Source organism: Streptomyces carpinensis (genome assembly GCF_002154505.1).
GTDB lineage: Bacteria > Actinomycetota > Actinomycetes > Streptomycetales > Streptomycetaceae > Streptomyces > Streptomyces carpinensis.
On record NZ_MUBM01000081.1, the window covers coordinates 1 to 41,027 of the forward strand.

The following is a 41,027-nucleotide window of genomic DNA, read 5'->3' on the forward strand; positions in this document are numbered from 1 at the left end:
ACGCGTCGGTCAACTCGAACAGCGCATCCGCGCGGGCAGGCAGACAGGCATAGAAGTCGGTCCGGAACCGGGACAACACGGTCAGGGACTCGACGTGGGCGGCATCGTCCAGCAGACTCACTCTCACGGCCTTTGTTGTGATCAACGTCGACTTCAGCGAGAAGACATGATCACGCAAAGGCCGCCCTGCTGTCTGCACAACAACGAAGACCGTGATCACCTCAACAAGCTGACCACGGGCGGACCTTAAACGCCAAGCTAAGGGCTTGCAGAGAATCAACGTGTTGCTTCCCGTTCCGGGGCTCGTTGACGTGGTATGCGCATCCAGGATGAGGCCTGCGGCCAACTCGCCGAGAAGTTCGCAGTGTTGTTCCGGCATCTGGACGAGCGGCAGCGGCGACTGCTGATGGGTGCCGAGGCCCGGGTGCTGGGGTATGGCGGTATCAGGGGAGTCGCGCGGGCGGCTGCGGTGAGTGAGACGACGGTCCGCAAGGGCGTGTTCGAGCTGGAGGCCGGAGAGGAGCCGTTGGGCCGGGTGCGGCGGCCGGGCGGGGGCCGCAAGCGGGTCGCGGACCTCGATCCCGGGCTACGGCCCGCGCTGCTGGCGCTGGTCGAGCCGGACGAGCGGGGTGATCCGATGTCGCCGCTGCGGTGGACGGTGAAGTCGACCCGCACACTCGCGCGGGAGCTGGCCCGGGCCGGGCACAAAGTCAGTGCAGACACCGTCGCCGACCTGTTGCGGGAGGAAGAGTTCAGCCTGCATGCGAACGCCAAGACGCTGGAGGGCGGCCAGCATGCGGACCGCGATGCCCAGTTCCGCTATCTCAACGAGCAGGTACGCGGGCACATGGTTGCTCGCAGAGGCGCCGCGGGTGCGTGCTAACGTTCCGCCGGTACGCGGGACGACACGGAGAGTCTGGGGCTGATGACCGCAGTCGACAGGGCCATGCGAACTCTGGAGTACCTCGCGAACCCGAACGGACGAACCACCCACACGGCGCTCGTCAAGCAGTTGGGCATCGCTCCAAGCACGCTCACTGAGCTTCTGCGACAATTGCGCGGGCTGGGCTGGGTCGACTGTGTTGAAGACGAGTATCGGCTAGGTGCCAGCGCGTTCGCCTTCGCCAGTCAGGTGCGCCCGTCTGCGCGCTTGCGCGCAATCGTCGCGCCCGTCCTGGCGTCTCTCGCGCGGGCCACCGGGGAGACGGCCGTGCTGACGGTGGAACTGCCCGGCGAGGGCGTGGTCATGATCGTAGACGCTGCCGAGGGCGCGAATCGCGTGCGCTTCGTCGCGCAGGTCGGCGAGCGCATTCCGATGCACCATGCACCCGGGGGCCTGGTGCTTCTCGCCTTCTCTGAGCGCGGCTTGGGCGACATCGAGGGCCACGAGCAGCACACCTCTGGCCCCTTCGGCGACGTCGATAAGCAAGCCTTCGCCCGCAGACTCCGACGGATCCGCAAGCTGGGGTATGCGGAACTCACTCCTCACGAGGAGCCGGGGCAACACGCCATCTCCGCGCCGATTCTCGATCGCGCCGGCTCACCGATCGCTGCCGTCACCCTGGTCGGTCCTGCCAGCCGTATGAAGCCGAACGCCAAGAAGTTGGCGGACCTCCTGGTGTCTCGGATCTCTGAGCTCAGGTGGTCGGAGGACTGAGGTTCCTCCATGCGATGTGCTCGACCGATGGCGGGCACCGGTAAGACCGAATGCTTGGTCTAACTCTGTAACACCCGCCGAACGAGCGATCCCGGACGCCGAGCAACCGCCAGACCGCGGCGCTGCCTGCACACAAGCCACGCGTGGGTTTGCGACGTTCCTAGGGACTGAGCGTGAGTGAGTCCTGTTGCCAGGACGTGTGCTCAGCCGGGCGCCCCGAACGGTGTTGGGCGTCCTGGTCGACCGCGTTCTCTCCGTGTCCGGCGCCGGCGGATCGTGTCCGTGGTCCGGGGATACGAGGGCGGTGTCCCTCACGCCACGGGATGTCCGGTCGGGCCTGGACGGTCCGATGCCCCGCACGATCACTCCGGTCGGGTGGGGGCGGTGCCGTCCGACGCATGATCGAAAAACCCAGGGCGCGTCGTGCGATGGCCACGGCGGCAGCCTGGTGGCGGGTGGGCTTGCGGGTGGTGCTGGTGAGGGGTTTCTGCCAGTGCTGGGCACTCCAGCGGGAGGTGTAGGCGGGGTCGACCGCGACCAGGGGAATGCCGAGTTTGGCCGCCATCGACACCAGCCGGGATCGCAGCCGGGCGACGGGCATGCCGGAGATCAGCTTGCGGAAGCCTTTACGCCGCCCGTGCTTCTCTCGGGTCGTCTCCGCCGTGAGGTCGAGGTCCTACACGACGATCGCCCCACCCTGCGTCCTGGCCCAGTGCGGGAGGCGGATGAGAGCGTGGCGGACCTGGGCATCGCGGTGTGGGGCGATGCCGGTCAGGTCGTAGGCGAAGGTGCGGGGGCACCAAGGGGGTTGCCGTACCGGTCCAGACGCCAGGCGGCGAGGTGGTCGGCGTTCATGTCCACCCCGACCATCCCGCCCGCCCGGACCGCCTCCAAGGGCAGGACGTGGCGGGTGGGATGGTCCAGGAGGCGGTCAGGTACCAGCGGCCCTGCACCACGTCTTCGTGGATGCGGTAGGCGATGGCCCGGTGCGCGCACACGCGGTCGCGCCACTGCTCGCCCTGGTGCGCGAACGCCACCCGGGCGGCGAGGACGTCCCGTCCGTGCGGGGCGTTGCACTCACTCACGCACGCCAACGCGCTCTCCTGCACACTCGTGAGCCAACAGCTCACAACCCTGCGTTCGGGTGCCACGTATCCAGATCAGCTAGTTCGTATATACGAACTCCTGTGCATAGATACGAAGAAAAATCTTGACCCTTCGTGAGCACGCCACTAGCGTCCGGTTCGGGCCGCAAGGGCCCGGAATCCAGAAGGAAGCAGAGGGTCTCCGGTGGGGAACGAATGTGACGTCGTGGTGATCGGCGGCGGATTGTCGGGTCTGGCTGCCGCGCGCAGTCTGGTGGCGAGTGGGGTCGACAGCACCATCGTCTTGGAGGCCCGCGACGAGCCCGGTGGGAAGTGCCATCTCCGATCGGTGGCGGGCGTGCCTGTTGACGCCGGAGGCATGTTCACCGGGCCGGGGCAGCACCACCTCAAGGGACTGGCAGAGGCCTACGGAATCTCGACCTACCCGACAGGCGCCCCCGGCAGCATCGTGCGCTACTTCGAGGGGGAGATGCGGTACTCGGAGCCGCACGAGCCCGAGCTCGAGGGTGCTGCCCAAGACGAGCTCGCCCGCGCACTCAAGAAGTTCGAGTCGCTCTGCGACCACGTGGATCCGTCGGCGCCGTGGTCCTCCGCCGAGGCGGGCAGGCTCGATGCCATGAGTGTGGAGAACTGGATCGACGAGCAGACCGCGGACCCAGCGGTGCGGCTGGCGTTGGCGCGGCGCTTCAAGACCTCGGCGGCAGCAGCCAGTCAGTTGTCGATGCTCGCGATGGCGGCCTTCGTGAGCAGCTGCGGAGGGTGGGGTGTCTTCGAGACCGAGCTGGATGAGCTGTTCGTCGGTGGTGCCGGTCAGATCCCTGCCCGCGTGGCGGAGGAGCTGGGATCCAGGGTCCGCCTCGGCTGGCCGGTCAACCGGATCAGCTGGGATGCAGAGGGGGTCAGGGTCGAAGGCGCAAATGAGGTGGTGACCGCGCGCAGGGCCATCATCGCGATGAGTCCCGCGGACGCGCGACGCATCCACTTCGCCCCGGGACTGACCACCAGACGCGAACAGCTGCACCGGGCGTGGTTCAGCGCCTCGATCATCAAGACGATGCTCGTCTACGAGCGTCCCTTCTGGAGGGAGTCCACGTCGGACCGTCCGGCGCTGACGGGATTCGCGTCGAGCGATGAGGGAGGCCCGCACACCGTCGTCGACGCGTCACCCCCCGACGGCAGCGTCGGGGTCCTGGGCGCCATGATACGTCTGCTGGGCGAGGGTCAGCGCTTCAACATCTCCCACGACGTCCTCGACGACCCGGAGGCCCGTCGGGCGCGGTTGCTCGAGAACCTCGTCCGGATGTACGGGCCCGAGGCCGCTATCCCGCTCGGGGTCGGGGAGACCCATTGGTTCCACGAGCCATACATCAGTGGCTGCCTCGGCTGGGCGCCCCCGGGCCTTCTGACCCAGTGCGGTGAGGCTCTGCGCGCTCCGATCGGTCCCATTCACTGGGCCGGATCCGAGTCCGCCGACACCTGGTCCAACCACCTGAACGGCGCGGTGCAGGCCGGCGAGCGCGCCGCTGCAGAGGTCGCGGCCGAGCTCGCCCAGCGCGGCTAGGAGGAGGCGCAATGTTCACTCGGTTGTCGCCGTCCTGGATGGACGAGTCCGCCCGTTCCTTCGGTTACTCGCCGGGCATCAGGGTGGGGGACCTGATCTTCGTCTCTGGACTGATCGGCAGAGGCCCGGACGGAAATGTCCCCGAGAGTGTCGAGGAGCAGACCGCCCTCATCCTCGACAGCCTCGAGCAGGTCCTGGCGGAGGGTGGAGCCGCACTACGGAACGTGGTGCAGGTCATCACGTATCACACCGACCTGTCCGAAGTGCGCTTGTTCGCGGACGGCCGGGGTGAGCCCTTCGACGCCGAGACGCCGCCGACGTGGACGGCGATCGGCGTGAATGGGCTGGCCCATCCCGGAGCACGTGTCGAGCTCCAGGCTCTCGCCGTCGTGACTCACTGATGCTGTGAGGGCCGGTGCCGCCGCTGACGGGTGTCTCGCGTCGACGCTCCACCCGGTCGACTGGTCGTGCATGGTCGCGTGGTCGGCGTCCGGTTCGAGGGAGGCACCGAGGTACGTGCCAGGCGCGGGGTGGTCATCGCGACTGGCGGCTTCGAGCGCGACCCCGGTCTGGTGCGTGACTTCCTGCGCGGACCCCTTCACCACCCCCGCCCGGCGCACCCACGAACACAGGTGACGGCCTGCGGATGGCGATGAAGGTCGGGGCCCGCCTCGGCGCGATGCGCGAGGCCTGGTGGGTCCCAGTCGTGACGATCCCCGGCTTCGGAGGGGAGCAGTACTTCGGGCACGGCGTCCAGCTCGTCCAGCGCAAGCGCACGCTGCCTCGGTCTTCGACCAAGGTTTTGCCGACCAGTACGGCGGTTACGGCTTCCAGGCGGGCGACCAGGTTCCCTCGTGGATCCAGCGTGCCGATACCGTCTCCGAGCTCGCAGAGATGCTCGGGCTGCCCGCCGACGAGCTCAACGCGACGATCAAACGGTGGAAGGAACTGCGCGCGCTCGGCACCAAGGGAGGCCCGCGAACCACAGTGGACTGCGAGGTGCTCGACGTGGACGACGCAGTGATCCCGGGTCTGTGGGCCGTAGGAAACGCCATGGCCGCGCCCACCGGCATGGTCTACGGAGGGGCTGGCGGCACGCTCGGGCCCGCCATAGTCTTCGGCTACCGTTGCGGCCTCTCGGCGGCTGGTGCTCCGCTAGGGTCTGCAGTTTGACCAGGTCGTTCACCGCGGGGGAGTGGGGCCGAACCAGAGAACTAGGGGCATGAGCATGACCACTGGCAACTCCTCCCCACCGAGAACCGCGATCCGCACCCTCGAAGGGCTTCCCGCGAGCAGGTCTGACCGCAGGCGAGCGGGCAACCTCCCGGAGGAGACGTCGAGGCTGATAGGCCGACGAGCGGAGAGCGCGGAGGTCCGTGGCCTGCTCGGTTCCTCCCGACTCGTGACCCTGACCGGGCCGGGCGGCGTCGGGAAGACCCGGCTCGCGCTCGAGGTCGCGCGGAGGGCGCGCGTGGGTTTCACCGACGGCGTCTGGGTGACGGCCCTGGACGAGCTGACCCAACCCGACCTGCTGCCTGCTGTTGTCCTGGCGGTCATGGGGAGCGCGGGTCGGTCGGGTACCCGGGTCGACGACCTGGTGGAGTTTCTCGGGGACCGGCGGGTGCTGCTCGTCCTCGACAATTGCGAGCACATGGCTCACGAGTGCGCCTCCTTGGCAGCGGAGCTGCTCGGAAGATGTCCGCACGTCAGTGTCCTGGCCACCAGCCAGACCCCTCTCGGAGTCAGGGGGGAGTCGCGGTTCGCCGTGCCGCCACTGTCGCTGCCTGAGCCGGGTCAGTACCCGAAGCCGAGCGTTGCTGCCACGGTGTACGAGGCAGTAGCGCTCTTCGTCGATCGGGCGGAGTCGGCGTCGCCTGGGACTGGCGTACGCCTGGCGGACGAGGAGAAGGTGATCGACCTCTGCCGGCAGCTCGATGGTCTGCCCTTGGCCATCGAGCTGGCCGCTGCGGGGACCCGTCACTTCCCGATCGACGTGTTGCTGCGGCAGGTCCAGGAACGATTGCAGGTCCCTACGTCTGGCAGCAGAGCCGCGCCAGAGCGCCAACGCTCGCTGCGAGCCAGCCTGGACCACAGCTACGAGTTCTGCTCGACGAGCGCCAGGGAGCTGTGGGGCAGCATGTCGGTCTTCCGTGGCGGAGCGGACTTCGACGCCGTCGAACAAGTGTGCCGGTCCGAGGGACTCCCGCAAGACCAGTTGCACGCGGCTTTGGCCGAGCTCGTCGACAGGTCGGTCGTGACGTTCGACGGCATCCGATACCGCATGCTCGAGACGATTCGCCGGTACGGCCTCCTGGTGCTGGGCGACGCAGCACAGTCCGTCCGTCTCGCCCACCGCGACCACTACCTGGAGCTGGCCATCTCGCTGGAGGAGGGCTGGTTCGGCCCGGAACAGCCTGCTCTGATCGAGCGCGTGGCCAGCGAGCAGGCCAACCTACGGGCCGCGCTCGAGTTCTGTCTGGAGTCACCGGAAGAAGTGGGCGCCGGGCTGCGGCTGGCGAGCGCGTTGTGGGCGCACTGGGTCAGCCGGGGACTGCCCGGCGAGGGGAGACGCTGGCTGGACCGGTTGCTGGCGGCCGACCAGCTCTCCGGTCCCGAACGAGTCGGTGCCCTGTGGGTCAACGCCGTCGTCACAGCCGTCGACGGCGACGTCTCGCGGAGCCTGGCCCTCGCCCAGGAGGGCTGCGATCTGGCCCTACGTTTCGAGGACAGACCGGGCTTGGCCCACGCCGTGATGGCGAGAGGTTTCGCCGAGGTGGTGGCCGGCCAGATCGACGACGGCATCTCAGACCTGCAGGAGGCCGTGACACTTCAGCGGCAGCTCAGCGAACCCAGTCCGCACCTGGCCACGGCGTTGGGAGAGCTCGGCTCGGCGCTGTGCCACGCCCAGAACCCCGCACACGCGGCGCCGATCCTCGAAGAGGCGAGGGCACTCTCGGAGGCGGGCGACGAGCAGTTGCTCCTCTCCTGGGCGCTCACACACCTCGGGCTGGCGGCACTCCTCGACGGACGTCCGCACGACGCGGCGATTGTCCTCAGAGACGCTCTGGCGAGGAAGCGGTCGATCCAGGACCACCTCGGCATGAACGTAGCGGTCGAGCTTCTCTCATGGGCCGCCCTGGACCAGGGCGATGCCGACAGAGCGGCCCAGCTCCTGGGTGCGAGTGAAGCCATGCCTGAGCCGCTGGTCCCACACCTGGTCAACTACCAGCGCATGCTCGGCTGGCATTCCGAGTACGTGGCCCGGGCACGCGAACGCGTCGGCCCAGCGGCCTTCGAGAGCTCTTTCGAGATCGGTCGCCGCATGTCTCCGGATGAAGCCGTCTCCTACGCTCTGGTCGAGCAGGACCCGACAGTCAGGGACGTCACGGATCCGCTCGCCCGCTGGCCGCTCACCCCTCGTGAGCGAGAGGTCGCCCTTCTGGTGGCCCAGGGCAGAACCAACCGACAGATCGCCGCACAACTCGTCATAGCCCACCGTACGGCGGACACACACGTGGAGAACATCCTGAAGAAGCTCGGATTCACGTCGCGAACCCAGGTGGCGACCCTGTTCGAGCGAGTTGACGACGGACGGGACGAGGCGAGCCGGCCCCGCCGCCCGTACTCAGGGCTGTGACCGCCCCCTACTCCGGTTTCCGAGGGCTTCTACGTACGTAGATACGTATCCCTTCCCGATGGTACGGCCCATGTGACGGCAGTCATAGTCGCTCCCACGAGTCGCCGGCGGAGATGCCGGGACCAGGGCGAAGGGGGGCCTCCTCATGGCACTTGACGAAGCGACAGCGGCGCTCGTCGCGGACATGGCGGCGAGCGGTGCGCCGGCGCTGCACGAGTTGGAGCCGGCTGAGGCGCGCGGGCTCATGGCGGACATGAAGCAGATGTTCGGCGCCGGTCCCCAGATGCTCCGAGCGGAGCGGCGCGAGGTCTGCGCCGCGGGGCGGGAGATCCCGGTCCACGTCCTGGTTCCGAACGAGAACCCACGAGCCGTCATCGTCTACCTGCACGGGGGCGGATGGGTCGTGGGCCGGATCGACGAGTTCGAGACACTGGGGCGGGAACTGGCCCGCGCCACCGGGTGTGCGGTCGTCCTCGTTGACTATCGGCTCGCGCCGGAGCACCCGTTCCCCGCAGCGCTCGAGGACGCCTGGGAGGCGACGACCTGGGTCGCGGCGAACCTGGACGGCATCGCAGGGGCCGACGTGCCGCTCATCCTCGCGGGGGACAGCGCAGGCGGCAACCTGGCGGCCGTCGTCTGCCAGCGGGCCCGTCGCTCCGGGCCGGCGATCGCGATGCAAGTGCTGCTGTACCCGGTGACCGACTGCGACTTCGACACGCCGTCCTACACGTCCCCGGAAAATCAGCTGGAGCCGACGAGGGCTGACATGCAGTGGTTCTTCGACCACTACGCGCCTCCCGAGATCCGGCGGGACCCGGAGGTCTCTCCCCTGCGGGCGGAGGACCTGTCCGGTCTTCCGCCGACCGTCGTGGTCACGGCGGGCCACGACGTGCTGCGGGACGAAGGGACCGCCTACGCCCGCGCCCTCCAGGACGCTGGGGTGCCGGTGAGCCACCGCGAGTTCCTCGATCAGATGCACGGCTTCTTCACGATGGTGAACGTCCTGCCCGGCAGCGTCCAGGCAATGGACTTCGTCGCCGAGGAGATCGAGCGGCACGTGTTCACGCAGCTTCCCGGCTGAGGTCGCTGCTCATTCTCGGACTGACGCGAAACATCCATGGCCACCTTCGGCCGAAAAACAAGTGGATCTTGCAGCCACGAACGAGGTGGTGAGCCGGAACCGCCCGACCACCTAAGGACTCAGTCATGAAACACAGCAGCGCCACGGCGCTGGCGCCTCTTGCGGGCGGACTGGACGAGGAGCAGGACGAGCTCAAGGGCAACCTGGGCGTCGCGGCCATCGTCATGATCGTGGTCGCAGGAGCCGCGCCGCTGGGCGTCATCGCCTCCAGCATGCCCATCATGCTGCTGCTCACCGAGACCTACATCCTCCCGGTGTACTACGTCCTCGCAGGCGCGTTCTTCATCCTGTTCTCCGTCGGCTTCGTGGCCGTCAGCAAGTTCGTGCCACGAGCCGCAGCCTTCTACACCTACATCCAGGCCGGACTGGGCCGAGTCCCCGGAGTGGCGTCCGCGATCCTGACGGTCTGCTCGTACGTCGTGATGGTCGCTTCGATCCACGTGTACAGCGGCCTGCTGATCAGCAACCTCGTCCAGAGCTACACCGACCTGGACTCGCCGTGGTGGGCCTGGTCGCTGCTCCAGGTGGCGATCATCGGATCCATCGGCTTCCGGAACATCGACCTCGGGGTGAAGGTGCTCTTCATCCTGGTGGGGATCGAGATCGCCTTCATCCTGATCATGAACGTCTTCACCCTGGTCCAAGGCGGAGCACAGGGGCTGAGCGCGCGTCCGTTCCATGCCACGCTGATCCATGGCGACACCCTCGGCATCGGCGTGATGTTCGCGGCGATTGGGTTCTTCGGATTCGAGGCCATCACTGTCTTCCGCGGGGAGTCCAAGGACCCGGAGCGCACCGTGCCGCGTGCGACCTACACGGCGCTCGTCGGTGTCGCGATCTTCTACATCTTCACGAGCTGGGTCGTCGTCATGGGCACCGGGCCGGACGGCGCCATCGCCGCCGCACTGGCTGACCCGGAGTTCGTGATCATCCATCAGGCGGCGACCTTCGTGGGGGCCGTGTTCGGCGACCTGCTGCAGGTCCTCATCATCACCAGCCTGTTCGCCTGTGCGCTCGCATTCCACAACGTCACCGCTCGCTGCCAGTTCAACCTCGGCAAGTCCGGCGTCGCCCCCAAGTGGCTTGGCAAGGCGCACCCTGTCCTCGGGTCGCCGTCGCGCTCTTCGCTCGTGGTGAGTGTGACCTGCCTCGCCCTCATCGCCATCCCGCTGTTCACGGGCGTCGACCCCTACCTGGACTTCTACGTGTGGATGTCGGGCGCCGGCGCGCTCGGCATCATCGCCCTCATGGCGCTCACGTCGGTCTCGATCGTGATGTTCTTCGCCCGCACGAAGCTCGACACGCGGGTGTGGAACAGCCGTATCGCTCCCACCCTCACCGCACTCGCGCTGCTCGCGCTGCTCGTCCTCGTGGTCATCAACTTCCCCCTGCTGGTCTCCGGGAAGACCGCCGCGTTGGTGATCGGCTTCGCCATGCTGGGCCTCTTCGGGGCTGGGCTCGTCTACGGAATGGTGCTGAAGCTCAAGCGTCCGGAGGCGTACGCACACCTGGGGACGTTCGCCGCTGCGCACGACGCCGGCGACGAGCAGCAGACGGCGGGGAAGAAGGTCCTGCGATGACCACGACGCAGGCTTCAGACCTGGAGCAGATCAGGCGACTCAACCACGAGTACGCGTGGGCCATCGACAACTTCAGACTCGATGACCTGCTCACCTTCTTCACCCGCGACGGCGTGTTCGACATGCGCCCCCTCGGCGCCCCGGAGGCGGTTGCCGGAACTGACGCTCTCCGCAAGATGTTCGCGGGAATGATCGACGAGATGGACGGGTGCATCCACCTGATGATGAATCATCTGGTCGACCTCGCTGGGGACCGTGCAACCGGGCGCGTCTACTGCCACTCCTTCTCCCTCATGCCTGACGGCACCAAACCCGAGGTCTTCGTCTGCTACGAGGACTCGTACGCGCGGACCAACGGGAAATGGCAGTTCACCAGTCGGACGGTCACGCCTCTCCTCACGACTGATCGCTGAGTCAGAACCTCGTCGTCACTGGATCACGCGGCGACGCCCACGGAATGGAGAAAGCGGAAGAAATGACTGCACCACGACGAGCAGACGCCGTCATCGTCGGCGCCGGATTCGCCGGCCTGTACATGCTGAAGCGGCTCCGGGACCAGGGACTCACTGCCATCGTCCTCGAACGCGGGGACGGAGTCGGCGGCACGTGGTACTGGAACAGGTATCCAGGGGCGAAGTGCGACGTCGAGAGCCCGTACTACTCCTACTCGTTCGACCCCGAGCTCGACCAGGAGTGGAACTGGACGACGCGCTACCCGGCCCAAGGCGAGATCCTGGCCTACCTCAACCACGTCGCCGACCGCTTCGAGCTGCGTCCCGACGTCCACCTGAACACGACGGTGAACTCCGCGACGTTCGATGAGCAGGCCAACGAGTGGCAGATCACCTCCACAGGACCGGACGGCGTGCAGACGACGCACGCGCGTTTCTGCATCCTCGCCACCGGCAGCCTCTCCGAGTCGACGACCCCGAAGTTCGAGGGCATCGGCGACTTCGCCGGCCCGACCTACCACACGGGCAACTGGCCCCACGAGTACGTCGACTTCACCAACCTACGGATCGGCGTGATCGGCACTGGTTCGTCGGGGATCCAGGTCATCCCCGAGATCGCGAAGCACGCCAAGGAGCTCCTGGTCTTCCAGCGCACGCCCAACTTCAGCGTTCCAGCGAACAACCATGAGCTGGACGACGAGTACCTCTCCGAGGTCAAGGCAAGATTCCCCGCGATCCGAGAGCGCATGCGACGCACCGCGTCGGGTCTGCCGACCGATGGTCGGGACGAACTGGCAGTCGGTGCTGACGCCGCGCACGTCAAGAAGATCTTCGACGAGCACTGGACGCTCGGCAGCTTCGCGATACAGGACGCGTTCGCCGACCTCGCGACCTCCCAGGAGGCCAACGACAAGCTGGCCCACTACATCCACGACAAGATCGAAGAGATCGTCGCCGATCCAGAGGTTGCCGAGAGGCTGAAGCCGCGTGGTTACCCGGTGGGGAGCAAGCGGATGTGCGTCGACAGCAACTACTACGAGACCTTCAATCTGTCGCACGTCCACCTGGTCGACGTTCGTGAGACACCGATCAGCCGGATCACGAGGCACGGCGTCGCGACCACCCAGGGGGAGTACGAACTCGACGCGATCGTCTTTGCCACTGGCTTCGACGCGATGACCGGCGCGATCCTCAAGATCGACATCCGCGGCCGTGGCGGTGCCAGTCTCCGCGACCACTGGGAGGCGGGCCCGCGCACATACCTCGGAGTGTCCATCGCGGGATTCCCGAACCTGTTCTCGATCGCCGGGCCTGGTAGCCCCAGCGTTCTCACCAACGTGGTCATGTCGATCGAGCAGCACGTGGAGTGGATCGATGAGCACATCGCCTACCTCCGCAGCCGGGGCTTCGAGACTGCCGAGGCACTTCCTGAGTTCGAGGAGGAGTGGATCCAGCACGTGAACGAGGTGGCTGACCAGACCCTCCTGACCAAGGGCAGCTCGTGGTACCTCGGCGCCAATGTCCCGGGTAAGCCGCGCGTGTTCATGCCCTACGCCGGCGGGCTCGACGCCTACCGCGAACGGTGCAACGACGTCGCCGAGGACAACTACCGGGGCTACCGACTGGCCTGAGCCCAGTCGCTGTTGGGAGAGATGAGATGACTGTGACCAAGATCGGCTCGCCGCGACTCAGGAGCTTCGACCGCCTGTTCATCGGTGGCGAGTGGGTGAAACCCGCAACTGACAAGGTGATCGACGTGGTCTCGCCGAGCACCGAAGAGTGGCTGGCGAGCGTCCCTGAGGCATCCGTGCAAGACGTTGATGCGGCGGCTGCGGCCGCGCGGCGGGCTTTTGACGAGGGTCCTTGGCCCCGGATGCGACCGGCCGAGCGTGCGGAAGCGCTGCTGCGTGTCCGGGCCGAGATCGAGAAGCGGTACGACGCCATGGTCGCTGCGTTCTCGGCCGAGATCGGCGCGCCGACGGCGATCAGCCACGAGTTCAACACCGAGGCGATGGATGCCTGGACCGAGGCGGCCAAGCTGCTGGAGACGTTCGAGTTCGAACAAGAGCGTCCCTTCGCCGGGGGGAGCGGCACGCTGGTGCACGAACCGGTTGGCGTGGTGGCCGCGGTCGTGCCGTGGAACGGCCCGGTCGACATCGCCTGCCTCAAGTCGGCGCCCGCGCTCGCGGCGGGTTGCACGGTCGTCATCAAGGCGGCTCCTGAGGGCCCGGTCGCGATGATGCTGCTTGCGGAGGCGCTCGAGGCCGCAGGCTTGCCCGAGGGCGTCGTCAGCCTGCTGCCGGCAGATCGCGAGGTGAGCGAGTACCTCGTCAGCCACCCGGCAGTGGACAAGGTCTCGTTCACGGGCAGCACGGCAACCGGCCGTCGCATCATGAGCATCTGCAGCGAACGCATCGCGCGGGTCTCGCTCGAGCTCGGTGGGAAGTCCGCGGGGATCATCGCCGATGACATCGCGATGACGGAGGTCGTGGAAACGCTGGGCTTCGCGGGCGTGGTGAGTTCCGGTCAGGTGTGCGCGGCCATCACGCGGGTCATCGTTCCGCGGGAGCGCCAGCAGGAGCTGCTCGACGTGCTTGTGCCCTTCTACGAGAACCTCAAGGTCGGCGACCCGAGTGACCCGGAGACCGACCTGGGACCGCTCGTCGCCCGGCGGCAGCTCGACCGAGTGCTCGAATACATCGAGATCGGCAAGGCCGAAGGCGCTCGGCTCATCACCGGTGGGGGCCGCCCGGCGGGTTTCGACAAGGGGTGGTTCGTGGCGCCCACCATCTTCGCGGATGTTGCCAACGACATGCGTATCGCCCAGGAGGAGATCTTCGGTCCGGTGGTCTGCGTGATCCCGTACGACACGCTCGAAGAGGCCATCGACATGGCGAACGACTCGCCGTACGGGCTGTCTGGCGCCGTCTACGCGAAGGACACGCAGCTCGCCGAACGCATCGCTCGGCGGATCCGCACCGGTCAGATGTCCATCAATGGCTGGTTCGCCTGCATGTTCCAGCCCTTCGGTGGCTTCAAGCAGTCAGGGATCGGTCGCGAGGGTGGGGTCGAAGGCCTGACCGCATACCTCGAACCCAAGTTCATCCAGCGAAGCGCATAGAGCCAGGAGCGAGAAGAGCAATGAAGGCTGCAGTACTGGCACGAGTCGGCGGGCAGTTCGAGGTCCGCGACGTCAAGATCGACGCACCCGATGGCCGTGAAGTCCTCATCGCCGTCAAGGCGAGCGGACTGTGCCACTCCGACGACCACATCCGCACGCACGACTTCGGTTTCCCGATGCCACTGGTGCTCGGGCACGAGCTCGCCGGCGTTGTTCAGGCCGTGGGACACGACGTCACCGGGCTCCGCCCTGGAGACCACGTCACCGCATGCCCGGTCCTGTACTGCGGTCGCTGCGTCGAGTGCCGCATGGGCGCACCAATCCGGTGTCGCAACAAGGGCTTCACGGTGCGCGGCCCGGAGGCGGAGCCGCGGCTGCGTGCCGACGACGACGTGCCCATCGAACAGTTCGAGGGTCTCGGCGCTTTCGCGCAGCAGGTCCTCATCCACGAGAACCAAGTCGTGAAGATCAACGAGGAGATCCCGTTCGACCGAGCCTGTCTGCTGGGGTGCGGGGTAGCGACCGGGGTGGGTAGCGTGCTGCACGCGGCGAAGGTGCAACCAGGCGAGTCCGTGGCCGTGATCGGATGCGGTGGCGTCGGTCTGAACGGGGTCCAGGGGGCGAGGATCGCCGGCGCCCACAAGATCATCGCCATCGACGTCCAGCCGGAGAAGCTCGAGCTCGCCACCAAGTTCGGCGCCACCGACGTCATCAACTCGCACGAAGAAGACGTCGTCGAACGAGTTCTCGAGATCACTGGTGGTCGTGGCGTCCAGCACGCCTTCGAGATGATCGGACTGCTTCCCACACTCGAGCTGGCCGTCAAGGTCCTGGGTCTCGGCGGAACTGCATACGTCGTCGGGATGCAGCAGCCGGAATCTCGACTGTCACTCGATCTCTTCGCCGACATCCTGATGCAGCAGAAGGGAGTGAGGGGTGTGGACATGGGGTCCACGAACCCACAGGTCGACATCCCGTTCTACGCCGACCTGTACGTGCAGGGCCGACTGAACCTGGACGACCTCGTCTCCCGACGGATCCAGCTCGACGAGATCAATGAAGGATACGAGGAACTGGCGGGCGGAAAGATCGCCCGCACGGTCATCACGTTCGACTGAGCGAGCGCGCTGCGACGCCCGCCACCTCCCAAGACCGCGAACTGCATGCGCGGTCAGTTCGCGCTTGCCCGACTCCGGCTCCGTGACGAGGAAGCGAACTTGACCATCGACCTGAACAAGTCCTCGACACAGGAGCGGAGTACCGTGGACAGCGCGGAGGGCAGTTCGCGGGACCAGCGCACCCGCACGGGGCCGATCCCGGGCAGCCGTAGTCGCCCGTCACCGGTGATCTTCCACCGGGCGTTGGCGGTGAACCGGACGGACTGCCGGGTGTCGCGCTTGGACTTCAGCCGCGGCTCCTCGACCTTCGGCCCCTTGCGCTTCCCGGACAGCGAGTCCAAGAAGTTCCGGTAGGCGGCGCCCAGGTCCCGCAGGGACTGCTGGAGCACCACCGCGGAGACCTCGCCGAGCTAGACACGCTCCGGGCTCTTCTTCGCCTCCGTGATCAGCCGCCGGGACAGGTCCCTGCTCTTCGGCCACGGCTGCCCGGCCTCATGTGGGGCCTTCCGGATCACCAGAGCGCCGTTGTAGACGACCCCGGCGCCACCGAACGCCTTTGCCAGCGATCCGCTGACCTGCCGTCGGCTCGATACGGAAGCTGTACCTCAGCTGCACCGCGAGGATACGTGGCTTACGACTGGAATTCGCGAGATTTTCCGTCCACTCGACACCGCACGCTGACCCACAATCAGCAACCTACCCCAGGGACCAGGTAGGCTCGTGAGCACGCCGTCAAGATCAACTTAAGCCAGCGGCATTGCGCCAAGAGGCTGTGATCCGGCTCGTGCTTCGCCGGCCGGTGGGCGGCGCGCCGATTACCGTGCTGCGGCAGTACATCGAACAGCAGAACCGCTTCACCACCGGCCTAAGGCCTGCGCACTACGGATAACTCCAGGTAGCAGCGACGCCAAGGAGGGGCCCGGCCGATCGGCCGGGCCCCTCCTTGGCGCGCTTTTCAGACTCAGTCGAACATAATGACGCCGCGGATGTTGCGGCCCTCACGCATGTCCTGGACCGCGGTGTTGATGCCCTCAAGCTTGTACGTCCTGGTGATGAGCTCGTCGAGCTTGAGCTCGCCGCGCTGGTACAGGTCGGCGAGGAGGGGAATGTCGTATCGCGAATTGGTCGAGCCGTAGAGCGAACCCTGCAGCCGCTTGCCCGACATGGCGAAGGTGAACAAGTCGAAGTCCATCTCCTGGACGCCGACCTTCGCGGCCGAGGTGAGCACCAGCGTGCCACCACGGTGGACCATGTTGCCGGCCGGCTGCATCAGCTTCGGGTCGGCGACGCCCATAGTGATGATCACCGCGTCGGCACCCTGGCCGTTGGTCAGCTGCGCGACCAGCTCGGCGGCCTCGTCCTCGTTCTTGCACGTGTGCGTGGCACCGAAGGTCTTCGCCTCGTCGCGCTTGAAGGCCACCGGGTCGACGGCGATGATGTTGCGCGCCCCGCGGTGGCGAGCACCCTGGACAGCGTTCATGCCCACGCCGCCGACGCCGAAGACGACCACGGTCGCACCCAGGTCGATGTCGGCTGCGTAGACCGAGGAGCCCCAACCGGTCGGCACGCCGCAGCCGATGAGGGCGGCCTTCTCCAGCGGGACGTCCTTCGGGATCTTCACCGCCGAGTCGACCGACACGGTGACGTACGGCGCGAACGTGCCGAGGTAGGAGAACGGGCCGACTCCGACGCCGCGGGCGTGGACGCGGTGGGTGCCATCGGCGGCGAAGCCGCCGAGCGTGCCGGCGCCCAGGACGCACATGTTGGAGCGGCCGCGCACGCACATGCTGCACTTGCCGCACGACGGCAGGAACGAGAGGACGACATGGTCACCGACCTCCAGGTCGGTGACGTGGCTGCCGACCTGGACGACCTCGCCGGCGCCCTCGTGGCCGCCGAGGATCGGGCCCCAGCCGAGCGGAATGTCACCGGTGTCGACGTGGTCGTCGGAGTGGCAGATACCGGAGGCGGCGAGCTTGACCTTGACCTCGTTGGGCTTGGGATCGTCGAGCTCGATCTCTTCCACGGACCAGCCGGAGCGGGTACCGGGCTCCCAGATGAGAGCGCCAGGGATCTTCATTGACTCCTCCAAGGGGGCTGTGGGCGTTGAGCGGGCCTCGGTCAACCGCGCTGATAATGATGAGCATTGAATTACGTTAAGGTCAACGCCTCCTGTGAACCTTGACACATTGATTATCAACATATGCACTGTGCTCATCGAATGCTGACTTCGAGCCAGGAGGTCTCATCTCATGACCACGTCCACGAGCCCGGTGCTCATCGTCGGTGCAGGCCTGTCCGGCCTTGCCACTGCGCTGGCCTCCTCGCTCAACGGCCGACCGGCCGTCGTCCTCGAGGCCGCCGACCTGGTGGGCGGCGCGGCGGCGTACTCCGGCGGCCAGGTCTGGTGCGGCGCCAACCATGTGGCCGCCCGCGAGGGCATCGAGGATTCGCTCGAGCGCACCGAGACGTACATCCGGGACGTCGCATCCCACCACGCTCCCGAAACCCTGGACGAGCAGGCGTTCCGGCGCTGGCTCACCACCTCGCCGGACGCGATGCGCTACTGGGAGGACAACGGGGCCATCCGGTGGACGGTCATCCCCGGCCTCGCCGACTACCACAACGAGGCAGCCGGAGCCCTTCCCCAGGGGCGCTACCTCACCAACGAGGTGATCGACGGCTCCGAGCTGGGGGAGTGGCGTCAGCGGCTGCGGTACAGCCCGTACTTCCCGGTCGGCACCACCTACCGCGACCTGCTGGAGAAGGGCCGTCGCGCGACGTACGTCGACGACCAGGGCGAGGAGAAAAACGCGACCAAGCAGTCGCATGCGGGTCTGCCGGCTTTCGGTCTCTCCGACGGCACCGAGTTCGAGCGGGCCTCGTCGGCGGACCCGCTGACCTACGGCACCGGCGTCGTCGCCTCGTTCCTTCGCCGAGTCCTCCAGCAGCCCGACATCGAGATCCGGACCCAGCACCGCGTGATCGAGCTCATTCAGAACGACGGGGCCGTGACCGGTGTCCGTGCGGAGACGCCCGACGGCGTGGTGGAACTGCACGGGCCCGTCGTCCTCGCGACGAGTACTTACGACTGGGACACCGAGCTCGTCCACGAGGTCCTCGGCCTCTCGGAGGAGGACTGGGGCTCGGTCGCCCCGGAGACACTCCGCGGCGACGGCCTGAAGCTCGCGCGATCGGTCGGCGGCGAGCTCGCCCGCATCCCGGCCAACGCCACGCCGATCCTGCCGGGGTGGCGATCGCAGGTCGGCACCGGTTTCGGCTACGGCCCGGAGTACGCCATGCCGCACTCGATGATCGTCGACCGCACCGGCAACCGCTACTGCAACGACTCCTACTGGGTCGACATCTGCCGCCGCACGCTCGACGCCGACGACCGGCACCTGCCCTTCTTCCTCATCTGGGACGACCAGCACCGGCAGAAGTACGGCCTGGCCGCCACCGCTCCGGGCGGCGAGTACCCCGAGGGCTGGGTGGAGTCGGCGCCGACCCTGCAGGAGCTGGGCGACAAGCTCGGCATCGACGGCGAGCAGCTGGCGAGGACCGCCGAGCGCTTCAGCGCCTTCGCTCGCGAGGGCGTCGACCCCGACTTCGGCCGCGGCACCGTCGACTACGTCAACAAGTTCGCCGGTGACCCGGAGAACAAGCCTTCGCCGGTCCTCGGCGAGATAAACAAGGCGCCGTTCCACGGCATCCGGCTCCGCTTCGTCGGCACCGGCATCGGCACCAGTGGCGTTCGCATCGACGGCGACGGTCACGTCGTCGACGCCGAACGCCGTCCGATTCCGGGTCTGTACGCCGCCGGTTCGGTCGCGGCTCTCACCACCACCGGCACCGCCTACAACTCCGGCATCGCGCTCGGACGAGGCATCACGCTGGCCTACCTGATCGGCCACGAGGTGGCCGGCCGGCCCGTGCCCGTGCACCCGTGAGACGGAGCAGGCAGCCGGCGGCCGTCCGGAGGCGGCCGCTGCCCACCTGGCTGCTCCTGGTGGCGATCACCGCGATCGGGATCAACCTGAGGGCCGGCTTCGGGGCTGTCCCGGCCCTGCTCGACAGCATCGGCCGCGATCTCGCGCTCAACGGGACGATCTCGGCACTGCTGACCTCGGTACCGGTCATCTGCATGGGGTTGTTCGCGCCGGTGGCGCAACGACTAGCCGCATGGATCGGCCCCGAGGCGGCCACCGCCGTCCTACTCGGTGTGCTGGCGGTCGGCGGTCTCATGCGGCTCGGCATCGGGTCGACCTGGCTGCTGCTCGTCTCGACGGCGATCTCGGGGGCCGGTATGGGCGGTGTCTCCGCGCTCATACCGGGGCTCGTCGCACACCACCTGCCCCGTATTCCGGGCACCGCCACGGGTGTCTACTCCATGGCCATGGCCGGCGGTATAGCGCTGGCCGCCTGGATCGCCGGACCCAGCGCCGAGCTGTTCGGCGGCTGGCGTCCGGCGCTGGCGCTGTGGGGTCTGGCCGCATGCCTGACCGCCGTCTGCTGGTCGGCTCTGCTGCCCTGGTTTTCCTCCGCCCCGTCCTCCCGTCCGGAGGCGGCGCGGTCCGGGACGTCCGGGGCGCGGGGCCGGCTCCCCTGGCGGAGTCCCACGGCTCGCTGGGTGACGGCCTTCACCACGCTCAACATGCTGATCGGGTACGGCGGGGTCGCATGGATCGCGCCGACGTTCGTCCAGCACGGGTTCGAGGCGCAGCGGGCGGCGGGCCTGTTCGCCCTTTTCCAGATCATCCAGCTCATCGCGATGGTGACCCTCCCGCCTCTGACCGACATCACGCGGGATCGGCGTCCGCTGCTGGCCATCACCGTTGTCTGCACCTGCGCGGGGCTCTCGGTCATGGTGCTGGCGCCCACATCGCTGGCGCTTCCGGCGGTCCTGCTGTTCGGCACCGGTGCGGGTGGAGGCTCGTCCCTCGCTCTCGTGCTGGTGCAGGACGCGACGGCCACCCGGGACGAGGCGGGCCGCCTGAGTGCCATGGTCCTGCTCGTGTCCCTCCTCGCCGGTGGCACGGGTCCCCTGTTGCTGGGCGCGCTGCGGGATCTGACCGGCGGGTTCACCGCGGGCTACGCCGTCCTGCTGGGGCTCGGAGTGCTGAGCCTGCTGGTGCTCCCGGTGCTCCGACCGGGTCGGAGCATCAACGACCAGTCCCGCACCGAAAGCTTCGTGGTGTACGAGGCCGGACGGGCGGTGCCGCACCGGCTCACCGACGCCGACGGGGATCCCGTCGGGCCCGAACTCGACGTGGAGCAGCGGTGATCGCAAGCCTTGGCCAGACGATCACTGTGGTGGTTCCGGACCCCCGAGGGCGGGACAGGGACAACCGGTCATTGCTGCCGACTCACCGTCGCCGTTCTGTGCCCTCTGCAGATCTGGACAAGTGCCGTGCCGCGCCCTACGGTGTGACCTCATCCCGGATATTGATGCATATCATTAGTATGTACATTAGGAGAAACTCATGAGCATGCACAGCAGAACCTGGTACGGCGGAATCGCCGCCGTCGGCGCGTCGGTCCTGATCGCCGGTCTCACCGCGTGCGGTGGACCCACGTCGACGGACGCCGGCTCGGTCAAGGGCCTGCCGTCGACCGTCAAGATCATGTCCATCAAGGAGATGTCCGGCGCTGTGGCGTTCGCGGGTACGAACGCCACCAAGGGCATCGACCTGGCCGTCGAGCAGATCAACCAGCAGAAGTTCCTCGGCGACTCGAAGCTGGAGATCGACCTCAAGGACAGCGCCGCGAGCGCCCAGCAGGCCGCGAGCCTGGCCACGCAGGCGATCTCGGACAAGTCGTACGCGGCCATCCTCGGGCCCGCCTCCAGCGCCCAGGCCACGGCGATCTCCCCGATCGCCCAGAAGTCCGGGCTGCCGGTCGTCTACACCCAGGCGGGCAGCGACGGCGTCCTGGTGGGCAACTACACCTACCGGGTCACCGCCCCGGCGGAGTCCTACTACCAGCTGGCCGGCCAGTACCTGAAGAGCAAGCACGTCAAGACCGCTGCCGTGCTCTTCAACAGCGGCAACCCCACCCTGACCCAGCTCGGGCAGAAGACGGTGCCGGCACTCGCGGACAAGTACGGGTTCAAGGTCCGGAGCTCCGACGGCGTCCAGGTCACCGCACAGGACTTCACCTCCAACGCGTCCAAGATCGCCCAAGCCAAGCCCGACGCGGTGTTTCTGCTGCTGACCGGACCGCAGGACCCGGTTGCCGTCACCCAGCTGCGGCAGGACGGCTACCGCGGCGAGATCGTGGGGATGACCTCGATGGGCGCCGGGAACCTCAAGACGGCCGGCAAGACGGCCGCGGGCGTGGTGTGGCCCAGCAACTTCAGCGCGCTGGACACCAATGAGAGCACCAAGAAGTTCGTCGAGGCCTACAAGGCGAAGTACGGCGAGGTGCCGAACAACTACGCCGCCGAGGCCTACGACGCGGCCTGGTTCCTCGCCCGCGGCATCAAGGAAGCGGGCAGTGCCTCCCGCACCGAGATCCAGAAGGGTCTCGCGAAGGTCGCCGCAAGCGGGTTCGAAGGAGCCCAGGGCGCCATGACCTTCGACGGCACCGACGTGCGCGTCACCGGTGTCCTGGCCGGCTGGGACGGAACCAACGAGACGCTGGTCCCGCTCGGCTCGTCCTGATCCGGTCCGCCGACGACCCACCACGACCGTGAGGAGTGCGAGCTTCGTGCTGCGCAGCTATGACAACGCTTCCCGGCACCGGGAGCCAGGAATGGGAGGGCCGCGATGGCACAGGATGTGATCAACGCGGCCACGCTCGGATCGCTCTATCTGCTCTTCGCGCTGGGGATGAGCCTGGCATGGGGCACCATCGGGATCCTGAACTTCGCCCACGGGTCGATCTTCATGTTCTCCGCGTTCGTCTGCCATCTCATCGTCCGTGAGGCAGCGCTGCCCATGCCGGTGGCGGTCCTGATCGGACTGGTCGTGGGCGCGGTGATCTCGGTGCTCGTCCAGGTGCTGGCGTTCGAACCGATCCAGCGCCGGGCGGCCGACCACCGGCGGGCGGAACTGCAGATTCTGGTCGGCGGCATCGGCATGGCGGGCGTTCTGCTCGCCATCGCGCAGCGGGTCACCAAAAGCGTGCCGTTCGGCTTCTCCGAGAGCACGTTCCGGGTCCACGTCTACGACCTGGGATTCGTACGGCTGTCGAATGTGCAGATCGTGATCGTGGTTGCGGCCTGCCTCCTGGCAGGGCTCGCGGGCTGGTGGCTGCGGTCGTCCCGCTCCGGCCTCGCCCTGCGCGCGATCGGCGTGGACCCCGAGGTCGCCACCATGATGGGGGTCGACCGCCGCAAACTCGCGGTCGCCATCATGGCCGCTTCCGGCGGCCTGGCCGGTGTGGCAGGCGTCCTGCTGACGTACTACCTGGGGTCGATCGCCGCGGAAAGCGGTGACGCTTTCCTCCTCAAGGCCTTCGCGGCCATCGTGCTCGGTGGTGTCGGGTCGGTCGGCGGTGCCGCCGTCGGCGCGGCGATCCTCGCCGTGGTCGAGACGATCGTCCTCGTCCAGACATCCGGTACCTGGGTCGATGCCGTCTCGTTCGGCCTCATCTTCCTGATGCTGCTCGTGCGTCCCCGCGGCATCTTCGGCCGGAAGGAGGTGCGGCGGACGTGAGCTACTGGTACGACGCCCATCTGATCCTGATCCAGTCCACCTTCGTCAGCCTGCTGCTCGCGCTGAGCATTCAGTTCCCGCTGCGCATGGGCGTGTTCTCGTTCGCCGGCATCGGCAGTTACGGCATCGGCGCCTACGCCGCGGCGATCATGACCATCAGGTACTCCTGGCCCGCCTTCGCCGCGATCGGCGCCGGAATGGTGGTGGCGATGGTGGCCGGGTACCTGCTCGCGCTGCTTGTCTCCCGCCTGGACGGGCTCTACCTCGGCATGGCCACGATCGCGTTCACTCTGATCCTGACGGTGGTCGCCATCAACGGCGGGTCCCTGACCGGCGGGGCGCAGGGGCTGTACGGGGCCATCAGCACCCTGCAGACCGGCCAGGTGATCCTCGTGTGCGCCGTGGTGGTCGTGCTGCTCGCACTCTCCGAGCGCGGCCGGATGGGCAGACGCATCGACGCGGTCCGCGAGGATCCCGAGCTCGCCGTGTCCGTCGGCATCCGGGTTATCCGTATGCGGCGGATGGCCTTCGTGGTCAGTGGGGCGCTCGGAGCGTGCGCCGGCGGCATGAACGCCCTGCTGCGCACCACGGTGTCCCCGGACGACGTGGGCTTCTCCCTCGTCGTCCTGGCGCTGACGATGATCATCGTCGGTGGGTCGAGGTCGTGGGCCGGCGCGCTGATCGGCTCCGTCATCTTCACCTGGCTGCCGCAGGTGCTGCAGGCCGTCGGCGACTGGCAGACCGTGGTCTACGGAGTCATCGTCGCCCTCACCGCGGTCTACGTGCCGAGCGGACTGCTGGGCGTGGCACAGAACGGGTACCGCCGCATGCGGCGCCGGAGCGGGCCGGTGGCCGGCGCCACCGAGAAGGCGACCGGCAGCGAGGAGCCCGGCGGCGACAGCGCACCGCTCGAGCCGCTCAGCGAGGACGTACCGACGGGAGGCACCCGATGAACACCCCGGAAGACGCGGCACCGCCCGCGGTCCTCGAAGCACAGGACGTCGCGGTGCACTACGGCGGCGTGAAAGCCGTCGACGGCTTCGGGCTGAAGCTGGAGGCCGGTCGGATCTGCGGCATCCTCGGCCCCAACGGCTCAGGCAAGAGCACCTTCCTCGCAGCCGTCACCCGCCTGGTGCCGCTCACCCGCGGCCGGCTCATGCTGGACGGCGAGGAGTACCACAACACCCCGGCGGCATCGCTCGCCCACCGCGGTGTCGCCCGGACCTTTCAGACCGTGCGGCTACTGCCCGACCTGACGGTACTGGAGAACATCCAGCTGGGCGCGGACCTGCGAGCCGGTGGAGGCGGCGTGAAACAGTGGTTCCGCCGCACCGCGGTGCCGGAGGCGGTGGAGGAGGCGATCGAGCGCACGGGGCTGGGCGCGGTCCGCTCGGCGCGGCCGGGAGAGCTGTCGTACGGCATGGCGCGAAGAGTGGAGATCGCCCGTGCCCTCGCGACGCGGCCGCGGGTCCTGCTGCTCGACGAGCCCACCGCGGGCATGAACCAGGCCGAGCGCAGGGAGGTTTCGCAGCTGATGCAGAAGCTGCGCGACGAGGGCCTCACGCAACTGCTGGTCGAGCACGACGTGCCGATGATGGTGGACACCTGCGACCGCCTGGTGGCGATGAAGTCCGGCGAGCTGGTGACGGAGGGCGCTCCCGCCGAGGTCGTCCGCGACCCCGCCGTGCAGGAGGCGTATTTGGGGAAGAGGGGGCGCAACCATGCTTGAGATCCGGGATCTGCACGTCAGCTATGGCAAAGTCGAGGCCGTGCGCGGGGTCAGCGCGTCGGCCGCACCGGGGCGGATCACCCTGGTGCTCGGCGCGAACGGGGCGGGGAAGAGCACCACTCTGCGGACGGTCGCCGGCCTGGTGCCGGCCGTCTCCGGCGAGGTCGTGCTCGACGGCAAGGTGATCACCGGCCGTCCCGGCCACACGATCGTGCGTGACGGCCTGGTCCTCGTCCCCGAGGGGCGGCGGGTGTTCGCCCCCCTGACCGTCGAGGAGAACCTCCTCCTCGGCGGGTACGTCGCGCCGCGTGCCAAGTCCGCCGAGACACTGGACCGGGTCTACGAAATGTTCCCGATCTTGGCGCAGCGCCGACGCGGCGCCGCGGGTCTGCTCAGCGGGGGCGAGCAGCAGATGCTCGCCTTCGGCCGGGCGCTGATGTCCTCACCGCGCGTGATGCTGATGGACGAGCCTTCGATGGGTCTGGCCCCGGCGATGGTGGAGTCGGTGTTCGGTGCGGTGCGCGAGATCGCCGACGCCGGCATCGCGCTGCTCGTCGTGGAACAGAACGCGGAACTGGGCCTGGAGATCGCCGACGACGTCGTGGTCGTGGCCCGTGGAGAGGTCGTGTTCAGCGGGGAGGCCGAGCAGGCCCGCTCGGACGCTTCGGTCGTCCGGGCCTTCCTCGGCGAGGCAGCTCTCAGCCAGTGAGCATGTCACTCAGCTCAGCATGCGGTCCCTGGGCATGACCTGGTACAGGATCTGGGAGAACTTCCCCTCCCGGTAGCCGGCGTACGTGCCGGAGGGGAACCCGCCGATCAGGGGGCGGGTTCCGCAAGCTGTTCCAGGGATTCTCCGTCGAGCGCCTCGGCGACGCCACGATGAGCCCGGCCATCGGACAGACGGCGGAGGACCACAGGCTGCACTACGTGCAGGAGCGCATGCGGTTCGGCAAGCCGCTTGCCGAGTTGCCGGCCATCCAGCCGACGTTGGCCGACATGGTGCCGGAGGTCGAGGCTGCCCGGCTGCTGATCCGGAGGGCGGCCGGGAACGTGGGCACCGGGCTCCCCGATCCGCTCGAGGTGTCGCCGACCAAGTGCCGGGCCAATGAGATGGCCACGCGGGTCACCGACCTGGCCATCCAGCTGCACGGCGGAAACGGCTGCACCGAGGAATACGGCCTCGAGCGCCTGCTCCGCGACGCGCACGGCCGGCAACTCGCCGGTGACACCCCCACGATGCGGCGCGTTCGCATCGTCTCAGAACTGCTCGGCCGCGGGCTCGACCAGCGCCGTTGACGGCGCCGAGCGCTGCCGACAGTCCGCGGGGCGCGAAAGCGTCCCGCGGAAATATCAGCAACATCATGAAAAGTACCTGGGCTCCATAACCTGGGAGGTTTGATGTTCAAGCGCAGAGGTATGGCCGCAGGGGCAGTGGCTGCGGTGATCGCTCTGACGATGTCCGCCTGCGGCTCCGATTCGGGAGGAGCGGTCGCGGGAGGGGGGCTTCCGGCAACAGTGCACATTCTGTCGATCAAGGAGATGACCGGTGCGGTGGCGTTCGCCGGTACCTCCGGCGAGAAGGGGCTGCAGCTAGCTGTCGAGGAGGTCAACAAGCAGAAGTTCCTGGGGTCCACGACCATCAAGGTGGACACGCAGGACAGCGGTTACAACGCGCAGACCGCGGCGAGCCTGGCCTCGCAGGGAATCGCGAACAAGAAGTACTCCGTGATCTCCGGACCGCTGTCGAGCCAGCAGGCAGCGGCCGTCGCCCCGCTTGCACAGAAGGGCAAGACGCCGACCGTGTTCGTGCAGGCGGCGAGCGACGGCATCCTGGTGGGGGACTACATCTACCGGGTCACGGCGCCCCAGCCCTCGTTCTATGCGGCCAACGTCGGGCCGTACATGCAGAAGAAGAACGTCAAGTCCGTCTCGATCCTCTACAACGCGGGTTCGCCGACCATCGCCGAACTCGCGACCAAGACGATCCCGGACATGGCGGCCAAGTACGGCTTCAAGATCAAGGCCACCAGCTCCGTTCAGCTCTCGACGCAAGACTTTGCCTCGCCGATCTCCAAGCTGGTCGCCACGAAGCCGGACGCGGCAGTACTGCTGCTGGTCGGCTCGCAGAACCCCGCCGCCATGACCCAGCTGCGCCAGGCCGGTTTCACCGGTGAGGTGTTCGGCAACCAGTCGTCCGGCGGCAACAACCTGAAGTCGGCGGGCAAGGACGGCGTGGGCGTGGTCTGGGCGACCGACTTCAACCCCGCGCAGGACGATCCCGGCTCGCAGAAGTTCGTCGCCGCGTACAAGAAGAAGTACGGTGAGGAACCGCTCGACTACGCGGCCGAGGCCTATGACTCGGTCTGGCTGATCGCGCGGGCCCTCAAGGAGGCCGGAAGCGCCGACCGGCAGGAGCTGCAGAAGGCTCTCGACAAGGTCGCCCAGGCTGGCTTCGAGGGCGCGCAGGGCACCCTGAGCTTCGTCAACCGTGACCTGCGGTTGCCCGGGGTGCTCGTGCAGTGGGACGGCAGCAAGGAAGTGATGCTGTCCAAGGCTGGGCAGCCCTAGCGCAGCGATCCTGAGGGCAGGCAATCCGGGCCGGGAAGTCCGGTCCGCGGCTCGGGGCAACCCCCGGGCTGCGGACCGGCCAACAAGTCCGCAGCGAATCTATACTAAACAATATAATAGATCTTGAAATGGGTCGCACCCACCCGCGAGCCGGAACCGGATTGAGCTGACCGCCGGAGTTCCGGACGCAGTGATCCGACGGCACCGACCCGAACAGTCGAGGAGCCGGGCGCAGTAGCCGGCAGAGCACCGCCGAGCCCCCGGTCACCGGGAGCCCGGTACAGCGTCATCGCTCGAAGCGAGCAGGACCTTGAACAGGGAGGACGTACACATGACCCGTCGACTGGAGGCCAAGTGAGCGGCGCGCCCATATCGGCCGCTGAGGCCGCCGAAGTGCTCAACCGCTACGCCCGGGCCGTCGACGAGCGAGACCTCGACACCCTGGCCGCCCTGGTCACCGACGATGTGCTGATGACCCGCGTCGACGGCGTCCGGCAGGGGCGCGAGGGATTCCTCGACGTCTACCGGGAGTTCGGCGGGCAGGACATGGAAGGCAGCCAGCACAGCGTCACGAACGTGCTGGTGGCCGAGGAGCACGACGAGACCGTCGTCCGCGCGTACTTCACGGCGTTGATGTTCGACCGCGCAGGCACCCGGATGGTGGTCGGACGCTACCGTGACAGCCTGGTCCGAGCCGATACAGGCCTGCTCATCTGCCACAAGCGGATCTCAGTGGACCGGGTGGTGCCCCTCCCGGCCTCGGACACCGCGTGGGGCGGCTCCGGGAGCCGGGACGGCGACCGCCCGGGGGTAGTCGTGACCGGGGCCGGCCGCGGCATCGGCGCGGCGATCGCGCACCACTTCGCGGCCGCCGGACATCCTGTGGCCGGGATCGACCGCGACGCGGACGGACTCCGGGCCACGATCGAGTCGCTGCCCGGAGAGGGCCACCGCGCCGTCGTCGGAGACGTCGGCGACGAGTCGGTGGTGGCCGCCGCGTGCGAGCAGGTCGCCGTCGGCGGCAGGCTGCACGCCTTCGTCGCCAACGCGGGCATTACCGGCCCCGGCGCCTCGGCGGAGTTTCCGGTGGAGCAGTGGGACCGGCTGCTGAGCGTCGACCTGACGGCCGTCTTCCTGGGGGCGCGGACCGCCTACCGGTACCTGGCTCCGGGCGGCAGCGTGGTCGCGGTCTCGTCGATCAACGCCAGGTTCGGTTTCGGCGGTCGCGCCGCGTACTGCGCGGCCAAGGCGGGAGTCGAGGGGTTGGTCCGGGCCCTGGCCGTGGAGTGGGCGAGTTCCGGGGTCCGGGTGAACGCGGTGGCCCCCGGCGCCATCTCGACGCAGCTGCAGCAGGACATGATCGCCTCCGGGCACGCGTCCGCGGCACAGTACCTCGACCGCATTCCGATGGCGCGTACGGGCCGCCCCGAGGAGATCGCCGACGTGGTGGAGTTCCTGGCTTCACCCGGCGCGAGCTACGTCAACGGAGCCGTCGTCCCCGTCGACGGCGGGTGGCAGGCCGCAGGCCTGCCCGCCGGCGAACCCGAGCATGCGCGCCCCTGACCGGCGGCGCCCGGCGCGGAGCGCGGGTAGGCCGGATCGACCCGGCGTGCCCGCGCTTCCCGGAGCAGAGCCCCGCGCTCCGGTTGACGGAGCGCAACCGATTTCCCACGTGTCACGCCTGTGGACAAGCTCGAACCAGGGAGGCTCAACGATGACCCTTCTTCCCGACCGACCCTCGAACGAGGCCGACGGCACGGACTCGGCATACCCGCACGTGTTCCGGCCGATCCGCATCGGCACGATGCACCTACGCAACAGGATCATGGTGCCGCCGCACGGGTCTGCGATCGGAAACCTGTGGGGTACCGAGGAACAGGCGGCCCGGCACATCGCCTACTGGGAGTCACGGGCACGGGACGGTGCGTCCTGGATCGACGGTGTCCGCGGCCGGGTGCGGAACCCGGTCATCCCCGGCTTCGAGACGCACGGGTACGGCGCGGAGACGATCGGCAGCTACCGGCAGCCGAACTACGTCGAACGCGTCCAGCAGCTGGTCAAGGTGCTGCACGACGCCGGCGCGGTGGTGACCTCCCAGCTAACCGTGATCGGCGGTGTCCCGCATTCCCCCGGCAGCCGGCTGAGCGCGCCGATCTACAACTCCCGTCCGCACGTGATGACACGCGGCGACATCAAGGAGTACGTCGACGAGTACCGGTTCTCCGCCCGTCAGGCCCGCAAGGCCGGGCTGGACGGCATCGAACTGCACCTCAACCACGACGACCTGCTCGAGTGGTTCCTGTCGCCGTACACCAACGACCGGGACGACGAGTACGGCGGTTCGCTGGAGAACCGCGCCCGGTTCGCGGTGGAGACCCTCGCCGCCGTCCGTGACGAGATCGGCACCGACATGACGCTCGGTGTCCGTCTCAACATGCGCCAGGAGGTGCCGGGCGGCTTCGACACCGGCGACGGGCTGGTGATCGCGCAGTACCTCGAGTCGACCGGGCTCATCGACTTCCTCCACGCGGTCATCGGCTCGCCGTGGGGCGACCCCAGCTACATCCAGCCGCAGTTCTACGAACCCGCCCAGTGGGCCGAACTGGCCGGTCAGGTCCGCAAGGCGGTGTCCCTCCCCGTCGTCTACGCCGGGCGGGTCAACTCCATCGACGTGGCGGAGCAGGTGCTCGCCTCCGGCCACGCGGACGTGGTCGGCATGGCCCGCGCCTACATCGCGGAACGGGACCTGCTGACCAAGGCGCGTGCGGGACGGCGCGAGGAGATCCGGCCGTGCGTCGGCGGGAACGACTGCATCAGCAGGCAGTACGCCGAGGGACTGCCCTTCGGTTGCGCGGTGAACCCGCACGTCGGCAGCGAGGTGAACGGACGATGGGGGAGGGCGGCGCGTCCGCGGCGGCTCCTGGTCGTCGGCGGCGGACCCGCCGGTATGGAACTCGCCGGCCTGGCCGCCGAGAGCGGTCACTCCGTGGAGCTGTGGGAAGCCGACCAGGAACTCGGCGGCCAGCTGCGGATCGCCGCTCAGGCGCGCAGCTACGAGCAGTACTCCCGCTACCTCGGCTGGCAGGCGGCCCGGCTGGAGCGGAGCGGGGTCGAGGTCCGGCTGGGCCACCGGGCGACGGCCGACGACGTGATCGCCGCGGGCGTGGACCTGGTCGCGATCGCCACCGGCGCGACCGCACACCGGCCCCGGATCGACGGCGTCGATCTGCCGCACGTGGTGCAGAGCCGGGAGGTGCTGCGCGGAGCGGCCGACGTCGGCCGGCGGGTGCTGGTCGTCGCCCAGGACGACCACCTGCCGCCGCTGAGCCTTGCCGACACCCTCAGTGCCCGCGGTCACGAGGTGACGCTCGTCTATGGACCCGCACAGCCGGCGCAGCTGCTCGGTCGCTACATCACTGGGGGGATCCTGGCCCGGCTCTACCGTCAGGAAGTGGTGTTCCGGCACCACGAGGAGGTGGTGCGGATCTCGGCCGACTCGGTGACGGTGCGCAACATCTACTCCCGCCTCAGCGAAGAGCTCTCCGGTTACGACAGCGTCGTACTGTCCTGCGGAGGCGACTCGGACGCCTCGCTCCACGCCGAGCTCCTGGGCAGAGTGCCGCATCTGCACGTGCTCGGGGACGCCTACGCCCCCAGGCGCCTCGTCTTCGCGACCCGGCAGGCCTACGCGCTCGCAAAGTCCCTCCTGGACTGAGACCGACGAAAGCGGCGTGGGACACCGATGCATCGGCGTCCCACGCCGCTTTTCGTGGTGTCGATCCGACGCCGGCCCGTACGGGCCGGCGTCGGATCGGGCTTGGACGCCCGGCCGGACCGGATTTGTCGCACAGTCCGGCCGGGCCGTTGGTGTCAGCGCCGCCCTATGACACAGGCCGGGGCGGGCGTGATGACGTGGGGCAGCAGGTTGATCGCGGGGCCGCTCCTGACGGCCCCTGCCCGCCGTCGTCTCAGCCGACCGTCCAGGTGTCACCACCGCCGAGCAGCGCGGCCAGCTGGGCCTCGGGCGTCTGGTCCGGCGCCGTCGCCGCCCGCGTGGCCGCAACCTGCGCCCGGGCCTGGTCGTCGTAGGTCGGACGCTCGACCTGCCGGAAGATCCCGATGGGCGCCTGGCGCAGCACGCCGCCGTCGGTGAGTCGCGAGATCGCGAAGGCCATCGTCGGGTCGGAGTTGTGCGCGTCGTGGACCAGCACGTTCTCGATCCCGACTTCGGCGACGAGGGCTACCTTCACGCCACCGGTCAGCGAGTCGCGGACGAGTCCCTTCGAACCGCCGGTCCCGAAGGCGATCGGCTCGCCATGGACCAGCGGGACGATCGCGTCGGCCTTGGTGTCACCGTCCTTGACGGCGTCGAAGGCGCCGTCGTTGAAGATCGGGCAGTTCTGGTAGATCTCCACCAGGGCGGTGCCGCGGTGGGCTGCCGCGGCCGAGAGCACCGAGGTGAGGTGCTTGCGGTCGGAGTCGATCGTGCGGGCCACGAAGGTCGCCTCGGCGCCCAGGGCCAGTGAGACCGGGTTGAACGGGTGGTCGATCGAGCCGACCGGGGTCGACTTGGTGACCTTGCCGGCCTCCGAGGTGGGGGAGTACTGCCCCTTGGTCAGGCCGTAGATCCGGTTGTTGAACAGCAGGATCGTCATGTTGACGTTGCGGCGCAGCGCGTGGACCAGGTGGTTGCCGCCGATCGAGAGCGCGTCGCCGTCACCGGTGACGACCCACACCGAGAGGTCCTCGCGTGCGGTGGCGATGCCGGTTGCGATCGACGGGGCGCGGCCGTGGATCGAGTGCATTCCGTAGGTGTCGAGGTAGTACGGGAAGCGCGAGGAGCAGCCGATGCCGGAGACGAAGACGATGTTCTCCCGGCGCAGCCCGAGGTCGGGCAGGAAGCTCTGGACGGCCTTGAGCACGGCGTAGTCACCACAGCCGGGGCACCAGCGCACCTCCTGGTCGGAGGAGTAGTCCCGGGCGGTCTGCTTGTCCGACGAGGTGGGGACCAGGTCGAGACCGCGGAGCCGCGGGATGTCGAGGTCCTGCAGGGTCATGCTCCTGCTCCTTCCGTCTCCAGCGCCTGGATCCGCGGGTGGTCGGCGCCCAGCGGGCCGTGGTTGCCGGCGCCGCCGGGCTGCCCGAGGCCGTCGAAGACCTCGGCGTTGATCGCGATGTAGTCGGTCCACTCGTCGGGGACGTCGTCGGCGTAGAAGATCGCCTCCGCCGGGCAGACCGGCTCGCAGGCACCGCAGTCGACGCACTCGTCGGGCTGGATGTAGAGCATGCGCTCACCCTGGTAGATGCAGTCGACGGGGCACTCGTCGACGCAGGCGCGGTCGCGGACGTCCACGCAGGGCTGGGCAATCACGTAGGTCATCGGAGGGCCTCTCGGCGGGAGGGGGTGTCGGACGCGGCGTCGATGAGTTCGTGGATGGTGTCGGCGAGTTCGGCGGCCTTGATGGGCAGGCCCCGTACGACGTTGAAACCGATCGCGTCGACGAGGTAGGTGCCGCGCAGCAGGAGCGAGAGCTGGCCCATGTTCATCTCCGGCACCAGCACCCTGTCGTACGAGCGCAGGATCTCGCCGAGGTCCTTCGGAAAGGGGTTCAGGTGGCGAAGGTGGACTTGCGCCACCTTGCCTCCGGCCGCACGGACCTGGCGGACCGCGGCGCCGATGGGTCCGTACGTCGAGCCCCAGCCGACCACGAGAACGTTCGAGCATCCGGAGGGATCGTCGACGACGAGCGGCGGCAACGAGTCGGCGATCCGCGCGATCTTCGCCGCGCGGGTGCGGGTCATCAGGTCATGATTGGCCGGATCGTAGGAGATGTCCCCGTGGCCGTCGCCCTTCTCCAGCCCGCCGATGCGATGCTCCAGGCCCGCGGTGCCCGGGATCGCCCAGGGGCGGGCCAACGTCTCATCGTCGCGGAGGTAGGGCCAGAACTCCTCGGTTCCGTCGGCCTTCGTGTGGTTGGGTCCGGTGGCGAAGCCGGGCTCGATCGCGGGCAGGCCGTCGACCGCGGGGATGCGCCACGGTGCCGAGCCGTTGGCCAGGTAGCCGTCGGAGAGCAGCATCACCGGCGTCCGGTACGTCACCGCGATCCGTGCAGCCTCGATGGCCGCGTCGAAGCAGTCGCCCGGCGACTGCGGAGCGATGACCGGTACCGGTGCGTCGCCGTTGCGGCCGAACATGGCCTGGAGCAGGTCGGACTGCTCGGTCTTGGTCGGCAGGCCGGTCGAGGGGCCACCGCGCTGGACGTCGACGACGACCAGCGGCAGTTCGGTCATCACGGCGAGGCCGATCGCCTCGGACTTCAGCGCGACGCCGGGGCCGGAGGTCGTGGTGACCCCGAGCGCGCCGGCGAAGGAGGCGCCGATCGCCGATCCGACGCCGGCGATCTCGTCCTCGGCCTGGAAGGTCGTGACCCCCAGGGCCTTGTGCTTGCTCAACTCGTGGAGGATGTCCGACGCCGGTGTGATCGGGTAGGAGCCGAGGAAAACAGGCAGGCCGGAGCGCACGCCAGCGGCGACGAGTCCGTAGGCCAGAGCGAGGTTGCCGGTGATGTTGCGATAGCGGCCAGGCTGCATCGGCGCAGGCTTGACGGCGTAGGTGATCGCGAAGGTCTCGGTCGTCTCGCCGAAGTTCCACCCGGCCCGGAAGGCGGTGAGGTTGGCGTCACGGATCGCGGGTGCCTTCGCGAAACGACGCTCAAGGAAGGTGACGGTCGGTTCCGTGGGGCGGCCATAGAGCCACGAGAGCAGGCCGAGGGCGAACATGTTCTTCGCTCGGGCGGCGTCCTTGCGTGAGATCCCGAACTCCTTGACCGCCTCGACGGTCATGCCGGTCAGGTTGACCGGGTGGACCTGGAACGCCTCGAGCGCGTTGCCCGGCTCCTCGAGCGTCGCGAGCGGGTCGGCGGCGTACCCCGCCTTCTGCAGGTTGCGCGCGGTGAATTCATGCGTGTCGACGATGATCGTCGCACCTGGTCGAAGGTCGGCGAGGTTGGCCCTGAGCGCCGCCGGATTCATCGCCACCAGTACGTCGGGGGCGTCGCCAGGCGTGAGGATGTTGTGGTCGGCGACGTGCACCTGGAACGACGAAACCCCCGGCAACGTGCCCTGCGGGGCGCGGATCTCCGCGGGGAAGTTGGGCAGCGTGACCAGGTCGTTGCCGAAGACGGCCGACTCCTGGGTGAACCGGTCACCGGTGAGCTGCATGCCGTCGCCGGAGTCTCCGGCGAAGCGGATGACCACGCGGTCGAGCTGCTTGACAGGCGTTTCGCTGGTGCTCATCGATCCTCCGTCCCATATATTGATGCGTATCATTAACACTATCATGTCAACATCTTCTGTCTATGCCCGAAGTCTGTGGCGTGGACGACGAGGGCCCTTCGTGAATCCGGGGCCGGGTAGTTGACGTGTCTGCACTGCCAGGGAGGCGCCCCGATGACCACTGTCCAGAGCACCGCGGCCGAGACCACGGCCACCGACGAGGAGACCGTCCTGGTCCACCACGAGCGGGGGGTGGCGGTCATCACCCTCAACCGCCCCCAGGTACTCAACGCCGTGACCCGCTCGATGGCCGTTGCCTACGCTGCCGCACTGCGCGAGGCCGACGCCGATCCGGACGTCCGTGCCATCGTCGTCACCGGGGCCGGGCGAGGTTTCTGCGCCGGAGCCGATCTCGGCGTCCTACGTCAGGGCGCGGACGCCATCCGCGACTTCATTCCCGCCACCGAGGACCTTCCCGACCTCGCGCTGCGGCTGCGCAAGCCGGTGATCGCCGCCATCAACGGCCCCGTCGCCGGCATCGGCTTCGCCTACATGCTCGGCAGCGATATCCGCTATGCCTCGCGGACCGCCTCCATCAGCACCAGCTTCGCCCGGCTGGGGCTGGTCGCCGAGTACGGTACGTCCTGGCTGCTGCCAAGGGTCATCGGTACCCAGCACGCCCTCGACCTCCTGCTTTCCGGCCGCACCATCGACGCGGGGGAGGCAGCCCGGATCGGCCTGGTCCACCAGGTCACCGAACCGGAGGAACTGCTGGCCCGGGCGGTGGACCACGCCGCAGACCTGGCCGCGCACTGCTCACCGGCCTCGCTCGCCGCCATCAAGTCCCAGGTCTGGGGCGATCTGGAGCGGCCACGCGCCGAGGCGCTCGACCACACCCTCGCCCTGATGAACGCCTCCTTCGGCGGCGACGACCTGGCTGAGGCACTCGCCGCCCGGGCCGAGAAGCGCACTCCGGGCTTCGCACCCCTCCCGCCGCGGTAGCGGGTGATGACGGCGCATGTTCGCCGCCTTCGGTGTGACGGATTCCGTCACGAAGGCCGGCTGGTGGCGCCCTACGATCCTCGATGACCTGCACGCGGTCGTCGACTCTCTTTGCTGACGGTTCATGCCGGACAGCGCACGCAACAGGATGGGATACGGACATGGCTGACGCAGAGAAGATCGTCGTTGTCGACGGGGCCCGGACTCCGATCGGGAGTTTCGGCGGGGTGTTCAAGGACGTGCCCGGCTTCGAGCTGGGCGCGACCGCATCGAAGGAGGCGCTCAAGCGTGCCGGTGTCGCCGCCGAGGACATCGACGAGGTCGTGATGGGCTGTATCGGCCAGGCCGGCCCGGATGCCTACAACGCCCGGCGGGTGGCGATCGCGGCGGGGCTGCCGAAGAACGTGCCGGCGTACACGGTGAACCGGCTCTGCGGAAGCGGCCTGCAGGCGATCTGGTCTGCGGCGATGCAGATGCGTTGGGGCGGGGTGGACTTCGCCCTGGCCGGCGGGGACGAGTCGATGACCCGGATGCCGTTCTACGACTTCGACGCGCGCTCGGGTTACCGGCTCGGCGACCGCAAGCTGGTGGACGGCACGGTGATGATGCTCACCGATCCGTTCCACGAGATCCACATGGGTGTCACTGCGGAGAACGTGGCCGCGAAGTACGACGTGTCGCGCCAGCAGCAGGACGAGTTCGCGGCGGAGTCCCAGCGGCGGGCGGCGACGCAGGCGGCGAAGGAGGCATTCACCGAGGAAATCGTCCCGGTCGAGGTCGGGGGCCGCAAGCCGTTCACGGTGACCGAGGACGAGCACCCCAGGCCTGGTACGACGTCGGAGACCCTGGCGAAGCTGCGGCCGGCGTTCGCCAAGGACGGTACGGTCACCGCGGGCAACGCCTCAGGCATCAACGACGGTGCCGCCGCGGTGGTGCTGGCTCGGGAGTCGGTGGCCAGGGACCGCGGTCTGACCGGCCTGGTATCGCTCGAGGCCGTGGCGACCGCGGCGATGGAGCCCGAGCTGATGGGATATGCGCCGGTGCTGGCGCTGCGGAAACTGTTCGCGCAGACCGGCACCACACCCCGTGACATCGACACGATCGAACTGAACGAGGCGTTCGCCTCCCAGGCGGTGGCGGTGATCCGCGACGCCAAGCTGGACCCGGAAAAGACCAACCCCTATGGCGGCGCGATCGCGCTCGGCCACCCGGTGGGTGCGACCGGCGCGATCCTGTCCCTGCGGGTGGCCAAGGACCTGATCCGCCGAGACCTCGAGCTCGGGGTCGTCACGATGTGCATTGGCGGAGGGCAGGCGCTAGCCGCGCTCTTCAGGAGGATGCGGTGAGTTCCACTCGCTGCGCGGCCCACGGGGAACCGACGACATGTAGTCGGCCGAGCATACGGCGGCAATGACCGAGCGCTTTTCGACTACGGCCGCCGGACGGGGAACGCTGTAAGCGCTGAAGTGACGGCGCGGCAGACTCCGGTTCAGGGAAGCGAGACCACGATCGTGGTCTCGCTTCCGGCATGTCGTGTCAGGACCCTCGCTCGGACGTTGTGGCCGGCGTGCTCCGGGACTTGCGGCGGGCACGGGCGACCATGCGGGGGCGCAGGGCGGCGGCGGAACGTCCCCTGACGGCGGAGACCCAGACGCCGGTGCCGTAGGCAACGTCGTCGAGACGGCGGGGCGATGCCGTAGCGGACGGGGCCGAGGCCGCTGTCGGTGTGGCGGTCCGAGAAGCGGGCCCCTTTGCTGTCGGCCCGCGTTGCCCTTTGCCCTCTACTACGTCATCGCGCTGTGAGGTCCTGATCCGCCTCGAGCACGGGCAGCCGATCCGCTGCGGCGGGGCGCCGGGGCGCGGTGCGGGACCCGGCCAGCGCAGATCTGAAGGTGGTCACGGCGTCTGCGGAGAACGAGGCCGACGTCCTGGTCCACGACGCGCACTCCGCCTCGCTCACGACGGCGTTCGCCCTGTCCCGGCTGGCCGATCCGGACACCCTCCACCACACGCCCATCGGGGTGTTCCGGTCCGCGGAGTGGCCGGTCTACGACACCCTCACGGCCGAGCAGATGGAGGCCGCCGTTGCCGAGCGCGGCCCTGGCGACCTGGCTGCCCTGCTGTGCAGCTCCGGCAGCTGGACGGTATCCGTGTAACGACCGCTGAAGCAGTTCCGCTCGCCTATACTTGATGTTCTTATACATCATTCACGAGTTATCGGAGGGCCGACAGGCATGCCGGACATCGCAGATGCTCGTCTTGGCGGTGCAGCGTGATCGCGGGGGCGAACCGGGCGCCGAAGGCGGCCATGTTGGTGGCGCAGCAGATCATGCGGGACGTGGTGCGCACGCACCTCAAACCGGGGGATCTGCTCCCGCCGGAGCGTGTGATGCTCGAGAAGTACGAGGCCGGGCGCGGCACGTTGCGCGAGGCCCTGCGCCTGCTGGAGTTCCAAGGCGTCATCGCCCTGAAGCCCGGCCCGGGCGGCGGGCCGGTGCTGCTGGACCCCGATGCCTCACATCTGGCCAGCACGCTGGTCCTGCTGATGCAGCTGAAGGACGCGCCGTTCCGGGCCATCATGGAGGCCCGTACCGCGCTCGAGCCGATGATCAGCAACCTCGCCGCCCAGCGCATGAGTGACGAATCGCTCGCCGAGCTGCACGAGACGATCGAGCAGATGCGCACTGACGACCAGCATTCGTTCCTCGAGGCCAACAAGCGGTTCCACGACATCATCGCGTGGTCGTCGGGCAACCCGCTGTTCGGCTACATGCTCGACTCCCTGGCCGGCATCATGGACGGCACGATCCTCGGCATCAATTATCCGAGCAACCGCCGCAAAGCGACCCTGAAGGCGCACGAGAACATCTTCGACGCGCTGCAGGCCCGTGATCCCGACGCGGCTCAGGAGCGCATGTACCAGCACATTCTGGAAGGCATGCGCTACGCGGAGCGAAAGTTCCCCGAAGCACTCGAAGAGGTCATCCCCTGGGACCGAGCCCTGGGCTGATCAGACACCGTTCCTCATCAGTGAGCAGGGTGGATCTTGGACCCGTCCCTGGTCACTGGGGGCATCCCGAACGGTTTGGATGTCCTGGGCGCCCGCTTTTCTCCGCGTCCGGTGACACGGATCGTGTCCGTGGTCCGGGGATGCGGGGGCGGGTTCCCTCACGCCCTCGGGTATCTGGTCGGGCCTGGGCGGTCCGTGCCTCCGACGATCACTCCGGTCGTCGAGGGGCGGTGACGTCCGTCGCCGGATCGGATACCCGAGGGCGCGCCTGCCGATCGCGATGCTCGCCACAGCGTGTCGGGCCGGTGAGGGGTTTCTGCCAGTGCTAGGTACCCTACTTCGAGGTGTAGGCGGGGCGACAGCGACGAGAGGGAAGTTCGGCGGCCATCGACACCAGCCATGCCCGGAGCCGAGAGGTGGGCATGCCGGAGATCAGCTTGCGGAACCGCTTGCGTCGTCCGTGCTCTTCGCGGGTCTTCTCCGCCGCGAAGTCGAGATCTTCGACCGCGATCGCCAGGCCGTGCCGCTTGGCGATGTGCAGCAGGTGAATGAGGGCGTGGCGGACCCGGGCGTCACGGTGCTCGGCGGTGCTGGACAGGTCGAAGGCGAACCGCGGCGGCGCGCCGAGGGGGTTGCCGTGGGCATCGAGGCGCCAGGCGGTGAGGTGGTCGGGGCCTGTGCCGACCCCCGACCATCCCCTTCGCGCGGGCCGCCGCCAGCGGCACGGTGATGGTCGCGGGATGATCCAGGAGGCGGTGAGGTACCAGCGGCCCCGGAGCACGTCTTCGTGGATGCGGTAGGCCACGGCACGGTTGGCGGTGATGCGGTCGCGCCGCTGCGGCCCCCCGGCGCGCCGCGCGGTGAGCACGTACCCCCGTGCGGGGCGTTCGCCAGATACGCCAACTGGGCGGGGAGTTGACGCTCACCTCGCCGTCCGGGGCGACGCGGATGGTCTCGTTGCCGTACCGCTTCGGCAACCCCTGGTCCTTGCTTGCCGCCCTTGGCGTCCACAGGCAGGGACAGTCGGGCCCCATTTGAAGGTCATGGATGGTTACGGCGCGGCTTACTGGCCAACGTCGCGTTCGCCGACGACAAACACCTCGAACGCACCCTCCGTTGAGGCCTGCGCCATATTCGCCTCGACCTCATCGACAGCTGCCTTGCCGGCACCGGACTCACCCTCACCCACCATCCGACAACACTCCGAATAAGGTCAGCAATGAGCATCGACCAACTGAGGTGGGAGGTTGGCGTGGGTCGCGGGCGGGTGTTCGTGCCGATCGAGGCGTGATCGGTAGGAGTGATCGACCGTCAGCGCTGGATCTTGGCGTTCGACAGTACCCGAGAGACGGGGCTCACACGTCGGTCATGCGCAGTCCCGCGTGGGCCTTGTAGCGGCGGTTCACCGAGATCAGGTTCGCGACCAGGGACTCCACCTGGTGGGCATTGCGCAACCGTCCCGCGTAGATGCCGCGCATGCCGGGGATGCGGGATGCCAACGCTTGTACGATATCGGTGTCCGCGCGGGTGTCGCCGAGCACCATCACGTCCGTGTCGATCTCGTTGATCTCCGGGTCTTGCAGCAGGACGGCCGACAGGTGGTGGAAGGCCGCCGTGACCCGCGAGTCCGGGAGCAGCACGGCCGCCTGCTCCGCGGCACTGCCCTCCTCCGGGCGAATCGCGTACGCGCCCTTCTTGTCGAAGCCCAGCGGGTTGACACAGTCGATCACCAACTTGCCAGCGAGATCATCGCGCAGGACGTCCAGGGTCTTGGCGTGGCCCTCCCACGGTACGGCGACGATCACGACGTCGCTGCGTCGTGCGCACTCGGCGTTTTCAGCGCCCTCAATACTGAGGGCCAGGTCGTCGGCGATGGCCTGTGCGCGCTCGGCGGCGCGCGAGCCGATGATCACTTTCTGGCCGGCCCGGGCCAGCCGGTAGGCCAGTCCGCGGCCCTGGTCACCGGTGCCGCCGAGCACGCCCACCACCAGGTCTGACACGTCGGGCTGCTTCCATGGGTCCGTCCCCGGGGTCGTCTTCAGCTCATCAGCGATTCCCTGGGACGGCGCAGATCGCTCTGCAGGGGTGTCCATCATCACGAGATCTTCCATTCTCGAAAGGACGCCTGTCAGCGGCTCGGGTTGCGGTCATGACGATTACGGCCACTTCCCGGCTGTGTCGACCATGGCCACGTTGAGAGGCGCGCATCTTCGGCGGGAAATCTGGCCCGGCGTCTGACCGATGAGGCGATACCAGGCAGTGAGGCTCTTTGGATAGGGCAAGTCTTTGCGAAGTGTCGGCCGCACCGCGACGGTGGTGGCCGACTGCATCATTTTTGTCGCTTGTCGTGCTTGCGGACTCGGTCAGCCTCTGCTGCTGATTTCGGCCGTCAGCTGGGGGACGACGTCGAAC

The 41,027-nt window shown here is 68.2% G+C and carries 31 protein-coding genes and 7 pseudogenes; 29 read left to right on the forward strand and 9 right to left on the reverse strand.

Features of this window, described 5'->3' with window-relative positions:
- On the reverse strand, positions 1-220 hold a 220-nt coding region (locus BZY54_RS11610; protein WP_341868682.1), incomplete at its 3' end, for a hypothetical protein.
- 96 nt (positions 221-316) lie between these two features.
- Between BZY54_RS11610 and BZY54_RS11615 the strand changes: the two are divergent.
- Together BZY54_RS11615 and BZY54_RS11620 are read left to right on the forward strand one after the other, a co-directional pair.
- Positions 317-847 (forward strand): annotated as a pseudogene (locus BZY54_RS11615) (ISAzo13-like element transposase-related protein); the annotation flags it as partial.
- A 78-nt stretch (positions 848-925) separates the two neighbouring features.
- Positions 926-1,657, forward strand: coding sequence for an IclR family transcriptional regulator (locus BZY54_RS11620; protein ID WP_086725089.1), 732 nt, complete (start codon positions 926-928; stop codon positions 1,655-1,657).
- A gap of 160 nt (positions 1,658-1,817) precedes the next feature.
- Here BZY54_RS11620 and BZY54_RS52175 read toward each other — a convergent pair.
- A pseudogene (locus BZY54_RS52175) lies at positions 1,818-2,730 on the reverse strand (IS200/IS605 family accessory protein TnpB-related protein); the annotation flags it as partial.
- Positions 2,731-2,947: 217 nt separating this feature from the next.
- Here BZY54_RS52175 and BZY54_RS11630 point away from each other — a divergent pair.
- The 11 genes and pseudogenes from BZY54_RS11630 (at position 2,948) to BZY54_RS11675 (ending at position 15,373) form a co-directional block, all read left to right on the forward strand.
- Positions 2,948-4,324 (forward strand): flavin monoamine oxidase family protein, encoded by a 1,377-nt coding sequence (locus BZY54_RS11630; RefSeq protein WP_086725090.1) that lies wholly within the window; start codon positions 2,948-2,950, stop codon positions 4,322-4,324.
- Positions 4,325-4,335: 11 nt separating this feature from the next.
- Entirely contained in the window at positions 4,336-4,725 is a 390-nt protein-coding gene (locus tag BZY54_RS11635) for a Rid family hydrolase (protein ID WP_086725091.1), read from the forward strand.
- Positions 4,726-4,949: 224 nt separating this feature from the next.
- Positions 4,950-5,075, forward strand: a pseudogene (locus tag BZY54_RS55345) (hypothetical protein); the annotation flags it as partial.
- 143 nt (positions 5,076-5,218) lie between these two features.
- Positions 5,219-5,497 carry an FAD-binding protein gene (locus BZY54_RS52185; RefSeq protein WP_086725092.1) on the forward strand — a complete coding sequence of 93 codons (279 nt, stop codon included), beginning with the start codon at positions 5,219-5,221 and terminating at the stop codon, positions 5,495-5,497.
- Positions 5,498-5,546: 49 nt separating this feature from the next.
- Positions 5,547-7,961, forward strand: a complete 2,415-nt coding sequence (locus BZY54_RS11645; protein ID WP_086725093.1) for an ATP-binding protein — start codon at positions 5,547-5,549, stop codon at positions 7,959-7,961.
- Between the two features lie 145 nt (positions 7,962-8,106).
- On the forward strand, positions 8,107-9,042 hold the full coding sequence (locus BZY54_RS11650; protein ID WP_086725094.1) for an alpha/beta hydrolase: 936 nt from the start codon (positions 8,107-8,109) through the stop codon (positions 9,040-9,042).
- A 125-nt stretch (positions 9,043-9,167) separates the two neighbouring features.
- Entirely contained in the window at positions 9,168-10,682 is a 1,515-nt protein-coding gene (locus BZY54_RS11655) for an APC family permease (RefSeq protein WP_086725095.1), read from the forward strand.
- Positions 10,679-11,095 (forward strand): nuclear transport factor 2 family protein, encoded by a 417-nt coding sequence (locus BZY54_RS11660; RefSeq protein WP_086725096.1) that lies wholly within the window; start codon positions 10,679-10,681, stop codon positions 11,093-11,095. Before BZY54_RS11655 ends, BZY54_RS11660 begins: the two co-directional genes overlap by 4 nt.
- 62 nt (positions 11,096-11,157) lie before the next feature.
- Entirely contained in the window at positions 11,158-12,765 is a 1,608-nt protein-coding gene (locus BZY54_RS11665; protein WP_086725097.1) for a flavin-containing monooxygenase, read from the forward strand.
- A gap of 26 nt (positions 12,766-12,791) precedes the next feature.
- A complete protein-coding gene (locus tag BZY54_RS11670) occupies positions 12,792-14,255 on the forward strand; it encodes an aldehyde dehydrogenase (RefSeq protein WP_086725098.1) in 1,464 nt (487 codons plus the stop codon).
- Positions 14,256-14,275: 20 nt separating this feature from the next.
- Positions 14,276-15,373 (forward strand): Zn-dependent alcohol dehydrogenase, encoded by a 1,098-nt coding sequence (locus tag BZY54_RS11675; RefSeq protein ID WP_086725099.1) that lies wholly within the window; start codon positions 14,276-14,278, stop codon positions 15,371-15,373.
- A 53-nt stretch (positions 15,374-15,426) separates the two neighbouring features.
- Here BZY54_RS11675 and BZY54_RS55030 read toward each other — a convergent pair whose 3' ends face one another.
- Positions 15,427-15,765: a hypothetical protein gene (locus BZY54_RS55030; RefSeq protein WP_086725100.1), complete on the reverse strand. Its 339-nt coding sequence runs from the start codon at positions 15,763-15,765 to the stop codon at positions 15,427-15,429.
- Between the two features lie 569 nt (positions 15,766-16,334).
- Positions 16,335-17,453 carry an NDMA-dependent alcohol dehydrogenase gene (locus BZY54_RS11685; RefSeq protein WP_086725101.1) on the reverse strand — a complete coding sequence of 373 codons (1,119 nt, stop codon included), beginning with the start codon at positions 17,451-17,453 and terminating at the stop codon, positions 16,335-16,337.
- Positions 17,454-17,625: 172 nt separating this feature from the next.
- Between BZY54_RS11685 and BZY54_RS11690 the strand changes: the two genes are divergently transcribed.
- The 11 genes and pseudogenes from BZY54_RS11690 (at position 17,626) to BZY54_RS11740 (ending at position 31,043) form a co-directional block, all read left to right on the forward strand.
- Complete coding sequence (locus tag BZY54_RS11690; protein WP_086725102.1) at positions 17,626-19,323, forward strand: FAD-dependent oxidoreductase; 1,698 nt, start codon at positions 17,626-17,628, stop codon at positions 19,321-19,323.
- Positions 19,320-20,657 carry an MFS transporter gene (locus BZY54_RS11695; RefSeq protein WP_086725103.1) on the forward strand — a complete coding sequence of 446 codons (1,338 nt, stop codon included), beginning with the start codon at positions 19,320-19,322 and terminating at the stop codon, positions 20,655-20,657. Before BZY54_RS11690 ends, BZY54_RS11695 begins: the two co-directional genes overlap by 4 nt.
- A 199-nt stretch (positions 20,658-20,856) precedes the next feature.
- Positions 20,857-22,035, forward strand: coding sequence for an ABC transporter substrate-binding protein (locus tag BZY54_RS11700; RefSeq protein ID WP_086725104.1), 1,179 nt, complete (start codon positions 20,857-20,859; stop codon positions 22,033-22,035).
- A gap of 105 nt (positions 22,036-22,140) precedes the next feature.
- The gene (locus tag BZY54_RS11705) at positions 22,141-23,031 is read left to right on the forward strand and encodes a branched-chain amino acid ABC transporter permease (protein ID WP_086725105.1); all 891 of its coding nucleotides are present in this window, start codon (positions 22,141-22,143) and stop codon (positions 23,029-23,031) included.
- The gene (locus BZY54_RS11710) at positions 23,028-23,984 is read left to right on the forward strand and encodes a branched-chain amino acid ABC transporter permease (RefSeq protein ID WP_086725106.1); all 957 of its coding nucleotides are present in this window, start codon (positions 23,028-23,030) and stop codon (positions 23,982-23,984) included. Before BZY54_RS11705 ends, BZY54_RS11710 begins: the two co-directional genes overlap by 4 nt.
- Positions 23,981-24,760 (forward strand): ABC transporter ATP-binding protein, encoded by a 780-nt coding sequence (locus BZY54_RS11715; protein ID WP_086725107.1) that lies wholly within the window; start codon positions 23,981-23,983, stop codon positions 24,758-24,760. The genes BZY54_RS11710 and BZY54_RS11715 overlap by 4 nt, the downstream gene beginning before the upstream one ends.
- Positions 24,753-25,469, forward strand: coding sequence for an ABC transporter ATP-binding protein (locus BZY54_RS11720; RefSeq protein ID WP_086725108.1), 717 nt, complete (start codon positions 24,753-24,755; stop codon positions 25,467-25,469). Before BZY54_RS11715 ends, BZY54_RS11720 begins: the two co-directional genes overlap by 8 nt.
- A 122-nt stretch (positions 25,470-25,591) precedes the next feature.
- Positions 25,592-26,056 (forward strand): annotated as a pseudogene (locus BZY54_RS11725) (acyl-CoA dehydrogenase family protein); the annotation flags it as partial.
- Positions 26,057-26,215: 159 nt separating this feature from the next.
- A complete protein-coding gene (locus tag BZY54_RS11730; protein ID WP_341868681.1) occupies positions 26,216-27,328 on the forward strand; it encodes an ABC transporter substrate-binding protein in 1,113 nt (370 codons plus the stop codon).
- A 354-nt stretch (positions 27,329-27,682) separates the two neighbouring features.
- A complete protein-coding gene (locus BZY54_RS11735) occupies positions 27,683-28,891 on the forward strand; it encodes an SDR family oxidoreductase (protein ID WP_086725111.1) in 1,209 nt (402 codons plus the stop codon).
- A gap of 151 nt (positions 28,892-29,042) precedes the next feature.
- Positions 29,043-31,043, forward strand: a complete 2,001-nt coding sequence (locus tag BZY54_RS11740; RefSeq protein ID WP_086725112.1) for an oxidoreductase — start codon at positions 29,043-29,045, stop codon at positions 31,041-31,043.
- Between the two features lie 253 nt (positions 31,044-31,296).
- Here BZY54_RS11740 and BZY54_RS11745 read toward each other — a convergent pair whose 3' ends face one another.
- From BZY54_RS11745 to BZY54_RS11755, 3 genes are read right to left on the reverse strand one after another with little or no spacing between them, the layout of a single operon-like run.
- Positions 31,297-32,385 carry a 2-oxoacid:ferredoxin oxidoreductase subunit beta gene (locus BZY54_RS11745; protein WP_086725113.1) on the reverse strand — a complete coding sequence of 363 codons (1,089 nt, stop codon included), beginning with the start codon at positions 32,383-32,385 and terminating at the stop codon, positions 31,297-31,299.
- The gene (gene fdxA, locus BZY54_RS11750) at positions 32,382-32,708 is read right to left on the reverse strand and encodes a ferredoxin (RefSeq protein ID WP_086725114.1); all 327 of its coding nucleotides are present in this window, start codon (positions 32,706-32,708) and stop codon (positions 32,382-32,384) included. The genes BZY54_RS11745 and fdxA overlap by 4 nt, the downstream gene beginning before the upstream one ends.
- Positions 32,705-34,657, reverse strand: a complete 1,953-nt coding sequence (locus BZY54_RS11755; protein ID WP_244217106.1) for a 2-oxoacid:acceptor oxidoreductase subunit alpha — start codon at positions 34,655-34,657, stop codon at positions 32,705-32,707. Before BZY54_RS11755 ends, fdxA begins: the two co-directional genes overlap by 4 nt.
- Positions 34,658-34,777: 120 nt before the next feature.
- Between BZY54_RS11755 and BZY54_RS11760 the strand changes: the two genes are divergently transcribed.
- The 4 genes and pseudogenes from BZY54_RS11760 to BZY54_RS11775 all read left to right on the forward strand — a co-directional run bounded on the left by BZY54_RS11760 (position 34,778) and on the right by BZY54_RS11775 (position 38,615).
- Positions 34,778-35,605 (forward strand): enoyl-CoA hydratase-related protein, encoded by an 828-nt coding sequence (locus BZY54_RS11760; protein ID WP_086725116.1) that lies wholly within the window; start codon positions 34,778-34,780, stop codon positions 35,603-35,605.
- A gap of 161 nt (positions 35,606-35,766) precedes the next feature.
- The gene (locus tag BZY54_RS11765; protein WP_086725117.1) at positions 35,767-36,951 is read left to right on the forward strand and encodes a thiolase family protein; all 1,185 of its coding nucleotides are present in this window, start codon (positions 35,767-35,769) and stop codon (positions 36,949-36,951) included.
- 455 nt (positions 36,952-37,406) lie between these two features.
- Positions 37,407-37,761 (forward strand): annotated as a pseudogene (locus tag BZY54_RS11770) (2-oxoacid:ferredoxin oxidoreductase subunit beta); the annotation flags it as partial.
- A gap of 158 nt (positions 37,762-37,919) precedes the next feature.
- Positions 37,920-38,615, forward strand: a complete 696-nt coding sequence (locus BZY54_RS11775) for a FadR/GntR family transcriptional regulator (protein WP_208640626.1) — start codon at positions 37,920-37,922, stop codon at positions 38,613-38,615.
- Here the strand turns inward: BZY54_RS11775 and BZY54_RS53060 are convergent.
- Positions 38,616-39,586: pseudogene (locus BZY54_RS53060) on the reverse strand (IS200/IS605 family accessory protein TnpB-related protein); the annotation flags it as partial. It abuts the gene before it with no gap.
- An 80-nt stretch (positions 39,587-39,666) separates the two neighbouring features.
- On the opposite strand from BZY54_RS53060, the pseudogene BZY54_RS55350 reads away from it, so the two are divergent.
- Positions 39,667-39,822 (forward strand): annotated as a pseudogene (locus BZY54_RS55350) (IS630 family transposase); the annotation flags it as partial.
- A gap of 148 nt (positions 39,823-39,970) precedes the next feature.
- Here the strand turns inward: BZY54_RS55350 and npdG are convergent.
- Positions 39,971-40,726 carry an NADPH-dependent F420 reductase gene (gene npdG, locus BZY54_RS11785; RefSeq protein ID WP_244217105.1) on the reverse strand — a complete coding sequence of 252 codons (756 nt, stop codon included), beginning with the start codon at positions 40,724-40,726 and terminating at the stop codon, positions 39,971-39,973.
- Between the last annotated feature and the right edge of the window lie 301 nt (positions 40,727-41,027).

Coding starts and splice junctions, on each gene's coding strand:
- BZY54_RS11620 (WP_086725089.1), top strand. CDS start 926: ATGACCGCAGTCGACAGGGCCATGCGAACTCTGGAGTACCTCGCGAAC.
- BZY54_RS11635 (WP_086725091.1), top strand. CDS start 4,336: ATGTTCACTCGGTTGTCGCCGTCCTGGATGGACGAGTCCGCCCGTTCC.
- BZY54_RS52185 (WP_086725092.1), top strand. CDS start 5,219: ATGCTCGGGCTGCCCGCCGACGAGCTCAACGCGACGATCAAACGGTGG.
- BZY54_RS11645 (WP_086725093.1), top strand. CDS start 5,547: ATGAGCATGACCACTGGCAACTCCTCCCCACCGAGAACCGCGATCCGC.
- BZY54_RS11650 (WP_086725094.1), top strand. CDS start 8,107: ATGGCACTTGACGAAGCGACAGCGGCGCTCGTCGCGGACATGGCGGCG.
- BZY54_RS11655 (WP_086725095.1), top strand. CDS start 9,168: ATGAAACACAGCAGCGCCACGGCGCTGGCGCCTCTTGCGGGCGGACTG.
- BZY54_RS11660 (WP_086725096.1), top strand. CDS start 10,679: ATGACCACGACGCAGGCTTCAGACCTGGAGCAGATCAGGCGACTCAAC.
- BZY54_RS11665 (WP_086725097.1), top strand. CDS start 11,158: ATGACTGCACCACGACGAGCAGACGCCGTCATCGTCGGCGCCGGATTC.
- BZY54_RS11670 (WP_086725098.1), top strand. CDS start 12,792: ATGACTGTGACCAAGATCGGCTCGCCGCGACTCAGGAGCTTCGACCGC.
- BZY54_RS11675 (WP_086725099.1), top strand. CDS start 14,276: ATGAAGGCTGCAGTACTGGCACGAGTCGGCGGGCAGTTCGAGGTCCGC.
- BZY54_RS11685 (WP_086725101.1), bottom strand. CDS start 17,453: ATGAAGATCCCTGGCGCTCTCATCTGGGAGCCCGGTACCCGCTCCGGC.
- BZY54_RS11690 (WP_086725102.1), top strand. CDS start 17,626: ATGACCACGTCCACGAGCCCGGTGCTCATCGTCGGTGCAGGCCTGTCC.
- BZY54_RS11700 (WP_086725104.1), top strand. CDS start 20,857: ATGAGCATGCACAGCAGAACCTGGTACGGCGGAATCGCCGCCGTCGGC.
- BZY54_RS11705 (WP_086725105.1), top strand. CDS start 22,141: ATGGCACAGGATGTGATCAACGCGGCCACGCTCGGATCGCTCTATCTG.
- BZY54_RS11715 (WP_086725107.1), top strand. CDS start 23,981: ATGAACACCCCGGAAGACGCGGCACCGCCCGCGGTCCTCGAAGCACAG.
- BZY54_RS11720 (WP_086725108.1), top strand. CDS start 24,753: ATGCTTGAGATCCGGGATCTGCACGTCAGCTATGGCAAAGTCGAGGCC.
- BZY54_RS11730 (WP_341868681.1), top strand. CDS start 26,216: ATGTCCGCCTGCGGCTCCGATTCGGGAGGAGCGGTCGCGGGAGGGGGG.
- BZY54_RS11740 (WP_086725112.1), top strand. CDS start 29,043: ATGACCCTTCTTCCCGACCGACCCTCGAACGAGGCCGACGGCACGGAC.
- BZY54_RS11745 (WP_086725113.1), bottom strand. CDS start 32,385: ATGACCCTGCAGGACCTCGACATCCCGCGGCTCCGCGGTCTCGACCTG.
- fdxA (WP_086725114.1), bottom strand. CDS start 32,708: ATGACCTACGTGATTGCCCAGCCCTGCGTGGACGTCCGCGACCGCGCC.
- BZY54_RS11755 (WP_244217106.1), bottom strand. CDS start 34,657: ATGATACGCATCAATATATGGGACGGAGGATCGATGAGCACCAGCGAA.
- BZY54_RS11760 (WP_086725116.1), top strand. CDS start 34,778: ATGACCACTGTCCAGAGCACCGCGGCCGAGACCACGGCCACCGACGAG.
- BZY54_RS11765 (WP_086725117.1), top strand. CDS start 35,767: ATGGCTGACGCAGAGAAGATCGTCGTTGTCGACGGGGCCCGGACTCCG.
- npdG (WP_244217105.1), bottom strand. CDS start 40,726: ATGGAAGATCTCGTGATGATGGACACCCCTGCAGAGCGATCTGCGCCG.